The following is a 55,116-nucleotide window of genomic DNA, read 5'->3' on the forward strand; positions in this document are numbered from 1 at the left end:
GGGAGCACTATCGTAATCACACCCGAGCCACGGTTAATTGGCGCTTTTCTACCGTGGATGCTCGCGCAAAATTCGAGCGGCTCTATCCAACCCCTAGCCTGTCATAATCCCTGTGGTGGACTACTAGCAACATCATCCTCAAAGTATTTTGGTCAATGGCCATCTTACTAGCAGTCTTTGTCATCGGTAGCCTGATGTTTACACGAACTGAAACAGTAGATCAGGGATTGGAAGATACTCAGCCGCTCATCCAGAAATAAGGATAGCAAGTTCTCAATAGCTACTCGTCCGTCTTATTTACAACCTCTGTTTTGAATTCTTAACACTAGCAGTCATCATGAGATGGAAATCCTGTTTAACCTTTAGCAATTGGGCGATCGCGCGATCGCTCAAACAACTGTTAGCTTTACTCGTCGCACTTATCTGGATTTTTTCCTTGACTGTACTACCTGTCTCAGCGCAAGAACAGCAGGGAAAAAACAGTCAATTTCCGCTGTTATCACCTCCTAACGACCAACAGACAGAATCAAAACCTGTTACGCCGCCTCTTCCTAATCAGCAGGAACCCCAAGATCCTCAGGAAATAGAAGCTTCCATCGACAAATTTTTTACTGAAGAAATCCCTAAAGAGCATGTCCCTGGCTCGGTGGTTGCCTTGGTAAAAGATGAAAAAACTCTATTTACCAAAGTCGATTGCCCTGCCCGTCTTCGCGTTGTTGGCCTGGAAACATAAGTTCTGGTCTGCTTGGGAGCGATCGCTTTACTCCCTAACCACCCTAGCAGCTCTAGTTTTTATCCCGTTCCTAGTTTATTGGAATCTGCTAGGTGGAGCAGGTTTAGCAGGCAGTTTATGACTTTAGCACCCAAAATTTAGCACCCAAAATTTAGCACCCAAAATCATGTTTTAGGCTCAGTCAAGGCTACAGACTCAAGTAAAATTGCAGCGATCAGCTCAACAGAGGAAAGCGATCGCTGCAACTTTAAACAGACCCACTCTCCTTAATGCCTACCCTGGGTGTGTTTTAATCTACAGGTAAGGTGTAGTTTAAGGTAGGCAAGCTGCTACTGTGCGTAGGGCAGGTATTGTTAACCGCTGATCTAATGGCAACATCTGCGAATCGACTGATTCCACTTGCACCTAATCTAGTGATGACTGTTGAGGGAAACATTGTCTTAGCATCAGCTTCAACCCCTGCTTTGATAGTTGCATAGGGTCGTTCCTGCTTCATCTGTGCACAGGTTGTATTAGCAAGAGCTATTAATCTGCCAAGAGGAGCAGTGGCTATAAAGTGATAGTGCCGTATTTCATAAGGTCCTTCTCGTATCCAATCAGAGTCCCTTGCCAGCTGGCTGAGATAGTTCCGAAATGGTACTGGATATGCCCAGTCACCTGTTTGGGCTTGTGCTGGTAGATTTAGCGACAGTGCGGAAGCTATCCCTAATGTTGCTGCTACAAATCTTTTTAACATTGATTTTTCCTTTTTGTATTGTTGTGACAGAGAGTTGTATAACTCTCTTAAATCTCCAGTGTGTAGACTCCTGCCATATTCCATGACTGAAACCTCTACTAGTCTTCTAACATCTGTCATTTAACTTGGAGGAGTTGGTATTACTGATCCCTCTACTCTTTGATGCACTGCCGCTTGCTTTATATCAATTTCCTTCTCCATACACAGAGTCATCAAATGTTCTAATTGCCCTAGCATCATAGACCTGAGGGGATTGAGGATAACTAACAGCCTGCAATGTGGGGGCTTGCCCACATAAATAGGTTAGGTCAATCACTCTGCTGTCACTCGTTTGAAAGTAACAAAGTGGCTCAGAAAAGTAAGTATTTGCTGTTTCTACAGACTGAGACCTAGCTGTTTTTGGTAGTGGTTCCCCCACAGATGGTGGAACTCCAATGTTCGCTTGAGCAATGAGCGAAGCAAGCAGAAAGGATGAAAAATCTGTCCCAAAAAAGCTTAGCATTTGGTTTGTGAATGGATTTGTGCATTGATAAATTTCATCAACCTTAATTCCTGCAAGCGTGCAGCGATCGCATTTATTGGATGACACGAATTTGTCTCTGCGTCATTTAGCTTGGCACGGGTAGCTTGGCACGGTGCCACTGTGCATCGAGGTTTTTTATTCTATTAAGATGCCTGTGGCAGTCGCTCGGTGGGATTGGCCTTCTTGCTCCAGCTTTTTGGCGAACTGAAGGTCTGATGCGGCTCCCTTGCGATCGCCCAACTGAGTCCGAAGATCTGCTCGACGGACATAGACGGCAGCTAGCGCCGGATTCAGCTTAATAGCTTGATTGAAATCCGCCATTGCTCCCTGCATATCTTTGAGTTGAAGCCGCAGTTCAGCCCGGTTAGCATACGCAGCAGCGTAACCAGGGTTATCTTCAATGGCCTGATTAAAGTCTGCCATCGCAGACTGATACTTACCCAGCTTTAAGTTGAGCGCGCCTCGGTTGTTGTGGCCGATGCCATCTTCTGGATAAAGTTCAATCGCTTGGGTGTAGTCGCTGAGCGCTCCCTCATCATCGCCCACTTGTTCACGAGCTGCGCCGCGACTGTTATAAAGATATGAGAAATTAGGATTGCTCTTGATAGCTTCCGTATAGGACGCGATCGCCGCCTCATGATTTCCTATACGACTCTGAAGACGCCCTTGATAAGTGTGAGCAATCTCATGAGTAGGGATCACCTCTATGGCTTGACTAAAGCTTACTAAAGCTCCTCGCTCATCTCCCTTCATAAGCTGCTCTAGCCCTCGATTGACAAAGCGCTCAGCCTTTAGATCCAGAGCATATTCTTCGGGCGATCGCGGTTTGGATTCTGAAGATGGGTGATGTGAATCATGAGCAGAAGAATCAGAAGACGCCTGAAGTGAATTGTGACCATGAGAATGGGCCAGAACTGGGTGAGATGTCAGAGCAAACCCGCTACAAGTCATTGCGATGCCAATAGCAGCGACTTTAAAGCATGATTGAATCTTTAGCTCTAGTGACTTCATTGGTAGAACTCCGGGGTGAGATTAATTTTGCGATCGAATCTAAATTTGGTCAGCGCAGGCAAGGCTGAAGTAATCTAGCGCAGCCATCCCTGTCGCCTTAAAGAACTATCAAAATTTCTACCCAGCTTTTGCCTTAGCAATTCCCCATCCAGAGAAGCACCAAGGCAAGAACTGGAAATTAACAGCGATCGAGGAATTGATCCCCAAAGATTTCGATCCTTAACGCAGCTAGCAACCGATGGATTAAAGCGGCGGTGCGGGCAGAGGTCGGGCGGGCGCGGTTGTAACCGGATCAGGGCCACCTGTACCCACTTGGAACTGGTTCATCATGTCGTGGTCTTCATGCACGCTGTTGTGACAGTGCGACATATATTTACCTGTGTGAGGCCCAAATTTGCCAATCACCCGCACAGACTCGTTTTCACCCACATAGAAGACATCTTTGAAGCCGCGCTCGTAGGGGAAAGGTGCTTTCCCGTTGCGATCGATAATTTGAGCATCAATCAAGTGGACGTGAATTGGATGGAACCAGCCGCCTGAGTTGTTGTACAGTCGCCAGATTTCAACATCGCCAAGTTGAGGGTTAGCATCAATTCGGTTGACATCCCATACTTTGCCATTAATGACCCACAGTCCGTTTGAGCGCTCATATCGAAACTCCCGCGTCCGCACTGCCGAAGAGGTAGGAATGACACTGTAAGGACGAAGTGTGCTGGGAACAGAGCTATCGTCTGCTTCCTGCCGCACCACATCAAACCGCATGACTACATTGGTATTGGCATAGTCTTCGTTGTTGGGCAGACTAAGGTTTTGCAGCACAATCTTAGTGCCAACTGGGTACTTAGAAAAATCGATCACAAACTCGTACCGTTCTGCCATGCCAAGCCGGAAGTTTGCCACCTCTACGGGCGATCCCATCAGTCCAGCATCCGTGCCAATCATCGTAAACTTGCTGCCATTACTGAGGGCAAGCCGATACGATCGCGAAAGTGAACCATTCAACACACGGAAGCGGTACTTGCGGTTTGCCACCTCCATCCGAGGCCAAGGCACACCATTGACAGTGATGATGTCTCCCATCAGGTTGTCCTCACCATCGTCGTCATACACTAATGAGCCATTTGAGGAGAGAATGACGTCTTGGATCATCAGCGATACATCATACGCTCCTTTGGGTAAAGCGAGGCCTAGCTCAAGGTCATCTTGAACAATGTAGCTGGCAGCCAATCCTTTGTAGACGTTGCGAGCTGTTCTGTGAATTGCGTGGTCATGATACCACAACGTTGCAGCCCGGTTATTAGGGTAAATGTAATCTTTGTAGTACCCAGGTGGAATTAAATCCTCTGCGTAACCATCGTACTGAGGTAGGGAGGCCATACCATGCAGGTGCGTGGAGGTTGGCGTTCCAATGCTGTCATTGATGAAGCGAACCACAGACTGACGATCTTTGCGCTGCCTGATGGTTGGCCCTGGCACTGTTCCGTTGTAGCTGAAGACCTCGGTACTGAGACCCGGAATAATGTTGACCCGCGTCTTGTTGACCTTGATCTCGTAGTAGTCGGTTGTTGCATCGCTACGCACAGGGTTAAGCACGGGCGGAAGGCGGAAAGGAAGAGAGAAAGGAGCAACCTTGGGGCTGTTCGGATCGCTTGCGTAGCTCCGTTTTTGCAGTCCGATCGGCAGTAGCAATGAACCACCTGCGATCGCTCCAAACTTCAAAACGTCGCGCCTGGTAAATCTTGTCATGATGATTTTTTAAGGGGGTTGTCTAGGTAGATTGAGCAAGAGGGTCACACTTAAACGACTGTGCGAAGAGAGAAACCTGCGCCAAGGCAGCACAAACTTGTACTTCAGAGGAAGTAGCTACTTTATGCTTGCCACGTGTACATCAAATCTTTTAGGTATAAATGATGACGTACATAAAGCGCTTGGCATCCTGGGTAGGTATTTACATTGCTTTATGAGCAACTTTACATTAATTCACATTATTACAGTAGTATTTATGAATTAGTAGCCAAACAGGCCGAAAAAACGGCTGTTTTTGTAAACTTTTGTAAAGCATTGACGAACACAGGAACTTTTGACGCTGCTTGTATTCGCTTTACTTAGAAATTTTCTACAGTCTGAGAAATGACAATTCCAGTAGAAACAAGGAATTTCTAACAAATCAAGTTAAATCTTTACAAAACTTATCTATTAAGATAGATGCCCTTTCTGGAGACAAATTTTCGCCATGTAAAATTGAATACAATAGAATAGATTTCCTGCACAAATTAAAATTGGCCCCCTTTCTGAAATGCCCGTTAGAGTAAAATTTGCTCGATCGGACATGCTGGGAGCCTGCGGAGTTGCGTCAACCGTTTCACAGAAACAGACCGGGACTTAGAATATCCCGCTCATTCTAGGGGCAAGCGCACAGTAAAGGTGCTGCCCTTACCAAGTTCACTGCGTACTTGAAGGGTGCCGTGATGGGCCTGAGCAATGGCTAAAGCAATAGGTAAACCTAAACCAGAACCGCCTGTGTGGCGCGATCGCTCTTGTTCTACTCGATAAAAGCGATCGAAAATTCGGCCTTGGTCGGCTGGAGCAATTCCTAGCCCTGTATCCTGAACTTGAATAATGGCGTCTTGTTCATTTCTGTTGAGCGAAACCGTCACCTTTCCTCCTGCGAGTGTTGCTTGAATCGCATTGTTAATTAAGTTGCAACCTAAACGATAAAGCTGTTCCTCATCACCTAAAACATAGACAGATGTGGGCACCTGTAACTGTATGGAAAGTTCTACTTTCCCTTTAACTGCTAAAAAAGCGAGTTCTTCTACTAAATCGCTGATCAGATCATTGAGACAGCAAGGGAGATGCTTTCCTGTCAGTTTACGCTGGTCAATCCGGGTTAGTAGTAGAAGATCCTTAACTAACTCTGAGAGCCGTAAAGTTTGGCGTTGCAAGACAGCTAGCACTCCTCCTGTTATCTCTACAGTAGAATTTTCAGACTTATCTTGAAAGCGCAGCGTAGATTCGATTGTGGCTTGCATGGCAGCGAGCGGGGTGCGAAATTCGTGGGCAGCATCGGCAGTAAACTGCTGCATTCTCTGATAAGAGTGGTAGATCGGTTGCATCGCTAATCCCGCTAGCCACCAGCTTGACAAAGCTACCAGAAGCAGAGCGATCGCGCACCCTAGCAGCAACGTCCAGCGTAAGGCCACCAGGTTTTGGTCTAGGTCTTGTAGCGATCGCCCCACCTGGACATATCCTCCGGACTGATTCTGTATCTGTAGCGGTAAGGAGACTTGGCGATAGCGAATCCCTTGCTCATCTGTCAATGTCTCCCACTTTGCTTTTCCTGATGTGCTGGGCAATTGGTCTATCTGGAGTCCCATGACCACAATGGGTCTTCCCTTTGAATCTATTAAGCGAATGTAGTAATTGATTGGATCAGGCACACCGACCAAAGGAGGCCGAATGACTTCAGGAAGTTGAGCTGCTTTAGTAGCTTCAGCGCTAGGGATACAATCTGCTTCAGCGAGACATAGACGCAAGGAGAGGTTTTTAGCAACCTGACGTAACTGTTCTGGTCGCTGTATGACAGGCTCAATTCGTTTCGCCACAACCCCTGTAACCGCTTGCAATCCTTGATCGATAGTTCGGCGATAGGCATGGGCAACCACCTGATAAACTCCAAAACCAGATGCCCCCAGGATGCAAGCCATGACCCCAGCGTACCAAATAGCCAGACGGAGACGAGTTGAGCCAAAGAGTTGACTGTCTTTCATTGCTTATCCATCCAGGTTAAAGCGATAGCCCACACCGTAGATGGTTTCAATCGTAGACCCCTCATCTTCCAATTTACGCCGGAGTAGACGAACTTGGGCGGCAACAACATTACTCACAGGTTCAGCTCCCACTTCCCAAAGCTGGTTCATGATTTGATCGCGATTGACAATCTGGTTGGGGTGCTTCATGAAGTACTCCAAGAGCTGAAACTCTTTGATAGTTAGAGGAATCACCTGGCGATCGCCCTTCGCATCTTGCCGAACAGCTGCGTGAGTTCCATAGTTGAGTGTTAAATTGCCAACCCGGAGTTGAGACGGCTGGATCTGAGGCGATCGCCGCCGCAACGCTCGCAGTCTTGCCAGCAGTTCTGCCATCTGAAAGGGCTTAACCAAGTAGTCATCTGCGCCACTGTCCAGCCCTTGAATCTTTTCTTCCATCCGGTCTTTTGCAGTCAGCATCAAAACAGGAAGCGGTCTATTTTGGGCTCGTAGCCGTTTGCATAACTCCACCCCTGACATCCCTGGCAACATCCAATCAAAAATTGCCAAAGTGTATTCGCTCCAGTGAGATTCTAGATAGCTCCAGGCTTGCTTGCCATCTAGCACCCAGTCCACCACGTAGGTCTGGTGATTCAAAACTTGCTTAATGGCTGCACCTAAATCGGTTTCATCTTCAACTAATAACAGTCGCATTATTAATAACTTTCTTCTGACTAGAATCCCTTAATTACAAGGTATTTACAGAATAGTGAAATCAGCATGAAATTCATCTCCTCCATTAGATATAAATACTAGCACCATACGCATAAAAGGCTTGAGTTAATAATGAAAACAGCATGAATTTTTACTCAACCTATAAATAGAAACCTCCCTTCTCTCTTTAGCTGGAAGAAATAACTAACTTCAATCTCTATATTAGTAAACAAATGACTAAAACTTGATTATTGCTAAGCAAGATAGAGATTAAAAGTTTTTTCGAACTCATTAAAAATGCTTTAACTCAAATGTTCTATGCTTCAAGTTTTATTTAAGTTCAATCAGCATCATGTTTAGGAGAAGGTTATGAACCAGAAAACTCATTTAATCAGGAGAGGATTTGGCCTAATAGGAACGATCTGTGGAAGTTTATTAGTGGGTCTACCTACAGTTTCCTTGGCTAGCCCAGCCGTCTCTAGGGTTCTCAATCCATGCCCTGGCATTTATTATGAGGAACCCCACAACAGCACGAAGTTAGTTCCTAGAGGTTGCCCCGCTAATACTGCAACTCGGCTTCTCAGCGAACGAACTCAATTGTCTCGTCAGCAGATGATTAGGGTTCCTGAGAGAAGGTCTTTGCCTCTAGCACAGCCCCCCCTACCTGAAAACAGGGCAGAACCAATCGCAAATATCGCTCCTGTTGCAGGGGAAGTAGGTGTGAGATTAAAAAATAACACTAACACTCTCGTTAGTTATGAAGCGATCGGATATACCCAGCGTCGTTTTCTTCCAGCCGGGGCAGAAGCCACCTTAAGGCTACCAACCCCTGCAACCATCACGATGGTGCGGCAGGACGATGGTCTCTTGGAAGTGATGTCAATGCCCACCGAAAAAAGCGGAATATTAGCAGTATCGCTTGATGAAGCGACTACCTTGACTGATAACCAAGGCGTCTTGAGAATTCAACCAGATGGTCAAGTCTTCTTGAACTAAATCAATGAAAATCAAACAACTGAGGTGTGAACAGATGTTTTGTTGGCTGTTCTGACCTAGCTGTTGTGACCTCATCAACAGCGAACTCAAAAAGTTTTTGATCATAAATAAACGGAGTGAAAATCACATGGCTCGCTACACTAGCTCTAATCACAATAGCTTTACTCAAAAGTTAGGAAAACTAAATGGTTCCTTTCCATCAGGAATTGCTTTTGCTCTAATGGCCTTAGTTCTTCCTGCTTGCACCGATGGACGACAAGAAGCCGCTGCCCCACCACCAGCGGGGAATGTTACAACTGAAGAAGTTGCGAATGAGACCAACCGCTTAATTGGACAGACCGTGACCATTCGAAGCGAACCCATTAAGAAAATTGCTCCTAACACTTTTACCGTGAGCGATGAACAGTTCTTTGGTACTGAATCAATTTTGGTTGTTAATGCGTCAGGCCAACCTTTCGTTCTACCCACTGACGATGGTGTTGAAGTGCAGGTCACGGGGCAAGTTCGCAACTTTGTCTTAGCAGAAGTGGAGCGCGACTTTGACTTAGACTTAGATCCCGAAGTGTATGTTGAGTACGAAAGCAAGCCTGCCATTATTGCCCAAGCGATCGCCCTAGCACCGGAACCAGGCAAGATCACCGAAGATCCTCAGCCGTACTACGGTAAGGCGCTAGCAGTCACAGGTGAAGTTGAAGATATTAGAACACCAAACTCTTTCACACTAGATGAAGATGAGTTGTTTGGTGCCACTGACCTGCTGGTTTTACGAACCAATCCTAAGGCAGGAGCCCTGGCTGTAGCCCCCGTAAAAGATGGCGAAACAGTTGCGGTGACAGGTGTACTGCGTCCCTTTGTCGTGGCTGACATTGAGCGAGACTACGATTTGACTTGGGATCTAGATTTGCAGAGAAAGCTAGAAGCAGAATATAGCCAAAAACCTGTACTGATTGCTGACGCTGTTTATCCTTCAGCAATTCCAGACGCTGCCAAGTAAGTTATCTCCTTTGAGTAGAGGTTGGGTGGTGATTCACCCAGCCTATTTACTTTGCTTGAAGCACAACAAAACCATTTTCGTTGGATGGCACCTGTATCGCAATTAAGCGAACTGAGCTTGAGCCTGTGCTGAGCTAGATCCCCATAGGAGTAGAGAGCAAGATGAACAGTAATCAACAAATACAAACTGGTGATCCATCTACCGACAAACCACAACCGCAAGTGCCGCAACCACCTCAAGGGCGAGATTGGCTGAAATGGTTGGGGCCTAGCTTCCTCTGGATGCTGTCTGCCGCTGGCTCTGGTGAGTTACTCTTCACCCCCCGGATTGCGGCACTCTATGGCTATACCCTCTTATGGGCACTCCTAGCGGCAGTAGTTCTGAAATGGTTTATTAACCGTGAAGTTGGCAGGTTTACCGTTTGCACCGGTATTACGATTCTAGAAGGCTTTAAGCGGCTCCCTGGCCCCAAGAACTGGGCGATCTGGCTGATTTTAGTGCCTCAGTTTGTGGTGGCGATCGCCACTGTGGCGGGTATGGCAGGAGCCGCAGCAACCGCACTAATTTTGATGACTGGCGGCACCGCCCAACTCTGGACCGTAATCATCATTGTAGTCACAGCCGCGATCGTTTTTCTGGGGCAATACGATGGCGTCGAAAAAGCTTCATCCTACATCGGCATCGGGCGTACCATAGCCGTGGTGGCTGCTGCCGTTTTTGTCTTTCCTAACCTGGGGCAACTATCAGGCGGGCTAGTCCCTCAAATCCCTCAAGATGTCCAGTATCAGGAAATCCTGCCTTGGTTGGGGTTCATGCTAGCAGGGGCCGCTGGAATTATGTGGTACTCCTACTGGATCGGTGCTAGAGGCTACGGTGCTGCCACCAACAAGCGTGAAGAACCCATTGACTTTAAGCAGCTCGATCGCGATCAACGAGAGCACTTGCAGGGATGGCTAAGCTTGATGACCTTCTCCAATACCCTAGCTGTAGTCGGAGCCTTATTAGCAGCCCTCTCGTTTCTGATTTTGGGAGCAGAACTGTTGCGTCCACAGGGCTTAGTACCCCAAGAAAACCAGATTGCAGAAACCTTAGGGAGCCTCTTAGGAGATCTTTGGGGCCTTTTGGCTTCTGGTTTATGGTCGCGATCGTCTTCATCACCTTTTGCAGTACTACCATGTCTGTGCAAGACGGGTTCGGACGCATGTTTGCCGATGGAACACAAATTTTGCTGCAAGGGTTTGGGGTGCGGAGTAAGCGTTGGACCAACGAAAAATTCCTACGTAAATTCTTTATTGCTACCTTGTTGGCAGGACTCCCGATTGGCGTGTATCTGATCTTCGGCAAACCTGTGGGGTTACTTCAAACCGCTGGAGCCATTGAAGCCTCTCATATCCCAGTCGTCACTGGGCTCACTTTATATCTCAACCACCAGATGCTACCGAAGAAACTACAGCCTAATCCCTTAAGCTTCTGGACAACTACTTTAGCAGGACTATTTTTTGCTGGATTTGCAGTGACTTATTTATTACAGCTCACTGGGCTGGTCGGCACAGGCGGAGCGTAGAGACAGGGACGAATTACATAAGCTGCTGTGAACACGCTGTTTAAAGCATTGGGCATTGCTGAATGAAGGTATGAACTAGGCTGGAACAGGCACATCCCAGAATTTTAAGTAGTGAAGTGACAAGCGAATCGAGTGTCTCAGCATTTCCTCGCTCTTGGAATAGCACAACGTCTTGCGATGCAGACGCGCCAGATAGTGCCGTAAGCGGGTATTTTCTGACTCGACTCGGGTCATATAGGTTTTGCTCACAATCTGGTCCCCCTCTGGAATAAAACCCGGATAAACACTCCATCCGTCAGTCACATAGAAATAGCACTGCCATTGAGCGACGATCGCCCATAAGGGAGTAAACGTCTCGGCACTATGGTCCCCTAACACCCACCCTAAAATTCCACAGGTGAAGTGGTCAACTGCCGTCCAGAGCCAGATTTTGTTTTTTTAGCCCTGACAAAGGTTTCCAGTTCATCCAGTTCTCCTACCTGAGGAACGGTGTCAGGATCATAAGCATCGGGGAGATGCTGACCCACTTGTTTGACCCAGTTAATCACAGTGGTGTGATGCACTCGCAATGACCTCGTTCAATGCCACGGAATCCCATGCCGTTGACGTACATCTTCAAGCATTCTCGTTTGACCTCATCCGAGTAGCCTAGGTGAGGCTCGTAGTGGTCGAGAAACTGGCGAGAGCAAGTCACGCAGATGTGATTTTGTTTACCTCGCTTTTTCCCATTCTTACGGTTATGAGTGGAGCCACACTCAGGACATTGCATCAAGAATAACCTCAATTCATACTTCTATTCTGCAACGCCAAGCATTGAAGCAGCTAGAGCAAACTCAGAAAGTGGAGCGAGAGAATAGTGATGGCACAAAGACAAGAGACTCATCTCACCAAACCCCAAGCGACTAAGCCTGTCTGTAACCGCATTGGAATTGTGTTTGACTTTGATGACACGCTTGCCCCGGATACTTTCGATGAGCTAGTGAAGGCTTTAGGTTTAAGCGTCGATGAATTTCGCCAGCAGCAATATGAACCCTTAAAGGACGCAGGCTGGGATCATGTGGCAGCCAGATTCTACTGTTTGGTTCAAGCGTCCAAACACCACTCAGAGATCCAGCACAAAATCACCCAGGATTATCTGATTCAGTTTGGTCAACAGCTCCAGCCTTTTCATGGTGTTACGGAGATGTTCGATCTCCTGCATCAGCGTGTACAAGATCTCAATCCAAAAATCGAACTAGAGTTTTTTATCATTACAGGTGGGTTTGGTGAGGTGGTTCGCCATACCTGCATTGCTCCTTACTTTACTCAAATTTGGGGCTGCGAATTTCACTATGACGAAACAGGCGAAGTTGAATTTCTCAAGCGCAGCATCAGCCACACCGAAAAGACCCGCTATTTAATGCAGATTGCCAGTGGCAAGGATCGAGTGGATGGAGATGGGCGATCGTTTGCCTACCGAGATGTTGCAGAAGATCAATTGCACCTCCCTTTGTCACAAATGATCTACGTTGGAGATGGGGCTTCAGATGTCCCTTGCTTTTCAGTCCTGAATGATGAAGGCGGGATTACGATCGGGGTTTATAAAGAAGCTCAAACCTGGGATCAGCAGATTCAAGTGAGTGAGAGTCAGCGAGTCACCAATTTGGCTGAAGCCGATTATCGTGAAGATTCAGAATTAATGCGATCGCTCACCCTTGCAGTTGAAAGTTTATGCAAACAAATTTCCCTACGCCAGCTCAGTGTTGGAGAATAAGTATTAGCGACTAGTTTTAGATATTCTATGCAAAATCATTGGTACAAGAATGCGATCGTCTATTCCCTGGATGTCGAAACCTTTATGGATTCCGATGGAGATGGCATTGGTGACTTTAATGGACTCAGGCAGCGGCTGGATTACCTAGCAGGATTAGGCGTCACCTGCCTCTGGTTATTGCCATTTTACCCCTCACCAAACCGAGACAATGGCTATGATGTGATGGACTACTACAACGTTGATCCTCGTTTAGGCACCTTCGGCGACTTTGTGGAGTTCATGCATCAGGCTAAAGAGCGAGGGATGCGAGTGCTGATCGATCTTGTCATCAATCACACGTCTGATCAACATCCTTGGTTTCAGGAATCTCGCGCTAACCCAGATTCTTGCTACCGGGATTACTACGTTTGGTCCAAAAATCTCCCTGAAAGTGATCCGGATTTAATTGCTTTTCCCACTGTAGAGGATAGCTTATGGGACTACGATGAGCAGGCAAATGCCTACTATTTACACCACTTCTACAAACATCAGCCCGACCTGAATATTGCTAACCAGGCAGTGCGAGAAGAGATTTGCAAAATCATGGGCTTTTGGCTAGAACTAGGCGTGTCTGGCTTCCGGATTGATGCAGCCTCCTTCTTAATCAATAGCATCGGTATTCCGGGTGCTAATCAGGAGGACTTAGAAAAATTCTTTGATGAAATGCGAGGGTTTCTGACTTCACGCCAAGGAGATGCGGTCTTGCTAGCAGAAGCCAATGTGCCCGCAGAGGAAATTCCTACTTATTTTGGGCAAGGAAATCGCATCCATCTCCTGTTCAATTTTTTACTAAACCAATACATGTTCTTGGCACTGGCTCGCCAAGCAGCCGAAACGCTGTGCTACGGGCTAAACACCTTACCAGAAATTCCTGCTCAGTGCCAGTGGTTAAATTTTGTCCGTCATCACGATGAGTTAACGCTCGATCGCCTGAGTGACTCAGAAATGCAAGAGATATTTGACGCTTTTGCCCCTGAAGAGAATATGCAGATCTTTGGACGGGGAATTCGTCGTCGCCTACCTCCTATGCTCAAGAGCGATCGCCGCCACATCGAACTTACTTATAGCTTAATGTTTAGCTTACCGGGTACCCCCTTATTGCGGTATGGCGATGAGATCGGCATGGGCGATGATTTATCCTTGCCAGGAAGAACGAGTGTGCGAACGCCGATGCAATGGTCGGATGAACTTAATGGCGGCTTTTCTGATGCACCCTCTGACCAATTGCCCCAACCTGTGATTAGTGAGGGAAAATACGGCTACAAAGAGGTCAACGTTGCCCAGGCTCAGCGCGACCCATCCGCACTCATTAACTGGATGGAACGCATGATCCGGATTCGCCAGCAATGTCCAGAACTGGGCTATGGTACCTTACATATTTTAGAAACAGATGTTCCCTGTGTGTTTGCTCACTGTTGCGCCTCGGGCGATCGCGCGGTGATTGCCGTACATAACTTAGCAGACCAAGATTGTACAGTCACTCTTAAATCGCTTGAGTATCAACATTTGTTTGATCTATTTGGCGATCGCCCCTATGAATCCCTCAATGGGGACGAAAAAGTGATTCAACTATCTCCCTACGGCTATCGCTGGTTTCGGGTCAATCGGGCTCATTCAGCGCTACTATGACACACCACGACTTCCAACTGCAAAACCTACAACAACAGGTGCAACGAGTTGTTGCCCATGCTTGGGTTATCGTAGCGGCATGGCAATCTAAGGCCAGTCAAGCGAGAGGCTTTGGTGGAGTCTTAGCAACTCTAGAACACCAGCCTTTTGGTTCCTGCTTATTAAGTCTAATGGCTCTGGGACTGATGGCTTATAGCATCTATGCTTTGGTGGAAGCTCGTTATCGCCGCATTGTCAACTAGTAGATTGCAGGTAGTTACCCAGGAAGATGGTCATGGTGCAAATAGGTTATCACGCCTCTCACGAACAATTTCCACCTAGTCAACTGCTGAAGTATGCCCAAATGGCAGAACAAGCAGGATTTACGCGCGTGCTTTCATCCGATCACTTTCATCCTTGGGGTGAGCAGCAGGGGCAAAGTGGATTTGCTTGGTCTTGGTTAGGCGCAGCCATGCAAGCAACACCCAGCGTCTCCTATCGAGTGGTCAATGCTCCCGGCGATCGCTATCATCCAGCGATCATCGCCCAAGCCGCCGCTACCCTCGCCGAAATGTTTCCGAATCGCTTTTGGCTGACTGTGGGGAGTGGTCAGGCACTCAACGAGCACATCACCGGAAATAAATGGCTAACCAAGCGCGATCGCAATACTCGGCTCAAAGAGTGCGTTGATATCATGCGGGCGTTATGGGCAGGGGAAACGGTAACCCATCATGGATTAGTTTGTGTGGAAGAAGCCAAACTTTATTCTCGCCCTGACACCCCACCGCTGATCATTGGAGCAGCCATTACAGAAGCGACTGCCGAATGGTTGGGAAGTTGGGCAGATGGACTGATCACCATTTCACGCCCACCCGAAAAACTAAAACGAGTTGTTGATGCTTTTCGACGCGGAGGTGGGGAAGGGAAGCCCATGATTTTGAAAGTTCAGCTCTCCTGCGATCGCACCGACGACATGGCTCGTCAAAAAGCCCATGAACAATGGCGCAACAATATCTTTAAGAATGTGTTGATGACGCAGCTACGAACACCAGAACAGTTTGACGCAGCAGGAGAATGTGTCACCCCAGACGAACTGAATGAACACGTCCGAATCTCAGCCGATCCCCAACAACAGATCGAGTGGCTACAGAAAGATATTGAATTAGGCTTCGATGAATTAATTTTACATAACGTCAACCGGGAGCAGGAGCAATTCATTCAAGTCTTTGGAGAGAAGGTTCTGCCAGTACTAACAGCAGGTAGTGCATCAAATAGTAGTGGGATAAATGGCTAGGTCGTGCCAAGTTAAAGGACCTCACTACTGACGACTAATTCTTCAATCAACTCGTCCGTGTCTTTTCCCACTCGTGCCGCCAAAATTAGTCCACTAGAATCAGCTAAACTGACGCCAATTCAGCAATCGCCAACTTCTAGCTGTTCTGGGAGGCACTGCTTCTGTTTTTTGGACTTTGAGCAACGCTATCAGGCGTTGATTGAGCAAGGTCTCAAAGACAATCCACCCCTGCCAACAGACCTGTTCTCCTACCTGAGTAGTTACCACACCGAGACGACAATCCCTGAGTAAGGCGCTTAACAACATGGCTCACTTGTGCCTGGACAAAACCAGCTTTGCCAACGATCGCAATTTGATCACTGATTTTTCCAGTGATTCCTTGTCCGGCATTGTGCTTGACCGTTTACTGCGTCTACCCAAGTTAAATTCTGCTGATGAGCAAATTGGGCAATCGCCTCACCAATTGAATGTTCCGATAAACTCTCCAAAGCTGCGGCCACTTGTAGCAGTTGGTCAGTGGACGGTTGGGTTGCCATCACTTCAACGACCTGGAGCTTCCCAGTTGTTAGTGTTCCGGTTTTGTCAAAAGCGATCGCCCGCACTTGCCCAATCCATTCCAACTGTGCCCCGTTCTTGAACAAAATTCCATGTCGCGCACCGTTGGCAATTCCTGATAGCAGGGTCGGCATAATTGAAGCCATCAAGGCACAGGGCGACGCAACCACTAGAAAAATCAATGCCCGGTAAATCGTTTCTTCCCAGTTCCAACTCAACAGAAAGGGAGGTAACGTACCGAGCAAGATTCCGGAGATCACAATCACCTTGGCATAGCCACGTTCAAATCGTTCAATAAATTGCTGAGAGGGTGGTGCCTCGGTTTGAGCTTGCTGGACGAGACGAATCACTCGCTGAATTAAGCTACTTTCAGGCGGTTGGTGAATTTTGAGCCGTAATGCTCCATTGCCATTAATCGTGCCTGCAAAGACCTCATCTCCGATTGTCTTCTCAACGGGAATCGATTCCCCTGTAATTGAAGCTTGATTCAACGTACTAAATCCTTCCATGACCAAACCATCGGTCGGTACCTGTTAGGCGACGATTAGATAGGCCCCGATGACAACTGCATAGGCCGCCTCTGAGATTACTTTGTCGTTCTGCTTCTAGAGTGAGATCGCGCTCCAACAAGACCCTCAAAGCAAAGACACTAGGACTGTCTACTAACACCAATAGAAACGCCTAGTGCCGGGTCCAATTAAATTTCAACAACTTCAACTCTACATGAAAGCTAAAGACAGCGCTGATAGCCGTAAACGGATGCTCCAGGTAAAACCACTCCACCCCCCTTTTTCCCTGAGACCCCTTGATTTTCATGGCGACTTCTAACCCTTGCCGCCAGACCTTACGGTGATGGTACGCCCGATGGACTTCTCCTGATTTGAGGTAAACACTGGCAAGTTTCCACAAAACCTTGCCATAGCGGCGTTCACCATCTGTAAACCAACGGATGAACTGGGCTGGTTTTGCCCAATCCCAAGCGCTTTGAGTGCCTTGCTCAAACAGTGGAGTCTGCTTTTTGCCTGCCTGGGCTGCAACCCAATAGCGACTCTCTCGTTCAATGAAATGAATTGTCCACCCTTGACTCATTTCGGGGGGGAAGGTTCTCGCCAACACGAGTATATACTTCATCCCCTTCGAGCGTCACATCTGCTCCGACGGGCGCAGGGGGTGACCATGCAGTAGCTTGCTGAGCCAGCCTTTGCTCCCAGCGCATGATGGTTGAGTGTGACTTGCCAAGTGAGCGTCCAGTGGCACGAATGCCCAATCCTTCTGTGCGCACATTCAAAGCTGCACTCACAATCACAGACGATGTTCGGAGCCTCGACATCGGAGTGCCGCTTCGCTCGTTGAATTGTCGGTTGCAAGCCTTGCACAGATACTTCTGGACAACACTGTCATCTTGGCGCTTGGTTGTCCCATTTTTCACCACCTTTTGGCTTTGGCAAGTTGGGCAGTTCATGGATGCATCCTCAACGCTGCCTTTATTTGATCTCTCATTCTTCAGCAGACCACTACCGAAGTGAGGACTCAACTGGCGATAGGGCAGTACGGACAATTTCTTTGCTTGCTTTGAGGTAAGGTTTAGCTCTCCCAAGGTGCTTTTGAGTCTTCTGGGTTTACCTGCTTGCGTTCCTGTAACCGTCTGGATAAAAAACTCCCTATTTCTGGGCTAACATGAGCCTGAATCTGCTGCCACACTGTCATCTCAATTCCTTCTAGTGTTTTCATCGCAGCTGGATCACTTTCGTTATACAGGATTTGTGCAATAGCTTGGAGGTGAGCTTTGAGCGCTTGTTCTTGTTCAGGAGTCATGACTTTGGACGAGAGTAGACTCTCTCATCCTCACTGATACCGTCTGGATTGACCAGTCATGCAGTTAACCTAAGCATTATTACTCATCGCAAAGCTGACATGCTCCCGGCTTAAGTTGCGTATTTTCCTCGAAGTTTCCTAAGACACTCAACAGAATAATAGCTATAGGAACTGTAGAAGCTCAAACGGTATTCCTCCCACGAGGAAGATTTGGGTTGATTTTTGCAGTTTTGCCGAATCATGAATCGAATACTGTTTGATGATCAATATGATTAACATCTTGGGCTATAAATCTACTTATAAAATTTATGAAAGCACTAGTACGGTTGTTTATAGAGGAAAAGATGAAACAAAGCAAGCCTCAGTTATTATCAAAACTCTAAAGTCTGACTACCCGACTCCAAAAGAACTATACAGACTTCAGCATGAATACGAGATCGCTAAAAAGCTTGAAATTGAAGGAGTTGTCAAACCCTATAGATTAGAAAAGCATGATTTAAGCTTGGCATTGATACTAGAAGACTTCGGTGGGGAGTCGTTGTCAGCTTTCTTGGATTCTGAAGCATATGACTTAAAGCAACTATTAAAAATCGGAATTCAACTAACTAGTGTTTTAGGGGAAATCCATCGGAATAATATTATACATAAAGATATTAAACCTCAAAATATTATTATTAACTTTGAAACGAATCAAGTCAAAATTGCTGACTTTTCAATTGCATCATGCCTCTCTAGAGAAAATCAAACAATCAGTAATCCAAATCTGCTAGAAGGCACACTAGCTTACATGTCGCCAGAGCAGACTGGGCGCATGAACCGAGTCATAGACTACCGTACAGACTTTTATTCTTTAGGGGTTACATTTTATGAAATGTTAACGGGTCAGTTGCCTTTTGTAGCCACGGACCCCATTGAATTGGTACATTGCCATATTGCCAAAAATCCAATTTCTCCTCACCAGCTCAATCCAGAGATTCCTGAATCTGTCTCTGCGATCGTGATGAAGCTATTGGCAAAAACTGCTGAAGACAGATACCAAAGTGCCTATGGTATTAAAGCTGACTTAGAGGTTTGCCTAAATCAGCCAGAAGGCAAGGGCAAGATTGAGAGCTTCACTCCAGGCCAGCAGGATGTCTCTGCTCAGTTCCAGATTCCACAAAAGTTGTATGGCCGAGAATTAGAAACTAAAACTTTGATGAATGCCTTTGAACGAGTTAGTCAAGGCATTACAGAGATGGTGTTAGTGGCGGGTTATTCTGGGGTTGGTAAATCAGTTTTAGTGAATGAAATTCATCGGCCTGTTGTCCGTCAAAAGGGATATTTTATCGCTGGTAAGTTTGACCAGTTTAAGCGTAATATTCCTTACTTTTCTCTTGTTCAAGCTTTTCAAGAGCTAGTGCGTCAACTCCTAACGGAGAGCGAGAGTCAAGTTATGGCCTGGCGTGAGAAATTACTGAATGAACTTGGTTCCAATGGTCAAGTCATTATTGATGTTATTCCTGAAGTTGAATTAATTATTGGCAAGCAACCTGCTCTGCCACATCTCAGTGCCTCAGAGTCCCAAAATCGATTTAATTTAGTCTTTCAAGAATTTATTAGAGTTTTTGCGCAAAAAGAACATTCCCTAGTTTTATTTCTAGATGATCTACAATGGGCAGATTCAGCCTCTTTGAAATTAATCCAGTTGCTGATGACGGCTGCTGGTCAGCAGTGTTTGTTACTGATTGGGGCTTATCGAGATAATGAAGTTAATCTACTACATCCCCTGATCGCAACCTTAGAGGAGATTCAAAAAAACAAAGCTGCTATAGAAACAATTACTTTATCACCCTTATCTGGTGATGACATCAGAAAACTAGTTGCTGATACATTCCGTTGCAGCTTGATGAAAGCTGATTCACTCGCTCAGTTGTTGTCAAAGAAAACAGATGGCAATCCTTTCTTCTTAACTCAGCTCCTGACCACGCTCTATCAGGAAGAATTAGTCTATTACAACACTGAAGTTGGCCTCTGGCAGTGGAAAATAGAAAAAATCCAAGATGTAGAAACCACAGATAATGTAGTTGATTTAATGGTTAAGAAGCTTCAACAACTTTCTGAATCAACGCAGAACGTACTGAAGCTAGCAGCTTGTATTGGTAACACTTTTGATCTAAGCCTTTTAGCGATTGTTAACGAAAAATCTTTGTTTTCCACCGCTACGGAGTTATGGGAAGCTTTACAAGTAGGGTTAGTTTTACCTTTAAGTGAAGCCTACAAGCTAGTTTTGATGAACGAACTGGAGGGATTTGAGCAAGCTAGCAGTCAGGAGATTGTTGTTAGCTATCGTTTTTTACATGACCGAGTTCAGCAAGCAGCTTATTTACTAATTCCTGAAGACCACAAGAAAGAAACTCATTTAAAGATAGGGCGATCGCTACTAAAGGATATTGAAGCAGCAGAGCAAGAAGAAAACATCTTTGATATTGTTAACCAGCTTAATATTGGAGCTAGCTTAATACTCCATCAAAATGAAAAAGATGAGCTAGCCCAATTAAATTTACTGGCAGGCCGAAAAGCAAAAGCGGCAGCAGCTTACGAAACTTCACTGAAATATCTCGATACAGGCTTGGCACTCCTGCCTAGCAATAGTTGGGATTGCTGTTACAACTTGACCGCCGATCTGTATATAGAAGCCATTGAAGTGGCCTATCTAAATACTCACTTTGAAACAGCGGAAGAACTTGCCAAAGTTTTTCTCAATCATGCCCAAGACCTATTGCAGAAAGCCAAGGTCTATGAAGTAAAAATTCAGTTTTATATTGCTCAAAATCAGTTGCAGCCTGCGATCGCTAGCTCTTTAGAAGTTTTAGCAATGTTGGGTGAACCCCTAAGTGAAGAGCCTCCGAAACAGGTAGACATAGAAACATTGCTTGATCTACCTGAATTGACTAACCCTCAGAAGCTAGCGGCTTTGCGAATCCTTATGCTGCTGACGCCAGCGGCTTTGTATGCAAATCCTGCTTTACTACCCTCGATCGCTTTCACAATGGTCAATATTTGCATTCAGTATGGTAATTCTCCCCCTGCTGCCTATGCCTATGCCTTTTATGGGCTGATTTTGTGTGGCGGTCGCGGCAACATTAACCCTGGCTATCGCTATGGCCAGCTCGGCGTCAGAATTTTAGAGCGCTTCAATGCTAAAGAACTGAAAGGCAAAGTTTCCAATATGTTTAATGTTTTTGTCAGACATTGGCAAGAACCTGTTCGCAATACCATTGAGCCTTTACGGGAGGGAGTTCAAAGCGCTTTAGAAACAGGTGATTTGGAGTATGGTTGCTATAACGCTGTCTCTTACTGTACTTATCAGATTTTTATCGGAGAGCCTTTAGCAGTCGTTCGTGAACAGCAAACTAAATATATTGCTCTAGTACAAGGTCTGAAGCAGGAATACCAAACTTACTTCTTACGGATTAACAGCCAACTAGTGCTCAACTTAATGGGTGAGGCCGAAGACCCAAACTGTTTGGTAGGCACAAGTTTTAATGAAGTTGAGATGCTACCTGCTTTGGTTGCCTCTAAGAACTTTACTTTACTGTTCTGTGTTTACTTAGCTAAAGCTATTCTCTTCTATTTGTTGGGTGATTACGAGCAAGCAGTGTTACATGCCACATTAGCTGCAAAGCATGAGGGCAGTATGGTTGGGTTCTTACAGGTAGCTCAACTTAACTTCTACTATTCTCTGAGCTTGTTAGCTCTTTATGCTGATGAGGAAGTGGAGGAGCAGAGCGAACTGTTAGAGCAAGTCCGAGTCAACCAGGAACGGATGCAGGAATGGGCGCACTATGCACCTGAAAACTATAGTCATAAACACCAACTCATAGAAGCAGAAATGGCTCGTGTCTCCGAGCGATATTTTGAGGCCACAGAACTCTACGATCGTGCGATCGCAGGTGCCAGAGAGCAAGGGTATGTCCAGGAAGAAGCGATCGCCAATGAATTAGCGGCTAAGTTTTATCTCTCTCGCAATCGAGCGAAGCTAGCTCAGCACTACTTGTTGGAGGCATATCATGGTTATATCTGCTGGGGAGCAACCGCTAAAGTCAAAATTTTAGAAGAAAAGTATTCTGGACTGATTCTGAACCCAACCCACTCTACCTCATCAGGATTGAGCCACACAAAGACATCCTCTAGCCTGATTACAGGTAGTGTGAGTGCTTTGGATGTGACCGCAATTACTAAATCATCCCAGGCGATCGCGAGTGAACTGGTTCTCGATCAGCTGCTACAAAAGCTTTTGCGGATTGTGATGGAGAATGCAGGGGCGCAAACAAGCTGTTTGATCTTGGAGAAAGCAGGACAGTTTGTGGTGGAAGCAACGAGCAATGTAGAACAAGACGAGGTTATTTTTTGGCAATCCATTCCTATCACGTCTAGTCAGCAACTTCCTATTTCTATCGTCAACTATGTTGCTAGAACTTTGGAAAATTTAGTTCTGAGCGATGCCACCCAGGAAGGAACTTTTACTAGAGATCCTTACATTATTAAAACTCGGCCAAAGTCTATTCTTTGTACACCTATCCTCAACAAGGGTAGATTGATTGGCTTGCTGTACTTAGAAAACAACTTAACCGCAGGGGCATTTACTGCCGATCGCTTAGAGATTTTAAGTCTTCTGTCATCTCAAGTCGCCATCTCTTTAGAGAATGCTTTGCTATATAGCGATTTGGAAACAGCGACCCAGAACTTAAAACAGGCCAATATGCAACTGGAAGACTATAGCCATACGCTAGAGAAAAAGGTTGAAGAACGAACTCTACAACTCAAGGAAAACAATACTCAGCTGGAAGGAACGCTACATGAATTGAGGCAAGCTCAGACCCAACTGATTCAAACTGAGAAAATGTCAAGCTTGGGTCAGCTGGTGGCGGGTGTGGCTCACGAGATTAATAATCCGGTGAATTTTATTCATGGCAATCTCAATCATGCCAACGAGTATACTCGAGACTTGTTAGAACTCGTGCATCTCTATCAGCAAGAATATCCTAGTCCATCTCCTGATATTGAGACCAAAATTGACGAGATCGAATTGGACTTCTTAAGTGAGGATCTACCTAAATTGCTGAAATCGATGCGAGTTGGCGCAGAACGAATTCGGCAGATTGTGTTGTCGCTGAGAAATTTCTCTCGGCTAGATGAGGCTGATATGAAGCCAGTTGACATGCATGAAGGCATTGAGAGTACTTTGTTGATCTTGCAACATCGACTGCAAAAGAAAGAAACAGGCTTTGCGATCGAGATTTTTAAGAAGTATGGAGATTTACCACTCGTAGAATGCTATGCGGGTCAGATCAATCAAGTATTGATGAACATCCTCAGCAATGCGATCGATGCTTTAGAGGAATGCAGCGCTCGGCAGTCTAGCTGCAAACTACTATTCACCCCAGAAGGCAAGCTACTAAACTCAGGGCTCATTCGCATTTGTACAGAGATGGTTAATCGTGATTGGGTTAGAATTCGGATTGCGGACAACGGTATGGGGATGACAGAGGAAGTCCGCCAAAAACTTTTTGACCCCTTCTTTACCACAAAACCAGTGGGCTCCGGGACAGGTTTAGGGCTGTCAATCAGCTATCAAATCGTAGTTGAAAAGCATAAGGGCCATCTTAAATGCCTCTCTCAACTCGGAGAAGGCTCAGAGTTTATCATTGAAATTCCCACTCATTACCAAAGGTAGAGATAGTCTTCTGCTCCTCGCACAAAAAAGGGGGCACTTACAAGAGGTGCCCCTGCAATGATCTCCTACAATTGGTGCTCTCTAGTGAAATTGGGGAGACGCGAGGAAACCACTACGGCTGAAGTAAGACAGATAGATATCAACTAACTGGTTCACTGAGGGGCAAGCGATCGCGCTGTTTCTTAACCCATGCAAGACATGATGACAATCAAACCCCGATGCCCGGAGATCAGACTCAGATGGGTTAGATGGCTCTTGATCAACCTCTTCTTGATATAAGGTGATGAAGGGAGCTAGGGCATTGTCTGAAGCACTGTCTGGAGTGGTTGCCAGAGACTGCATTAGGTGCTCTCGCCATTGCTCGTAAGGTAGTTTAGTCAGCGGGTAGCCCTTGGAGTAGAGCAACTCGAAGAATTCTACGCTAGAAATGGGCTGAGGATTAACCAGGTGAAAGGCTTGACCGATCGCCTCTGGTTGTTGGGAGAGATGCACGATCGCTTGACTGGCAAAATCGACAGGGACAAAGGCTTGCTGCTCATTGCCTAGATCAGGAAAGTAGCCCATCTGGATGCAGCCCTTAGTGAAGCTCGATTCAAAGTCTTGGGTGTTGGTGATCCCCGTTTGGCTCGATCCCGCGATCGCCCCTGCCCGAAAGACCGTGACAGGTAATCCCCTCGACTTCGCAATCCAGATTAACTTTTCAGCCACCCATTTGCTCTGGGCATAACCTAGGCTGAGACTAGCCTCGTAACCATCAATGTTGGTATCTTCTGCAATGACTGTGGCAGCGACATCAGAACGCGCTCCGAAAATCGCCACGGTAGAAACATAATGGACGAATTTAGTTCTACTCTGGCAAGCTAGTTGCAAAATAGCTTGAGTGCCTAAAACGTTGGCGGCCTTGAGCTGAGAGTAAGGCTTCAAGAAATTTACATCTGCGCCATTGTGGTAAATCGCTTCAATTTGGTGAGCCAGTTGAGCAAAGGTTTCTGGGGCAAGACCGAGCAACGGTTGAGCTAAATCACCTAAAACAGGGATAATCCGATGGCTCAAGTTGGGACTCCACAACTCATACTTCTCCAGAGCTTGCTGGATGCGTTGCAATCCCTGCTGTGGTTCCGAGGCTCGGACTAAGCAGTAAACATTCGCTTGAGTCTGCTGCAATAATTCATGTAGAAGGAAGGCTCCCAGAAACCCCGTGGCTCCCGTCAGCAGCACATGGCGTAACTCAGCAGCGGAGGTGACTGGAGTCGGGGGAGAGATTTCAGGTGGGAGAACCGCCTCTGCTGGTAAATCTACCGCAGCCGTTACGTGAGACAGATCTGCATGACGTAGCGCTTCAATTGCTGCCGCCAGCCCTGCGATCGTAGGTTGCTCAAACAGGCATCGGACTGGAAGTTTGACTTGCAACCTTTCCCGCGCTGCTAGCACTAACTGAGCGGCTAGGAGTGAGTTACCCCCTAGCTCAAAGAAGTTGTCATAGATGCTGAGTTCGGCAATATCCAGCGTTTTACTCCAGAGCGCTAGCAGTTTCTCCTCCGTGGCGGTGCGGGGCAGAGCGATCGCATCCTTGGTTGCTAAACGGCTTTGATCGGGGGCAGGTAAAGCGCGGCGATCAACTTTGCCATTGGCGGTTAAAGGTAGGCTGGGCAATAATAGGAAGCGATCGGGCACCATGTAGTCAGGCAGTTTGTGCTGGAGAAAAGCCCGCAGATTTTGGGTGATTGTGCGCTGCAGCGTCTTGAGGAATCCTTGCGTTTCTAGAAGTGACTCTAGAGTTTGGCGCATCAGGGTTTGCTGAGCGGGTGTCAAATCAAATTCAACCCCAATCTGATTAGCTTGCTGCCAAGCGATCGCCCCGTCTAACCACTGCTCCGCCAGGTGAGGCAACTGCAACCTCAAATGAATGCGTTGACCGATGACTGCGGTGATGGGAATGCCCGCTAGGCAAACTCCGTCCAGGGAGAGGTCTACAGTAGTCACCTCCAGTAGGCAAAAGTCAGGCAATTCGACTAAGCATTGACTCTGCACTGGCACGCGATCGGGTAGTAAATCGGTTGCGAGATAGGCGACGAGGCGCTGGTTGCCAGGGATATCTTCGCGGACCAGTACCACGGCTTCCCGAATGTCGGGATGTTGGCTCAAAGCAGACTCAATTTCACCTAACTCAATCCGAAAACCTCGAATTTTGACTTGGTGATCGATGCGTCCCAGATATTCAATGTCTCCATTAGCTAAGCGGCGAGCTAAGTCACCTGATTTATACAGGCGGGCGGCAGAGTTAGAACTAAAGGGGTGAGCAATGAACCGTTCATGAGTCAAATCAGGACGGTTGAGGTAGCCTCTGGCTAAACCTGCGCCACCAATGTACATTTCTCCAGGTACACCGATTGGCACGGGTTGTTGTTGCTGATCGAGGATGTAGAGCTGCAAATCAGGGATCGGCTGACCGATGACACTGCCAGAGGCTCCCGTCAAGTCAGCGATCGCTAAGGGCCGATAAGTCACATGTACAGTTGTTTCTGTGATGCCGTACATATTGACGAGCTGTGGTTGCTGATCGCCGTGGCGATCGAACCAGGGTTTCAAGCTTTGTATTTCTAGGGCTTCTCCTCCAAAGATCACCAGTCGCAAGGCCAATGGCTTGAGCACATCCAGCGATGCTTCTACTCGCATCAGTTGGCGGAAGGCTGAGGGCGTTTGGTTGAGCACTGTTACTTGCTCTGTGCAAAGGAGATCGTAAAAGGTATCGGGTGAGCGACTGATGTGATAGGGAACAACAACGACTCGACCGCCATAGAGCAACGCCCCCCAGAGTTCCCATACCGAGAAATCGAAGGCGTAGGAGTGAAAGAACGTCCAGACATCTCGTTCGGTGAAGTGAAACCAAGCTTGCGTAGCCTGGAAAAGACGCGCCACATTGGCATGGTTAATCAACACCCCTTTTGGTTTGCCTGTAGAACCGGAGGTGTAAATGATGTAAGCCAAATTGTCCGGTGTGGCTCCACTGGTAGGATTATCTTGACTTGCCTGGGCGATCGCTGGCTCCTGATCCAAGCATATAGTGTAAGCTTTGGGGGCGGAAATTCTGGACAGCAAGGATGTTTGAGTCAGTAAGACTGATACTTGAGCGTCTTCTAGGATGAAAGCCAACCGCGCTGCGGGATAGGTGGGATCAAGTGGCACATAGGCTCCTCCTGCTTTAAGAATGCCGAGGATACCTATGATCATGTCTAGGGAGCGATCGACACAGATCCCCACCAACGTTTCGGGTTGGACTCCTAATTTTTGGAGATAATGCCCCAGTTGATTCGCCCGTTGATTCAGGTCTTGGTACGTGAGGTGCTGGTGCTCAAAGCTGACTGCAATGGCATCAGGCGATCGCGCGACTTGCTGCTCGAACCACTGATGTAAGCAAACCTGTGCAGGATACTGCTGGTCATGCTGGTTCCACGCAGAGAACTGTTGTTGTTCTGTCTCAGTCAATAAAGGTAACTGAGAGAGCGGTTGCTCAGGCTGGGCAACAATTCCCGCCAGTAAAGTCTGGTAATGACCTGCCATCCGTGCGATCGTTGCGGCATCAAACAAGTCGCTACTGTACTCGATCGCGATACTCAAGCCGTCGGCTGTTTCTTCTACCGCAAACGTGAGATCAAACTTGGCAGTGTGACTGGGGATATCCAACGCACTCAACAGTAATTCAGAGTCGATGGTTGGGACCGTGGCATTTTGCAGCACAAACATCACTTGAAACAAGGGATTCTGGCTCAAGTTGCGCTCTGGATGCAGGGCTTCCACCAACTGCTCAAACGGCAATTCCTGATGCTCATAGGCACCTAAGGTGACTTGCTGGACTCGTTTGAGCAAGGTACGAAAACTGGGGTTGCCAGAGAAATCGGTGCGGAGAACTAAGGTATTGACAAAGAAGCCAATCAGTCCTTCAATTTCAACGCGATCGCGATTGGCAATGGGAGAACCGACAATAATGTCTTCCTGTCCACTGTACCGATGCAGCAAGGTTTTGAAGGTCGCTAACAACGTCATGAACAACGTTGCTCCTTCTCGCTGCGTTAAGGTTTTGAGGTCTGTGGTCAGGCGATCGCTGATCGTAAAGGTATAAGTGTCTCCCCGAAAGCTTTGCACCGCTGGACGGGGGCGATCGGTTGGGAGTTGTAAGCTGGGCAGGTCACCGCTCAGTTGCTGGGTCCAGTAATTGAGGAGCGTGGCTTTCACCTCGCCTTGGAGCCAATCTTGCTGCCACTGAGCGAAGTCACCATACTGAATGGGTAGCTCTGGTAGTACAGGAGTTTGACCTTGTGATAAAGTAGCATAAAAGGTCGATAACTCTTGAAACAACACATTAAACGACCACTGATCCGAAATGATGTGGTGCATGCTCAGCAGCAACAAGTTCTCGGTAGCAGAGAGTTGCAACAGCGTGGTTCGCATCAGGGGGCCACGACTGAGGTTGAAAGGATGTTGAGCGTCCTCCGTGGCTAAGCGCTGAATTTCAGTATCTTGCTCGGTGGTCTCTAAATGCTGCAAATCAATCCGGGATAGTTGCCAGTTGCTGACAGGAGAGATCACCTGCATAGGGTCTCCATCCACAATCTCGAATGTAGTTCGCAGGCTTTCATGGCGCTGCACAATTGCTTGGAAGCTGGCTGTTAAGGTGGCAATGTCTAAGGCTCCTTGCAGACGTACCACAGCCGCCAAATTGTAGAGTGAGCTATTGGGCAATAACTGATCTAAAAACCACAAGCGTTGCTGGGCAGAAGAAGTCGGAAAAATCAGAACCTCTTCATCTAGCTGTGCCGGATCAACCTGAGCGCGATCGCCATCAAATGTCATACTGATGCTCCTGTTATCTTATTTATGAATTCAAACCATTGTTGAGAGCAGACCGTTTCACCCGCCGAGCATCGCGAGAGACCGCACCAATCGGACTAGAGCGCAGTGCAGGACTACTTTTCTGCAAATGCTCGATGGCAGTCGCTAATGCCGCGATCGTGGGTGACTCAAACAAATGACGCAAGGAGATTTCTACCTGGAAGCTGCTGCGCGATCGCGAGATCACCTGCGTTGCTAGTAAGGAATGTCCTCCTAAGGCTAAGAAATTGTCATGAACGCCAACTTGCGGCAGTCCTAGAACTTCTTGCCAAATGCCTGCTAGCGTTACCTCAACGGGAGTGCGAGGAGCTACAAAACTATCTTTGAGTTCCAAGGCGATCGGTTCAGGATTGGGTAGGGCTTGGCGATCGAGCTTGCCATTGGCTGTAACTGGGAATGTTTCTAACCACACGAAGGCAGCCGGAATCATGTATTCAGGCAAGTGTTGTTGCAGGAAGGCTTGTAGCTCCTGAGTTTCAGGCATTAGTGCTTGGGCCGCAATTAGGTAGGCTACGAGTTGCTTGTCTCCTGATGTCGTTTCTCGATCGATCGCGATCGCCTCTCGTACAGCGGCATGCTGAGCTAAGACGGCTGCGATTTCCCCTAACTCAATCCGGAAGCCACGAATTTTGACTTGGTGGTCAATGCGGCCCAAATACTCGATGCTGCCATCGGGGCGATAGCGAGCTAAGTCTCCAGTTTTGTAGAGGAGTGAGGAGTAAGGAGTAAGGGGTGAGGGGTAAGGATCAGGAATAAATCGCTCTTGAGTGAGTTCTGGGCGGTTGAGGTAACCTCTAGCTACGTTGACACCACCGATGTAAAGCTCTCCGACTACGCCGATCGGCACTGGTTGGAGATGTTGATCCAAGAGATGAATTTGGGTATTAGCGATCGGGCGACCAATCGGCACTACCGTTTGATTCGCTTCCGGTTGGCAGTGCCAGAAGGTCACATCCACTGCCGCTTCTGTGGGCCCATAGAGATTATGGAGCTGGGCTGGCAAGCGAGTGAAAAAGCGCTCTTGCAGTTCTAGGGGTAAAGCTTCACCGCTGCACATCACTTGGCGGAGACAACCACATTGCTCTAAACCTGATTCTTCTAGAAACACCCGCAGCATTGAGGGGACAAAGTGCAACGTAGTAATCTGCTGTTGGGCAATCAATTCCACTAAGTAAGTCGGGTCTTTGTGTCCCTCCGGTCGAGCCACTACTAACTTCGCTCCCGTCATCAGCGGCCAGAAGAATTCCCAAACCGAGACATCAAAGCTAAAGGGAGTCTTTTGCAAGACGCGATCGCGAGCAGTTAACTGATAGGCATCCTGCATCCACAGGAGACGGTTACAGATGCCGCGATGGGTATTCATGGCTCCTTTGGGTTTGCCTGTAGAGCCAGAGGTGTAGATTACATAGGCCAGGTTCTCGGCGGTGACTCCGCTATCAGGATTATGGTCAGTTTCCTGTTCTATGTTCGGCCAATCGCGATCGAGACAGACCAGAGTTGCTTGATCCTGTGGGAGGCGATCGAGTAAGTGAGATTGAGTCAGCAGCACAGGCACTTGAGCATCAGCCAGCATGAAGGCTAATCGATCTGGGGGATATCCTGGATCAAATGGCACATAAGCGCCGCCCGCTTTCAAGATCCCTAAAAGCCCAATCACCATTTCTAGGGAGCGATCGACGCAGATGCCCACCAAAGTTTCTGGTTTAACTTGGAGTTTTTGCAGATAGTGAGCCAGTTGATTCGCTCTAGCGTTTAGCTCTCGATAGGTAAGCGATTGGTCTGCAAAACTAACGGCAATTGCATCGGGGGTGCGCTCTACTTGAGCCTGAATCCACTGATGCAAACAGATATCTAGGGGACAGTCTACTTGCGTCTGATTCCAAGCCTGAATCTGTTGTTGCTCACTAGCAGTTAGGATAGATAGCTCTGAAAGCGGTTTGGTTGGCTCAGCCACAATTCCCTCTAACAGGGTTTGGAAGTGCCCCATCATGCGGGTAATGGTCGGAGCATCAAATAAGTCGGTGCTGTATTCAAATTCTCCGACTAGCCCATCCGTGGTTTCGTGAAACTCCAACGTTAGATCGCAGCGGGCCATGCCATTATGAACATCCATGCGGCTGAGGGTCCAACCTGACTCCACTTTTGGCATCGCTGGATCGAGCAACAACATGACTTGATAGAGCGGATTTTGACCTAAGTTGCGCTGCGATCGCAACTCTGCAACCAACTGGTCAAAGGGCACCTCACGGTGAGCGTAGGCAGATAACGTGACTTCTCGGACCCGCTGCAATAGATCCCGGAAACTCGGATTACCGGAGAGATCCGTTCGCAGGACGAGGAAATTCACGAAGAAGCCAATCAACGGTTTGAGTTCCGGGCGATCGGGTTCTGCGGCGATCATGCCCACCGGAATATCCGTTTGTCCCGAATATCGATGCAGCAAGGTTTTGAATGCTGCTTGCAAGGTCATAAACAGCGTCACTCCCTCGCGTCGGGATAGCGCTTTGAGCTGTTCGGTCAAAGTCTTGGAAAGAGTGAGTTCTTGCCAATGACCCGCAAAGGATTGGTTGGCAGGACGAGGGCGATCGCTGGGCAACTGCAAGGTGGGCAAGTTTGCTAGTTGCTGCTTCCAGTAGGTCAAATGCGGTTCGAGGATCTGCGGTTTTAGCCACTGCCGCTGCCAAGCTGCAAAGTCAGCATATTGAATCGGTAACTCTGGCAAGGGAGAAGGTTTTCTGGCACAAAACGCCTTGTAGAGAACTTCTAGTTCCTTCAAGAAATTTACCAAGGACAGCCCATCATAGATGATGTGGTGCAGTACTAAACAGAGGCGATAATCGGTTTCGTCCATCCGGATCAGGTAGGGGCGTAGCAGCAAATCAGCCGCTAAGTCAAAGGGCCGCTGTACTTCTACGCTGAGCCGCTGTAAAGCTTCAGATTCGCGCTCGGTTGCGGCTAGCGATCGCAGATCTAACCTGGGTAGCTGCACCGTTCTCGCTTCATGAATCACTTGCACAGGCAAACCTTCATTCAACACAAAGTTGGTGCGCCAAGCTTCATGACGGCGAATGATTTCATTCAAGGCTTGTTCTAATGCCGTGGGGTTGAGCAGACCAGGCAATTGAAAGGCGATCAAGTAATTGTAAGACGGCAGTTCAGTTTGAACCTGACTCAGCAACCACATTTGCTGCTGCGGAAAAGATAGTGGCAAGGGTTGATTTCGAGCCACAGGTAAGATCGCTGGAGTTGGCTCTCCGGAGGGATGTAGGCGATCGCTCTCTAAACTTTGCGCTAAAGTTGTGATCGTGGGAAACTCAAATAGGTTGCGGAGGGGTAACTCCACCTGAAGGGCACTACGAATTCGAGAGATGATCTGAGTGGCTAAGAGAGAATGTCCGCCTAGTTCAAAGAAATTGTCGTGAATGCCGACTTGCTCTAACCCTAAGACTTCTCCCCAAATCCCTACCAAGATTTCTTCAGTGAGGGTTCGGGGTGTGTCGGTAGATTCTATTGAGGTTACCAGCTCACTAGCAGCGAGGGCACGGCGATCGACCTTGCCATTGGGAGTGAGAGGGAGGGCACTCAAAGGCATAAAAGTGGAGGGCACCATATAATCTGGGAGTTTCTGCTTCAAGAAACGCCGTAGGCTCTCGGTGATGGTGCGTTGTAACACCTTCAGGAGGCCCTGATTTTGTAGTAGATGCTCCACACTGCTTTGAAGGAGAAGTTGTTCTGAAGGCGTCAAGTTAAACTGAATGCCCGCGCGATCGCCCCGACACCAAGCCACAGTTCCCTCTAAGTACACCAACTCGGCTGTGACAGGTAGATGTAGCTTGGCTCGAACTTGCTGTTCCGGTTGCCAGTGAGCAGGCGCCCCGATTACACCCAATCCACCGAGGGAGAGGTCTTCTGTCAAAAGTTCAACCATGCTGTTGGCTGATTCTACCCAACACTTGACCTCCATCGGGACGCGATCGGGGATGAGTTTAGACACGACATAGGCGATCAAGCGTTTATCGTTAGGGCTTTGTTCTTGAATGAGTACTACTGCTTCCTTCACGTCTGGGTGTTGGGTTAGCGTGGCCTCAATTTCACCAATTTCAATCCGGAAGCCGCGCAGCTTCACCTGCTGGTCAATCCGTCCCAAATATTCCAGACTGCCATCTGGTAAATAACGCGCTAGATCTCCTGTTCTATAAAGGCGATCGCCAGGTATCCTACTGAACGGATTAGGGATAAACCGCTCGGCTGTCAAGTCAGGACGATTGAGATATCCTCTCGCTAAGCCTGTACCGCCAATATAGATTTCTCCAGGAATGCCAATGGGTACAGGTTGTAACTGAGCATCCAATAAATAAATTTGGCTATTGGTGATGGGCTGACCAATCGGCGGTTTTTGACTTTCATCTTGGCATGGGGCCACCGTGACACAGACAGTCGCTTCTGTGGGGCCATAGGCATTAAAAAAGCGTCGTCCAGGTGCCCACTGTGCTACTAGCTGAGGGGGGCAAGGCTCTCCCCCGACAATCAGAGTTTCTAGGGCTGGGAGTTCCTGAAATGGCAGAGCCGCAAGCACTGATACGGGAAAAGCAACGGTAGTAATGGATCGCTCTTGCAGCACTTGGAGCAGTTCTCTTCCTGGCAAAAGCGTATCTGCTGTTTCTAAACAGAGCGTTGCCCCAGCGCAAAGTGTGGTAAAGATATCGGAAACCGAGACATCGAAGCTAAAGGAGGCAAACTGTAGAACTCGGCTATCCTGGCGGATCTGAAACCGAGGAATTAAATCCGCGACTAAATTGCAAAGTCCTGCATGTTGTAACAAGACTCCTTTAGGTTTGCCTGTAGAGCCAGAGGTGTAGATCACATAGGCTAGATTGTTGGCGCTGGCTCCACTGACTGGATTGGTGATGGCTTGAGGAGATGTGTTAGCTGCGATCGCGCCCCATTCAGTATCCAAGCAAATAACCTGGGCTTGATGGGATGGCAGGGATGGCACTAAGTGAGATTGGGTCAGTAATACGGGTGCCTGGGTATCCTCCAGCATAAAGCTCAGACGCTCTGCGGGATATTTGGGATCTAAAGGTACATAAGCTCCCCCCGCTTTCAGAATGCCAAGGATACCCACAATCATCTCGAAGGAGCGATCGACGCAGATGCCAACCAGAACTTCCGGGCCAACTTCCAGCGTTCTGAGGTAATGCGCTAATTGGTTTGATCGCTCGTTTAACTCTTGGTAGGTCAGGGATTGACCCGCAAAGATCAGGGCGATCGCCTCTGGGGTTTGCTCTGCTTTGGCTTCAAACCATTGATAAATTGTCTGATCAGAGGGATAAGCCGCCTGCGTATGGTTCCACTCCACCAATTGTTGCTGTTCGCGGGGGGTTAATAGGGGTAGTTGAGCGATTGACTGCTGTGTATTAGCAATAATCCCTGTCAGCAACGTCTCGAAATGTCCCGTAAGGCGAGCGATCGTGCTGGTATCAAATAGATCTGTGTTGTATTCCCAAATTCCCACTAACCCCCGTTCGGTTTCGTCTAAGGAGAGGGTCAAGTCAAACTTAGCGGTGCCACTATCCACCGCTAACGGGGTCAGAGTCAGGCCAGGGAGTTCCAATTCTGAGGCAGGAACATTTTGCAGCACAAACATCACTTGAAACAGGGGCGTATAAGCCAAATTCCGCGCAGGCTGGAGAGCTTCTACCAATTGCTCAAAGGGAACATCTTGATGCGCGTAAGCCCCCAAAGCGACTTCTCGGACTCGGTTCAGCAATTGCTGAAAACTGGGATTGCCAGAGAGATCCGTTCGCAGCACTAACGTATTGACGAAGAAGCCAATCAAATCTTCTACTTCAGCTTGCTGACGATTGGCGATCGGAGATCCCACAACAATGTCTAGCTGTCCACTGTAGCGATAGAGCAACGTCTGAAATGCCGCCAATAGAGTCATAAACAGGGTTGCGCCTTCCTGCTGGCTCAATGCTTGCAACGCCTTCATTAATTCCAGTGGCAGCGTAAAAGATTGAGTGGCACCGCACAGACTTTGTTTCAGGGGACGGGGGCGATCGCTGGGTAAATTCAAAACATCCGGCAGGCTAGCGAGCTGTTGCTTCCAATAGGCAAGCTGACTCTCCAGAACATCTCCTTGAAGCCAATCACGTTGCCAATGAGCAAAGTCTGCATATTGGATGGACAGTTGTGGTAGGGATACAGATTGCTCGGCGGCAAACGCTTCGTATAGTGTGGCTAGCTCTCGCACCAACACACCAATAGACCAGGCATCGGAAATAATATGATGCATGGTGAGCAGTAGAATATGTTCCTGTTCGCTCAAGCGCCAGAGCTGACAGCGCAATAGGGACGGCTCAGCTAGGTGGAATGGCTGTTGGGCTGCGGCGGCAATTTCCTGTTGAGCTTGGACTTCTCGCTCGGTTGCTGGCAGGAGGGTGAGGTCTGCGATCGCCAATGACATATTCAAATCAGGAGTAATCTTTTGGGTCGGTTGCCCATCCACCACAATAAAAGAGGTGCGTAAACTCTCATGGCGTTGCCCAATCTCGTTTAAGCTCTGCTGTAGCGCCGACAGATTGAGATTACCTGTGAGCCGAACTGCTTGCGAGATATTGTAGAAGGGGCTATTGGGAATCAGTTGATCCAGAAACCACAAGCGTTGTTGGGCAAAGGAAAGTGGCAACGCTTGATCACGGGAAATGGAGGGAATGACAGCAGGCTGTAGGATCTGGGTTTCCTGATGGGTCGCAGCGATCCAGTCGGCGAGGGAAGCAATCGTGGGCGCGCTAAATAGCGATCGCAGCGGCAACTCCACTTGTAAGTGCTGTCGTACCCGTGAGATTACCTGGGTTCCTAGGAGAGAATGTCCGCCCAACTCAAAGAAGTTATCGGTGATTCCGACTCGCGCCAAACCCAATACTTCGGCCCAGATCCCCGCCAAGGTCACTTCCAAAGCAGTTCGAGGCGCAACAAATTCTCTAACATCTATTTTGGTTAGATCAGGAATCGGCAATGCCCGTCGATCGACCTTGCCACTGGGTGTGAAAGGGAGAGATTCCAAGAGAACGAAGGCAGTAGGCAGCATGTAAGCGGGTAGTTTCGCTTGCAAAAACGAGCGGAGTTGTAGCGTGGAGACTGGATCGCTAGTGGCTTGAGGTACCACATAAGCCACCAAATATTTCTGCCCTGCTGAGTCTTCGCGATCGCTCACAACCGCCTCTTGGACCGCAGGATGTTGATGCAAAGCTGCCTCAATTTCTCCCAACTCAATCCGGAACCCCCGAATCTTCACCTGTTGATCAATGCGTCCCAGATATTCCAAGTTGCCATCGGGTCGATAGCGCACCAAGTCTCCGGTTTTGTAGAGCTTGGCTCCAGGGCGATCGCTAAATGGATGCGCTACAAACTTTTCGGCTGTTAGTTCTGAACGATTTAGGTAACCCCTGGCTAAACCTGCTCCACCGAGATACAGTTCTCCTGCAACGCCGATAGGAACGAGTTGTTGGTGGCGATCGAGCACGTAGGTTTCGATTTGTGGCAGGGCTTGACCGATTGGTACGATCTGTGGAATTGGGTGCGATGCAGAGAGATCACAAGTTGTGGCGACAACCGTTGATTCTGTAGGGCCGTAGGTGTTGACCAAACGAACCTGTGATCCTACCCATTGCTGCCATTGAGCAACTCGTGCGGGTAATGCTTTTTCGCCACCAATAATAACTAAACGGAGATGGCTGGGTAGTGGGATTTGAGTCTCTGTTGCAGCGACAATTTCATGCCAGTAAGCAGTGGGCAAACTGACGAGAGTTAATTGCCATTGCTCACAGGTTTGCAGAAAGGTAGAAACAGATTCCAGCATCCACTCGGTACGGAGCATCAGCGTGGCTCCGACACAGAGACAGGGATAGATCTCCTCAACACTGGCATCAAAGCTGATCGAAGCAAACTGCAACACGCGATCGCTCTGCTGCACCTCATAGGTGGCGATCGCAGCTTGGGTATAGTTGACCAGCGATCGATGCTCGATCATTACCCCTTTGGGCTTGCCAGTGGAGCCAGAGGTGTAGACGACATAGGCCAAATTATGACTCGTGGCCTGACTCACTAAATTCTCTGAGCTGTGCTGAGCGATGTGCGACCAGTCTTGATCTAGGCAGACCACCTGAGCTTGGTGCGGTGGTAGTACAGATAGTAAGTTGGCTTGAGTGAGCAACACAGATACTTGCGAATCCTCTAGCATCCAAGCTAGGCGCTCCGAAGGATAAGCAGGATCGAGCGGCACATAAGCTCCTCCCGCTTTCAGGATGCTGAGCAACCCAATGATCATCTCCAAAGAGCGATCGCAACATAGCCCTACCAAAGTATCTGGTTTGACATTCAGAGTTCTGAGATAGTGAGCCAGTTGATTGGCCCGACTATTTAGTTCTTGATAGGTAAGCTGTTGTCCCCCAAAGATAACGGCGATCGCCTCTGGTGTGCGTTTGACTTGTGCTTCAAAATGCTCATGAATACAGGTCGAGATTGATTCTGAGCGAACTGGATGCTGCCATTGCTTCAAGAGCAGGTGTTGTTCTTGAGAACTCAGTAAGGGCAAAGCAGTGATCGATCGCGTTGGATCTGCGACAACTCCCTCCAGCAAAATCTGAAAGTGCTCAACCATACGAGCGATCGTGCTGGCCTCAAACAAATCTGTATTGTATTCCCAGAAACCAACTAATTCTGTTTCTGTTTGCTCCCAATATAGGCTCAAATCGAGCTTAGCTGTGCCTGTATCTAGGCTCTGATGCAGCGGCGCGATCGCCCATCCCAATTCCTGTTTAGGTGTAGGTGGCTCCAAGACAAACAGAACTTGAAAGGGAGAGTTTTGGCTGGAATGCTGCGGTTGCAACTGCTTCAGTAAAGACTGAAAAGGGAGATCCTGGTGGGCTTGCGCTTGTAAAACGGTCTCCTGAACCCGTGGCAACAACTCTAAAAAACTAGGATTGCCAGAACAGTCTGTGCGAAGAGCCAGGTTATTTAAAAGATATCCCACGACAGACTCCAGCTCTGGCCGCTGCCGCCCAGCAGTCACGGTGCCCACAACAATATCTTCTACGCCCACATAGCGATGCAGAAATGCTTTAAAGGCTGCCAGCAATGTCGTGAATAGTGTCACACCTTGCTGACGGCTCAGCCGCTGTAAAGCTTCAGTCAACGGCTGGGACAACGCGATCGCCTGCTTTGCTCCCCTGAAAGTGGGTAGGGTGGGTCGAGGGCGATCTGTCGGCAAGTTTAAGCCCGGCAAATCAGCCAGTTGTTGTTGCCAATAAGCGAGTTGAGTTTGAGCGATCGGATGTGGATCACCGCCAAAATACTGTTGTTGCCAAGCTGCAAAATCAACCGATTGGATCGCTAGCTCAGGCAGTTGGCAGGATTGACCTTGAGCAAAGGCAGTGTATAGGCTTGCCAGCTCTGGTAGCAAAATATTGACGAAAGAGATGCCATCGAAAATGAGATGGTGAAGCGTGAGATAGAGCCGTATCTCTGTTTTGCTGAGTTGAATTAAAGTGGCTCGTAACAGGAGGTCTTGCGCCAAGTCAAAGGGCTGGGCTGCGGCTTGGGTAGCTAATCTGCGTGCCTCTGTTTCCAGCGATGCAATGGGTGAGGCTGATAAATCAATCACAGATAGCGCGATCGCCCGTACTGGCTGAATCACTTGCACAGGTTGCCCATCTAGGACCAAAAAGTTAGTCCGTAAGCTCTCATGGCGCTGAATCAAAGCGTTTAGAGCTTGCTTCAATGCTTCTACCTGGATGGTACCTGGTAACAAAATTGTGACTGGCTCATTGGCGATCGGCTGATCTGGATCTAATTGCTGTAGTAGCCACAGATGTTGTTGGCCCAGGGAAAGCGGAAAAACGCGATCGCGAGAGATGGCTTGCACAGGTGGGATGCTTGTAGCTGCTGGCTCACCTGTTTCTAGCTCACTGGCTTCTAGTACCGGCGCTAACTCAGCGATCGTAGGGGCATTAAATAAAGTGCGGAGGGATAGTTCTACGCCAAACATTTCTCGGATGCGGGAGATGACTTGAATCGCGCTTAACGACTGTCCACCTAGCTCCCAGAAGTTATCCAGCACTCCGACTGTTTCTACGGCTAAAACCTGGCTCCAAATGCCCACTAATGTCTTTTCGATCGTCGTTTGGGGAGCGACAAACTCAACCGTTCGAGTGAGCAAGCTGAGGTCGGGGACAGGGAGCGATCGCTTGTCCACTTTGCCATTGGTGGTCAGGGGTAGCGCCTCTAGCATCACGAAGGCAGCTGGGGTCATATAATGAGGCAAGCGCTCTTGTAAGAAACCCCGCAACTGCTGTCCGAAAGTGGGTGTCGCGATCGTCGATGTCGGGACTATATAAGCCACTAAACACTTCTCGTCGTTCCCGTGGGGGATATCCTCTCGTGCTGTAACTACGACCGCTTGCACCTGTGGATGTTGCCCCAAAACGGTTTCGATTTCTCCCAGTTCAATCCGAAATCCCCGAATTTTTACCTGTTCATCGATCCGACCGATATATTCAAAGTTACCATCGGGTCGGTAACGTACCAAATCTCCTGTCTTATATAGGCGTGGGGAGTGGGGAGCGAGGGGTGAGAGGTAAGGAGTGAGAGGTGAGGAGTCAGGAGAGGATAGTTGTGTTTCGAGTGGATTGGGAATAAATCGCTTTTGGGTGAGGTCCGGACGATTGAGATAGCCACGGGCTAAGCCGACTCCGCCTAAATACAACTCTCCGATCGCACCAGGAGCCACAATTTGCCCGCTTTGGTCTAAAACATAGGCTTGCAGATTGCGGATCGGCTTGCCAATCGGGACTTCTGCTAGATCTGCTGCTGGAGCCAACTGGGATAAATCACAAATTAAGGCACTAATCGTTGCTTCCGTCGGTCCATAGGCATTGATCAACCGCACCCTCTGTCCCACCTTATGGCCCACCTGTTGCTGCCACAGTCGCAGTCGTGCAGGTAAAGCCCGTTCCCCACCAATCACAACCAAACGTAAGCTGGCAGGTAGGGCTATATTAGCTGCCAGTTTCACGGTTAGCTCGTGCCAGTAAGCCGTGGGTAAACTGAGAACTGTTAACCGCCACTCCTGGCACTGTTGCAAGAATGCGGCTACAGACTCTAGCATCCACTCGGTCCGCAGAACGAGCGTTGCCCCAACACTCAAGCAAGGATAGATTTCTTCAGCACTGACATCAAAGCTGATCGAAGAAAATTGCAGCACGCGATCGCTCTGGCTCAACTCATAGGCATCAATCACGGCCTCGGTGTAATTGAGGAGCGAATTATGCTGAATCAGCACCCCCTTAGGCTTTCCGGTGGAGCCAGAGGTATAGATAACGTACGCTAAGTTTTCTGGATCAACGTCGGGGAGAGGATTTTCGGTATTGTGTTGAGCAATCTCCGTCCAATCATTTAAACAAACAACTGGTGCTGGATGAGCAGGAAGCGATCCCAACAGTTGAGTCTGGGTGAGCAGCACAGAAACATTAGCGTCCTCCAGCATGAACGCGATGCGCTCTTTGGGATAGGCAGGATCGAGTGGCACGTAGGCTCCACCTGCTTTCAAGATCCCCAACAAGCCCACGATCATCTCCACCGATCGCTCGCAGCAAAGCCCTACCAAAACTTCCCGCCCCACCCCCAGCGATCGCAAATAGTGAGCGAGTTGATTCGCCCGCGCATTGAGTTCTTGGTAGGTGATCTGCTGGTCTGGAGCTGCGATCGCGACTGCATCAGGCGTTTTTTCAACCTGCATTTCAAATCGCTGGTGGACTGTCGAAGCTCCAGAAGTTCTGGTGTTATTCATAAGTCTGCTTAGGGGTGGGTTACTCGGTGGGTGAATGAATGCTTGTAGCTTTGTAACCGTGATGGGGGCAACTGTTGAGGTAAAACAGGAGCGTCTACAGATGCTTAGGGTGACTCTCTGAGCAGGGCAAGCCAGAAGCGACAAACCTGACAGGGCAGGTGCATCTGTGTAAAACACATCAAGTGGATGTAGTGTTCCCGACCAGCCAGCCGATGCCACAAATTGCAAAGAAAAACTTAACTTAGCTTTTACCGAAATATTGAGCGAATTTGGGCACTTTAGAGGCAAACCTGCTTATATCAGTCCTTGCTACCTGAGCTTCTATGATCCGACTGTTTGCCAAGAAGAACGAGACTGCGATCGCCAGTCAGCTCCCCAGTCAGCCCCCCAGTCAGTCCCAAGATGCTGATTCTGAATCAACCCTGCTGAGGGCTCATGAACTGTGTAAGTTTTATGGCGATCGCTCAGTGGTGCAAAATGTCTCTTTTACACTCAATCGAGGCGAAGTTTTAGGGTTTTTAGGGCCGAATGGGGCAGGCAAAACCACGACCATTGGCATGCTCTACGGCGCGATTATTCCTTCTCAAGGTTTTGTGCAGCTAAATCAGTGGCGGATTCAGACCCAGGGACAGCAAGCACGATATCACCTGGGCATTGTGCCTCAAGAAGACAACCTGGACCCAGAGTTGAGTGTGTTTGAAAATCTCACCTTCTTTGCCCATTACTATCGGCTAACTGGCAAAAACGCCCGCCAGCGAGCTGGAGAAGTGCTGGCTCAGGTGGGATTACAGGACTATGGTCGCCACAAACCTGATGAACTGTCAGGCGGGCTGAAGCGTCGAGCTGTACTAGCCAGAGCCTTGCTTAACCGTCCGCAAGTCGTGTTTCTGGATGAACCTACCACCGGGCTAGACCCCGATGCCCGTCAGGATTTCTGGAAGCTAGTTACCCAGCTAAAACAAGAAGGTTGCGGCATTTTGTTGACCACTCACTACATGGATGAAGTGCAGCGATTGTGCGATCGCCTGTTGCTGCTTCAGCAAGGTCAAATAATTGATCAGGGCACGCCCAGCGAACTAATTGAGCGAATTATTGGCAAAGAAATTGTTGAAATTACCGGAGTTGATGAGGCGATCCTGAGACCGTTAGCCGCAGAAGCAGGCGCTTGGTGTCGATCCTTTGGTAGCAGCTATCTGTTAACCCTACCCCCCAGTCATGCAGAAACTTTGTGGCAACAACTGGTAGAAACCCAGCCCTCAAAGCTGACCCGCCGCCACGCCAACTTAGAAGATGTCTTCCTCCGTCTCACCGGAGCATCGTTGCAGTAACACTTCACCGCACATCCCCTCTATACCTAAACTCCATGTCTCAAACTTTTTTGCCTACTCTGAGCCTCAAGCGGTCCAATCTTCACTCAATGGTGACGCTATGGGGAGTCTACTCGGTTTGGCGACGGCATGCCAAAGTCTTTCAAAACACCTGGGTGGTTAACTTTTTGCCATCGATTCTAGAACCGATTATTTATCTAGTTGCCTTTGGCAGCGGTCTCTCCCCCCTAATTGGCGAGGTGTCTTATGCGGGGCACTCCGTCAGCTATCTCAAATTTCTGGCTCCCGGCATGATCGCAGTTGGCATCCTCTATCCGGCGTTTTTTGAAGGTGCTTATGGTACCTTTGTCCGACTCAGTTTTCAGAAGACTTGGCAAGGGATGTTAACCGCTCCGCTCAGCTTCACGGAGGTGTTTTTAGGCGACTGGCTCTGGGCCGCGACTAGAGGCGTGATGTCTGGTTTAATTACGGGCCTCGTGGCGATCGCTTGGGGGCTTTACTCCGGTTGGTATTTGTTGCTCTCTTTGCCCTTTATTTGCTTGGGTAGCTTACTCTTTGCCGCGCTGGGACTGCTCACAGCGGGCAGCGTCAAAACCGTAGACCAACTCAACTTTCCGGTAATTCTGCTGCTCGTGCCCATGTTTACCCTATGTGGCACCTACTTCCCCCGCGAAACCTTACCCACCCTCCTGAACTTAATCGCCAACTTTCTACCCCTGAGCGCCCTGACGGATTTGTTGCGCTGGCATCTGGGCTTGCCCAGCAACTGGCTACTAGAAATCTTGTGGATGCTGCTCTGGATTAGCGGCTTAGCAGGATTGGCTTGGAAAAAAATTCATTGGCAATTATTCCATCCCTAAACCTTATCCCTAGAGATGGCTGTTGCCAATCGCGATCGCTAGAACCAATAGCTGTCCTAAAATCTAGCAACTGGAGTTTAACACTCTTTACGACCAAAGAAGGTAAAGGAACGGGTCTAGGGCTGTCTATCAGTCGCCAAATCATAGTGGAGAAGCATGGTGGCACGTTAACGTGCACTTCCGCGCTAGGCCAAGGCACTGAGTTTGCGATCGCGATTCCTCAGCGCTAATGTAACTCACCAAACTTAGGACTCCACCACCCCTGAGCGGTCTGAAAATACACGGCTGGTTTGTGTTGGCTATTGCTCCTTGCTTGGGCATCGGAGCAGCGTAGTAGTTGTTTGGTTTGTCCTTCCTTTTCGTAGGCATAAACTTCCAAAGGTTTTTGACAAATAGGGCAGGGAAACTCTGTGAGCTGAGTTGGCTGCGGGTTAGATGTCTCACCTTGGCTACGGGGACGCTCCCATTTACGGCTGCGATCGCTCCAAAATAGCACCACATCTTCACAGCCGCTGACACACTTGAGGAAGTACTTTTTCTTGACTTTGCTGCTGGGGATCTTGGCGAGATAGTTATGGCACTGGGGGCAGCGGGTGCGGGATAAGTTGAGAGTTTTTTCTGGGCGGGGCGCGGGATTGGTGGTGAGATGGGCGGGAATCACTTGCTTAGCCTTCGTCAGAGCAGGAGCAAAGTACTCTCGATTCCAGGTTGTGAGATAGGTTTGCCACTCTTGCTTTCCGGCGGCAATCTGATCTAAGGCTTGCTCCATCTGAGCCGTAAACTCAGCTTCTAGTAGATCGGGTAAGGCATCTTGCAGGAAGCGATCGACCTCTAATCCTAATTCTGTCGGTTGCAAATGCCCTTTGAGCACTTCTACATAAAGCCGTTGCTTCAGAGTTTGAATTGTCGGGGCATAGGTACTTGGGCGACCAATCCCTTTTCGCTCCATCACCTGCACCAGCTTCGGTTCGCTGTAGCGTGGGGGCGGTTGGGTTTGCTTCTGTTCATGGGCGGCTTGTTGCAGCGTTAGGACTTGGGCAGGAACCAAGGTGGGCAAATCTGTATCGGCGCTCAAGTTATTCCAGTATTTGCTATATCCTGCAAACTCAATCACCTGTCCCTTTGCTTGCCAAGATACAGGCCCGGATTGGGTCACAATTTGGGTTTGGCGCAGTCGAGCGGCTTGGCACTGAGAGGCGATCGCCCGTTTCCAAATCAACACGTATAAGGCAAAGGCATCCGCAGCCAGTTCCACTCGCAATTCCTTGGAGGGACGGTAGACATCGGTGGGCCGAATTGCCTCATGAGCTTCCTGTGCGCCCTTGGCTTTGCGGTGTTGCGTTACCTTTTTTGGCACATTGTCGGGGTCGTGCTCCTCTAGCCACTGCCGCGCTTGCGTACAAAACTCAGGGCTGAGGGTAATGCTGTCGGTTCGCATGTAGGTAATCAGCCCTGCTTCGTAGAGCGACTGGGCCACCTGCATGGTTTTCTCAGGACTGAAGCGCAAGCGAGAACCTGCCGCTTGTTGCAGAGTTGAGGTAATAAACGGAGGTGGGGGCGTGCGAGTCGCAGTTTTACCTTCAACTGAAACCACTTGGTGCGGGTGCTGTTGGGCAATTTCTACCAAGCGATCGGCAACGGCTTGAGAGGTGACGCGATCGGACTCTGGTGTTTGGCTCTCGGCGGCGGTAGCAGCATCATCAGTCGGGGCTGCTTCGGGGTTAGCTGTGCCACGACGGTTAGGGGGGCTAGCAGAGTTGGGGTTGGCAGAATTAGGCTTGCCTCGGTAGTAAGCCCGGAAGCCTTCAGCATAATCGACAAAGACACTCCAGTAGTCTTGCGGTACAAAGGCTTGAATCTGCCGTTCGCGATCGCAGAGGATGTGCAAGGTGGCACTCTGCACCCGTCCCATGCTTTTAGCGCCGTTGTGCAACTGCCAAAGCAAGGGAGAGCCTTTAAAGCCGACTAGTTTATCGAGCACAGTGCGGCACAATCCGGAGTTAACCAGGTTCAGATCAATAGAACGAGGTTGGGCGATCGCGCTACGCACAGCGTTAGGAGTAATTTCGGTATAGACGACTCGTTGGGGTTGCTTGAGGTTGAGAGCTTGTTGAATATGCCAAGCAATCGTCTCTCCTTCCCGGTCGTAGTCGGTTGCTAAGACCACAGTCTTCACCTGCTTCACGGCGGAACGGAGCTGTTGAATGGTGTCTTTGCCCCTGGTGCCTCTCGCCATAAAGCGGCACTTCACCGATTGACCCTCTAGATCAAAGCCTAGGGAATCTTCACCGTCATTCGCCAGTTCTCGAATGTGACCCATGCTGGCTTTGACTAGCCAATCAGACCCCAAGATCTGGCTGAGCTTTTTAACTTTGCCAGGACTTTCGACGATGAGTAGCTTGGTTGCCAAGATAGATTCCCTTTGCCTAGCGATGAACAACTACTTTACGTACAATTGTACTGGCTGAAGCCCAAGAGTAGCCATAGAGGATCGCTGAGTCGTCATCGAGTGCAACTAACGGCTCGCCTCAGCCGCAGCTTTCGACAAACTGTACTGGCCTTTTCTCGCCCGATGCCATTGTCCATCCTTGGCTCCAGTAGAGAGGATATTCAACATGCGATCGCGGGCTTTGTTTCGCACATCTTGAGGGATCTCAGCCACAAAAATCGTATTAATTAAATCGGGGACACTCAAGAGCTGCTTGGGCTGCTGCTGAAAAACAGTAGTAATTGCGGCTGGTAACGAGGTTTGACGAAATGGATCTTGTAAGTAGTCTTGCCAATTCTTCGACTGCCGCCGGGTTTGCTTAGTAGCCCTAGCAGGTTTTCTGCCTCTAGTACTAGTGGGAGCCGCAGCCTCCTGGGCGGGGGCAGTCGGGCTGGGATCGGGAGAAGCTACAGGAGATGATTTTGACGCACCTAGATTTTTAGTAGGTGGAGTAGATGCAGCAGCGCCCGCAGTTACCGCGAATAGATCGATAACCGTTTTGAGACTTTGTCGCTTTCCTCGTAATGCCTCCAGTTGTACCGTGATATCTGCCTCCTGAGCAGCAAGAGTGGCATCAGCTTCTAGCAAATTAGTGAGAATAGCCCCAGAAGTCGCAGGAGATGCTTGAGAATTAACCATAAGATAATGCTGTGTCAGCAATTTGAAGTTAAAAGCATCATACAAAGCTCTGCTAATTTCAGGAAGCCTCAAAGGTGATATAGCAGTTCTAAATCATTCCTGAACGATTACATTCCTGAACTACTACAGGAGCGCTATAGCGTTCACAAATTATTTGTGATGGGGTCGTTGGCCCCACACAGGGGTGCAACCCCTGAACCCCGTTCAAAAATCAAAAAGGATCGCTATATATCTCGCTAGAGAAATGAGGTGGAGGGTATTGCCCAGTAACAAGAGGATGGGAATGGCTAGAAATTTTTGACTTAAAACGGCGTTTCTTTTTCTTGACGTTGTCGTTGCAAAGCTTCTTCATACCACTCCAATTCAGCCAGAAATTGATCGGCCCTCTTGGTTAGGGCTGAATCCTGAGGTACGCCTGATTCATCTAAAAGTCTAAGAGTCGCTCGTTTTAATGTGATTTGCCAGCTCTTCCATTTTTTCAGGAGCCTGCCCTTTTTCGTATTCTTTATACATGCGATCGAGAATGCCAAAGTCATACTCTTTGGCATCAGCAAAAACAACCTCATGTCTGTAATACAACCTTTTGTGGCACCCCCTTGACTCTCCAGTTCGGTGGAGATTGCAAGATAGAATTAAGTTCAAATGAGACGCGATCGCCTAAGGTCAAGGGGAAGCAAAGATTATGGAAAATACAACCCTGAAACTGCGAGGCCTGAGTTGTGCCTCCTGTGCCAGCAATGTGGAAGCTGCCATTCGCTCTGTTCCAGGTGTAGAAGCGTGCAACGTTAACTTTGGGGCTGAACAAGCAACAGTTACCTACGACGCTCACCAAGCTGATATCGCAACGATTCAAGCAGCGGTAGATGCAGCAGGATATACTGCCCTGCCGATGTCAGAAGATGTGTTAGCTCCAGAAGATGATATGGAGCGGCAAGAACGCCAAGCAGAGCAGCGCCAGTTAACTCGTCGGGTGGGGGTGAGCGGTGCGATCAGTGCCATTTTGGTGATTGGTTCACTTCCGGCGATGACAGGGTTATCTATTCCCTTGATTCCCATGTGGCTACACCATCCTTGGCTCCAGTTGCTGCTTACAGCTCCAGTGCTGTTTTGGGCAGGTCGTGACTTTTTCGTCAATGCCTGGAAAGCCTTGAAGCGACATACTGCCACAATGGACACGCTGGTAGCCGTGGGCACTGGAACGGCTTACCTTTATTCTCTATTTCCCACCTTTTCCCCTGAATGGTTCATCGCTCAGGGGCTGAATCCAGATGTCTATTTTGAAGCCGCAGCGGTGATTATTGCTCTCCTCTTGCTAGGACGGTTGCTAGAGAACCGAGCTAAAGGCAAAACCTCAGAAGCAATTCGTCAACTAATGGGGTTGCAGGCCAAAACAGCGCGAGTCCTGCGTCAAGGTCGAGAGGTAGATGTCGCGATCGCTGAGGTGGTGATTGGAGATATCATTCTAGTGCGTCCCGGCGAAAGCATCCCGGTCGATGGTGAGATTGTAGAAGGAACTTCCGCCATTGATGAGGCAATGGTAACGGGTGAAAGTGTGCCTGTGAAAAAGCAACCGGGCGATCCAGTGATTGGTGCGACGATGAATAAAACGGGTAGCTTCAAGTTTCGGGCGACCAAGGTTGGCAAAGATACTTTCCTAGCGCAAATTGTCAGGCTGGTGCAACAGGCGCAGGGTTCTAAAGCCCCGATTCAACGATTGGCCGATCAAGTCACAGGATGGTTTGTACCTGTAGTGATTGCGATCGCCATCCTCACCTTTGTTGTTTGGTTTAACGTCATGGGCAATGTCACAATGGCATTGATCACCACCGTTGGCGTTCTGATTATTGCTTGTCCTTGCGCCCTCGGTTTGGCGACTCCGACTTCCATCATGGTTGGAACTGGAAAAGGCGCAGAAAATGGCATTTTGATCAAAGGGGCTGACAGCCTGGAACTCGCCCATAAGCTGCAAACCATCGTCCTCGACAAAACAGGCACCATTACCCAAGGCAAACCCACCGTCACAGACTACATCACGATCAAGGGAACTGCTAACAGCAATGAACTCCACCTCCTACGTTTAGCTGCCTCCCTAGAGCGCCTTTCGGAGCATCCTCTAGCGGAAGCAGTGGTGCAATATGCCCAAACCCAAGGGATAGAGCTAAGCGATGCCCAGGAATTTGAAGCGATCGCGGGTAGTGGAGTGCAAGGATATGTCTCAGGGCAGCTAGTACAAATCGGCACGCAGCGCTGGTTCCAAGAACTAGGCATCGAGACCAGTAGTTTGCAGCAACCGTGGGAGCGCTTAGAGTATCTGGGTAGAACCGTGATCTGGATCGCGATCGCAGGCCAAGTAGAAGCAATCATGGGTATTGCCGATGCGGTAAAGCCCTCCTCTATCAGTGCCATCCGGACTCTACAACGCATGAGCCTAGAAGTAGTGATGTTGACAGGAGATAACCGTCGCACCGCTGAAGTAATTGCCCGTGAAGTAGGAATTCAACGAGTCTTAGCCGAAGTTCGTCCCGATCAAAAAGCAGCCACCATATCTATGCTGCAATCTGAGGGCAAGATCGTAGCGATGGTTGGGGACGGGATTAACGACGCTCCTGCCCTGGCTCAAGCGGATGTGGGAATCGCTATTGGCACCGGAACGGATGTGGCGATCGCGGCGAGTGATATCACGTTAATCTCTGGAAATTTGCAAGGCATCGTTACGGCGATTCAACTCAGTCGCGCCACCATTCGCAACATCCAGCAAAACTTGTTCTTTGCTTTCATCTACAACGTAGCAGGCATCCCGATCGCAGCAGGTATTCTCTATCCTGTCTTCGGTTGGCTGCTCAGCCCCATTATTGCGGGTGCGGCGATGGCATTCAGTTCTGTTTCCGTCGTCACCAATGCCTTACGTCTGCGCCACTTCCAGCCCAAAACATTGAGCTAATAGGTGAACTATCGATCAATTTATAGAACCTATTTGAGAATAAAGAGGAGCAATCAAGATGTTGAACCCCACAGCAATCATGGGCGCGATCGCGAGTTTAAGTATTCTATTAGGCACGCCTGCGGGTGGAGGGATAGCCCAAGTGCCTCATGCAGAAACCCAGCATTCTGCCACCTCACCCACCGCCCAGTTTCGTCGCATTGCCCAACCCTTGTGGCTGAAAGGAGCCGTTACGGTTGGTGGCCTCAGCTTAGTGGGCTTGGAGTTGTGGTGGTTTTTGCTCAGCAAACCTAAAGCTCGCCAAGCCGCTATCCAAGCAGGTGTGCAAGAAGTCACCGTGACCGTAGATGGGGGCTATGAACCGAGCCAGATTGTGGTGCAAGTAGGACAACCTGTACGGCTCAACTTCGATCGCAAAGATCCGAGTAGTTGCCTAGAAGAAGTGCGATTGCCTGACTTCCACATTGCTCAAGCATTGCCGCTGAATCGCACCACTGCGATCGAATTCACACCCAATAAACCCGGTCGATATGAGTTTACCTGCGGCATGAATATGTTTCGAGGCGTAATTGAAGTCCATTCGTGAGGTGATTATGTTAGCTCCAGCGGAGTTGCAGCGCATCCTGCCCAAACTATCTGCCCAATCATTGAGCGGGTCTAGCGCCAAGATGGATAACCTGAGCGATCGCCCAGCTCAATAAACTGCCCAGCGTTGCCATCAACATTGCCACATGCCCTGAGTTTTCCGCGACCGCAAACGTAATCCTAAAAGATATAACAACTAGAGGTACTACTGAGCCAACTAGAAAAGATCCTTGACATTAAAAATCTGAATATGTATGCGACAATGCAGCATCACACTGATAAATGATATACAAGAATCATTTATGAGGTTGTTGGTGTTGAAGCAAAATCGTGACTAATGAATAGCAGGAGCTGGAGTGATGGGAAAGCCTGTAATTCTCACTGTGGACGATGATCCAGATGTGCTGCAAACAGTGTCACGGGATTTACGGCATCAGTATGGCGATCGCTTTCGGGTCGTTCGCGCCGACTCTGGGTCAGCGGCTCTAGAGGCGTTAGAACAACTAAAGCTACGAAATGAGTTTGTGGCCCTGTTCCTGGTTGACCAGCGCATGCCGCAAATGAGTGGGGTTGAGTTTCTTGAGCAAGCTCTGGATCTGTACCCCAAGTCCAAGCGGGCCTTGCTCACAGCCTATGCTGATACAGATGCCGCCATTCGAGCCATCAACAGCATCCAGATTGACTACTACTTGCTCAAGCCCTGGGACCCTCCAGAAGAGCGGTTGTACCCGATTTTAGATGATTTGCTTGATGACTGGTTTGCGTCCTTTCGGCCTCCCTTCGAGGGCATTCGGGTGGTTGGTAACCGCTGGTCTCCCTTGTCTCATCAAGTAAAAGACTTTCTGGCGCGAAACCAAGTACCTTACCAATGGTTAGATATTGAACTGGAGAATGAAGCGGCCCAGCTGTTGGAATATGCCGAAGCCGATGGCAAGCAACAACTGCCATTAGTTTTGTTTCCTGATGGTTCCCGCCTAATTCAACCCTCGAATCTAGCGATCGCGGAAAAGATTGGCTTACAAACCCAAGCAGAACGCCCTTTCTACGACCTGGCTATTATTGGTGGAGGGCCCGCAGGGTTAGCCGCTGCGGTTTACGGAGCCTCAGAAGGACTCAGCACCGTCATGATTGAGCGCCAAGCCCCAGGCGGACAGGCAGGTTCCAGTTCCCGCATTGAGAATTATTTAGGATTTCCGGTGGGCTTAAGTGGGGCAGACTTGGCACGGCGAGCGGTAGCCCAAGCACGGCGATTTGGGGTAGAAATTCTCACTCCTCAAGAAGTAACAGGAGTCCAGATCACTGATCCCTACCGAATTCTGCATTTGGCTGACGGCAGCGAAATCAGTTGTCACGCGCTGTTAGTAGCAACCGGAGTTTCTTATCGCAAACTGGATGTGCCAGGGATGGATCAGCTCACTGGGGCAGGTGTCTACTACGGAGCTGCGATGACCGAAGCGATCGCTTGTCAAGGTGAAACTGTTTATATCGTGGGCGGTGCCAACTCCGCTGGACAAGCCGCGATGCACTTCTCTAAATATGCCCTCGAAGTCGTGATGTTGGTGCGATCGCCATTAACGAAAAGTATGTCGCAGTACTTAATTGACCAGATAGAAGCGACAAATAACATCAAAGTTTGTGTAGGTTGCACCGTTGAAGAAGTCAAAGGCGACAAAAACCTAGAGGCGATCGTCATCAAAAACATTCACACAGGCGAGAGCGAAACCGTCGAAGCTGCCTCTTTGTTTATCTTTATCGGGGCGATGCCTAAAACCGATTGGCTAGAGGGTGTAGTGGAGCGAGATGAACGAGGATTTATCCTGACTGGGCCTGACTTAATTTGCGATGGCAAGCCTCCCAAAGGTTGGAATCAAGATCGATCTCCTTTTCTCTTGGAAACCAGTGTTCCAGGCATTTTTGCCGCTGGAGATGCGCGATATAACTCCATCAAGCGGGTGGCATCGGGTGTGGGCGAAGGATCGATCGCGGTGCAATTCATCCATCGTTATTTGAGTAAGGTGTAGCGCTGTGAACCGCAAGTTGTGCATTGAAGACCTACTCAGATTAGAGCCGTTTCAGCAGCTCTCTCAAGCGCGATTGGAGTGGGTGTGCGATCGCACTCAGGTTGTGGAAGTACAGATGGGAGAAGCACTCGTTGAAGAGGGAGGCCCCCATCGAGGCTTGTTTATCTTAGTCAAGGGCCAGATGGCAGTTGTGCGCCGTACCGAAGGAGTAGAAATTCCCCTGGGGCGACATCAAGCGCCCGCCTTCTTCGGGGAAATTCAAGTCCTGACCGATGATCTTGCTCCTGTGACGCTGCGAGCATTGAGCGATTGTTATCTGCATGAACTTGAGGCCAATGACTTTCTCACCCTGCTACACGAATGCCGAACCTTTGAGCGGATGGTATTTCGCATTATGGAAAAGCGGTTGCGTGGGTTAGAGTCCTTCATCCGAGGTCGAGAGAAAATGGCAGCCTTAGGCACTCTGGCCGCAGGTCTAGCTCACGAACTCAACAATCCAGCCGCCGCTCTGGTACGGGCATTGCGCGAGATGCCCCCAGCTATTCTAGAACTCCAGCGCATGAACTTAGTCTACGGCCAACGCCAAGTGGACGATGCTCATACTCAACAGTGGTTACAAGCGCGAGACGCAGGCTATGACTTGATTCTCAACAATCGCGTAGATGCTGTGACCTTGAGCGATCGCACAGATCTCTTGGAAAACTGGCTAGAAGACTATGGCGTTACCCAGGCTTGGAAACTGGCAGAACCCCTCGCAGAAGGAGGTATTGAGACTGAAACGTTAGACCAACTGATGGCACGTTGGCGAGATGATCCGACTGAACTGCGCGAGATTGGGTTGCACTGGCTATCACTTTCATTTGAGGTGATATCTATGATCAAACATGGTCTGCGGGGAGCAGAGCGAATTTCGGAACTGGTGCAAGCAATGAAGTCCTACTCCTACCTAGATCAAGGTACTCAGCAAGAAGTAGATGTGCATCAAGGATTAGAGGATACACTGCGACTGTTTGCTCACAAACTCAAGCAGTGTATCCAAGTTCAACGGTGTTACGATAAACAGCTTCCCAAGTTGCTGGCTTACGGCAGCGAACTCAATCAGGTATGGACAAATCTAATCGATAACGCCATTGATGCCATGAACGGCACCGGATTACTAACCATTACGACTCAGCACAAAGGCCATTCTATCCGTGTTGACATCACAGATTCTGGCAATGGTATTCCACCTGAACTTCAGTCACGTATCTTTGAGCCATTCTTCACGACCAAGCCAGTAGGCAAAGGATCAGGGCTGGGCTTGGAAGCCGTACGACGCATTGTCGAAAATCGGCATCGAGGCACGATTTTGGTTGAATCGCAGCCAGGAAAAACTTGCTTTAGTATTTGCTTACCCCTCGTCATGAGCTTGGGCAACTCATCTAGCCCTAAAACCTAGGTCTCAAAACTTTTTCGAGGTGCCCTCAAGCTGTAATTGCTAATTTCTTAAACCAATTATTGTCAGAAAATGTTTGTAAACAGATGTAAAGGAGCAAGGATTCAGGCCATAAAATGAGCAATATCTAAGGAACCAGCCTCTAGGAGCGAAATCATGAGTCAACGCTACTATGACAGTGATCTTAGAGATGAGGAATGGCAACGAACGAAGAATCAGCGGAGATAGAAATCTAAAACTGCTTAACAACTTTTTACAAACACTTTCTTAAGGTTTAGGCTGAGAGGGTATTGAACTGATGTCTTGAAACATGAGTGCTGCTACCCCTTCTACCTCTCGCTTCTCAAGCCTTCTCAAGGAACACCCTGATGTTGTGGCAGCGATCGCCTGCGCGGTTCTGGTTTTCCTGGGCTGGCAAATGCTCAATTTCGGTTGGATTGGAGTTGCCCTTTTCATCCTGACAGCTGCCTATGTGATTGGCGGTTTTGAGAGTGCCCGTGAAGGCTTAACAACTCTGTTTGAAGACAAAGAGCTCGACGTAGACCTACTGATGATAGTGGCTGCGTTGGGAGCTGCCAGTTTAGGACTCTGGCGGCAGGAGTATTACTTGATTGTGGATGGGGCGGTCCTCATCTTGATCTTTGCCATTAGTGGGGCATTAGAAGGGTACGCCATGCAGCGAACCGAGCGAAGTATTCAGGGCTTAATGAGCTTAACCGCTGATACAGCACGAGTGATTCGTCATGGGCAGGAACGAGCCATCCCGATTTCTGAGCTAAAGATTGGTGATCAAGTCTTGGTCAAGCCAGGAGAACTGGTACCTGTTGGACGACAATTAAATAGACCCCGATGACAACTGCATAGACCGCTCGTGAGATCGCTATTTCAGCTCCTGTTCTAGAACGGGATCGCGTCAAATTAGGACCCTAAAGAAAAGACACTAGTGGTCAGTCAATTATTAATTGACGGGTAAAGGCGATGTAACTTCACTCTGGCATCTGCTGTGGTAAATCGCCAATCAATCCAGGTCTTCTCTTGATTGCGCTGCTCCTGCCAGGCTTCTACTTCTGTCTTTAATAGGCTGAGATCGCCAATCCGACGATCTAAACATTGGCGGCTCAAAACGCTCAGTTCAATTTCAGCCATGTTTAACCAACTTCCATGCTTCGGCATCGGACAAAACTCTAAATGACTGAGAATCCGTTGAGCTTCCGCAGGCTCAAAGCCTTTGTACAACGAAGCTGGACAATGAGTATTGAGGTTATCTTGTACCACGGTAATTTTAATGGCCTCGGGATAGTCCTCATCGACCAATGTTTTCAGCAAACGGGCATAATCAATCGCGGTTCGCCGTTCCGTCACTTCGACTCGTCGCCATCCGATAATCGGCTCACAAATCATAAACAAATTCGCGGTGCCATTGCGTTCATACTCGTAGTCAACTCGTTCGGGTTGACCGGGCTGAGCTGGAATGGGCCTGACAGTTTCTGGGACTAACTGTTTGGTCGCCTCATCAATGCAAACTACCGGAAAGGCTGAATGATAGGAACTTTGATACACCTCCAACACCGCCTCCATCCGCCAAACAAATTCAGCACTTTGTTCCGGTGGAATCACCCAACATTCTTGCTTCCAAGGTTGCAGTTCGTTTTTTTAAAACTTGTCGCACACACTCATGGCTGAGTCGTTCTACATAACCGAGTTCAACCATTTGGTCCGCTAACAATCGGACTGTCCACCGTCCTCTGCCAGAAGGAGCCTCGCTGCAACGCAAGGCAACCAAATGAGCCTCTAAGTCGCCTGTTAATTTGGGTTTTCGCCCGCCTCCTGGACGAACCTTTATGGCCGCTTCCATGCCCTCTTCGACAAAGCGTTGACGGACTCGCTCAATTGTTCTGATGCTCACATCCAGAGCTTCTTTGATGTCTGAGTCCCGCCAGCTTCCATTTGGCTGATGGCAGTCTGCTTTCAGCAGAATCCGAGCATGAGTGATCTGATAAGCCGCATGTTTGCCAGTGGTTGTAAACTGCTCCAGATGCTGCCGTTCTATGTCAGTGAGACGCACAACGTATTTCTTGGGCATTGTCTTGGTGATTCCAATCAACTAGCTCTATCTTGCCCCAGAAACCCGTCAAAATTTTATTGACTGACCACTAGGACTGTCTACTAATAGCCATAGAGACGCCTAGTGCCCGGTCCAATTAAATTTCAACAACTTCAACTCTACATGAAAGCTAAAGACTCCGGCTGTGCTCAGAGCACAGCTGCGGCCAAAGCG

32 protein-coding genes and 3 pseudogenes are annotated in these 55,116 nt (G+C 48.8%); 19 read left to right on the top strand and 16 right to left on the bottom strand.

Annotated elements, in window-relative coordinates:
- Positions 1 to 337: 337 nt before the first annotated feature.
- The gene (locus KME12_19995; protein MBW4490070.1) at positions 338 to 733 is read left to right on the top strand and encodes a hypothetical protein; all 396 of its coding nucleotides are present in this window, start codon (positions 338 to 340) and stop codon (positions 731 to 733) included.
- Positions 734 to 1,022: 289 nt separating this feature from the next.
- Here KME12_19995 and KME12_20000 read toward each other — a convergent pair whose 3' ends face one another.
- The 5 genes from KME12_20000 to KME12_20020 all read right to left on the bottom strand — a co-directional run bounded on the left by KME12_20000 (position 1,023) and on the right by KME12_20020 (position 7,466).
- Positions 1,023 to 1,589 carry a hypothetical protein gene (locus KME12_20000; protein MBW4490071.1) on the bottom strand — a complete coding sequence of 189 codons (567 nt, stop codon included), beginning with the start codon at positions 1,587 to 1,589 and terminating at the stop codon, positions 1,023 to 1,025.
- A gap of 538 nt (positions 1,590 to 2,127) precedes the next feature.
- Entirely contained in the window at positions 2,128 to 3,003 is an 876-nt protein-coding gene (locus KME12_20005) for a tetratricopeptide repeat protein (protein MBW4490072.1), read from the bottom strand.
- Between the two features lie 243 nt (positions 3,004 to 3,246).
- On the bottom strand, positions 3,247 to 4,749 hold the full coding sequence (locus KME12_20010) for a multicopper oxidase domain-containing protein (GenBank protein MBW4490073.1): 1,503 nt from the start codon (positions 4,747 to 4,749) through the stop codon (positions 3,247 to 3,249).
- A gap of 650 nt (positions 4,750 to 5,399) precedes the next feature.
- Positions 5,400 to 6,773 carry a HAMP domain-containing histidine kinase gene (locus KME12_20015; GenBank protein MBW4490074.1) on the bottom strand — a complete coding sequence of 458 codons (1,374 nt, stop codon included), beginning with the start codon at positions 6,771 to 6,773 and terminating at the stop codon, positions 5,400 to 5,402.
- Between the two features lie 3 nt (positions 6,774 to 6,776).
- Positions 6,777 to 7,466, bottom strand: coding sequence for a response regulator transcription factor (locus KME12_20020; GenBank protein ID MBW4490075.1), 690 nt, complete (start codon positions 7,464 to 7,466; stop codon positions 6,777 to 6,779).
- Positions 7,467 to 8,186: 720 nt separating this feature from the next.
- Between KME12_20020 and KME12_20025 the strand changes: the two genes are divergently transcribed.
- The 4 genes from KME12_20025 to KME12_20040 all read left to right on the top strand — a co-directional run bounded on the left by KME12_20025 (position 8,187) and on the right by KME12_20040 (position 11,020).
- On the top strand, positions 8,187 to 8,462 hold the full coding sequence (locus tag KME12_20025) for a hypothetical protein (GenBank protein ID MBW4490076.1): 276 nt from the start codon (positions 8,187 to 8,189) through the stop codon (positions 8,460 to 8,462).
- Between the two features lie 127 nt (positions 8,463 to 8,589).
- Entirely contained in the window at positions 8,590 to 9,456 is an 867-nt protein-coding gene (locus tag KME12_20030; protein ID MBW4490077.1) for a hypothetical protein, read from the top strand.
- Positions 9,457 to 9,617: 161 nt separating this feature from the next.
- A complete protein-coding gene (locus tag KME12_20035) occupies positions 9,618 to 10,790 on the top strand; it encodes an Nramp family divalent metal transporter (GenBank protein MBW4490078.1) in 1,173 nt (390 codons plus the stop codon).
- The gene (locus KME12_20040) at positions 10,781 to 11,020 is read left to right on the top strand and encodes a hypothetical protein (GenBank protein MBW4490079.1); all 240 of its coding nucleotides are present in this window, start codon (positions 10,781 to 10,783) and stop codon (positions 11,018 to 11,020) included. The genes KME12_20035 and KME12_20040 overlap by 10 nt, the downstream gene beginning before the upstream one ends.
- A 75-nt stretch (positions 11,021 to 11,095) precedes the next feature.
- On the opposite strand, the pseudogene KME12_20045 reads toward KME12_20040, so the two are convergent.
- Positions 11,096 to 11,789, bottom strand: a pseudogene (locus KME12_20045) (IS1 family transposase).
- Positions 11,790 to 11,879: 90 nt separating this feature from the next.
- Between KME12_20045 and KME12_20050 the strand changes: the two are divergent.
- Genes KME12_20050 through KME12_20070 form a run of 5 tightly spaced genes read left to right on the top strand, consistent with a single transcriptional unit; the run spans position 11,880 to position 16,005 of the window.
- On the top strand, positions 11,880 to 12,773 hold the full coding sequence (locus KME12_20050; protein MBW4490080.1) for a haloacid dehalogenase-like hydrolase: 894 nt from the start codon (positions 11,880 to 11,882) through the stop codon (positions 12,771 to 12,773).
- Between the two features lie 27 nt (positions 12,774 to 12,800).
- Entirely contained in the window at positions 12,801 to 14,441 is a 1,641-nt protein-coding gene (locus tag KME12_20055; GenBank protein MBW4490081.1) for an alpha-amylase family protein, read from the top strand.
- Positions 14,438 to 14,683 (top strand): DUF1206 domain-containing protein, encoded by a 246-nt coding sequence (locus tag KME12_20060; GenBank protein ID MBW4490082.1) that lies wholly within the window; start codon positions 14,438 to 14,440, stop codon positions 14,681 to 14,683. Before KME12_20055 ends, KME12_20060 begins: the two co-directional genes overlap by 4 nt.
- Before the next feature lie 32 nt (positions 14,684 to 14,715).
- On the top strand, positions 14,716 to 15,714 hold the full coding sequence (locus tag KME12_20065) for a TIGR03885 family FMN-dependent LLM class oxidoreductase (GenBank protein MBW4490083.1): 999 nt from the start codon (positions 14,716 to 14,718) through the stop codon (positions 15,712 to 15,714).
- 57 nt (positions 15,715 to 15,771) lie between these two features.
- Complete coding sequence (locus tag KME12_20070) at positions 15,772 to 16,005, top strand: hypothetical protein (GenBank protein MBW4490084.1); 234 nt, start codon at positions 15,772 to 15,774, stop codon at positions 16,003 to 16,005.
- A 10-nt stretch (positions 16,006 to 16,015) separates the two neighbouring features.
- Here the strand turns inward: KME12_20070 and KME12_20075 are convergent.
- The 4 genes and pseudogenes from KME12_20075 to KME12_20090 all read right to left on the bottom strand — a co-directional run bounded on the left by KME12_20075 (position 16,016) and on the right by KME12_20090 (position 18,084).
- Positions 16,016 to 16,799 (bottom strand): annotated as a pseudogene (locus KME12_20075) (HAD-IC family P-type ATPase).
- Between the two features lie 151 nt (positions 16,800 to 16,950).
- Complete coding sequence (locus KME12_20080; GenBank protein ID MBW4490085.1) at positions 16,951 to 17,358, bottom strand: hypothetical protein; 408 nt, start codon at positions 17,356 to 17,358, stop codon at positions 16,951 to 16,953.
- Positions 17,327 to 17,731, bottom strand: coding sequence for a hypothetical protein (locus KME12_20085; GenBank protein MBW4490086.1), 405 nt, complete (start codon positions 17,729 to 17,731; stop codon positions 17,327 to 17,329). Before KME12_20085 ends, KME12_20080 begins: the two co-directional genes overlap by 32 nt.
- A 122-nt stretch (positions 17,732 to 17,853) precedes the next feature.
- A complete protein-coding gene (locus KME12_20090) occupies positions 17,854 to 18,084 on the bottom strand; it encodes a hypothetical protein (protein MBW4490087.1) in 231 nt (76 codons plus the stop codon).
- Positions 18,085 to 18,352: 268 nt separating this feature from the next.
- Here KME12_20090 and KME12_20095 point away from each other — a divergent pair, with 268 nt between their 5' ends.
- Complete coding sequence (locus KME12_20095; protein ID MBW4490088.1) at positions 18,353 to 23,800, top strand: AAA family ATPase; 5,448 nt, start codon at positions 18,353 to 18,355, stop codon at positions 23,798 to 23,800.
- Between the two features lie 81 nt (positions 23,801 to 23,881).
- On the opposite strand, the gene KME12_20100 is transcribed toward KME12_20095, so the two are convergent.
- Together KME12_20100 and KME12_20105 are read right to left on the bottom strand one after the other, a co-directional pair.
- A complete protein-coding gene (locus KME12_20100; protein ID MBW4490089.1) occupies positions 23,882 to 28,651 on the bottom strand; it encodes an amino acid adenylation domain-containing protein in 4,770 nt (1,589 codons plus the stop codon).
- 22 nt (positions 28,652 to 28,673) lie between these two features.
- On the bottom strand, positions 28,674 to 40,541 hold the full coding sequence (locus tag KME12_20105; GenBank protein ID MBW4490090.1) for an amino acid adenylation domain-containing protein: 11,868 nt from the start codon (positions 40,539 to 40,541) through the stop codon (positions 28,674 to 28,676).
- A 323-nt stretch (positions 40,542 to 40,864) separates the two neighbouring features.
- Between KME12_20105 and KME12_20110 the strand changes: the two genes are divergently transcribed.
- The 3 genes from KME12_20110 to KME12_20120 all read left to right on the top strand — a co-directional run bounded on the left by KME12_20110 (position 40,865) and on the right by KME12_20120 (position 42,959).
- The gene (locus KME12_20110; protein MBW4490091.1) at positions 40,865 to 41,869 is read left to right on the top strand and encodes an ABC transporter ATP-binding protein; all 1,005 of its coding nucleotides are present in this window, start codon (positions 40,865 to 40,867) and stop codon (positions 41,867 to 41,869) included.
- Positions 41,870 to 41,958: 89 nt separating this feature from the next.
- The gene (locus KME12_20115; GenBank protein MBW4490092.1) at positions 41,959 to 42,729 is read left to right on the top strand and encodes an ABC transporter permease; all 771 of its coding nucleotides are present in this window, start codon (positions 41,959 to 41,961) and stop codon (positions 42,727 to 42,729) included.
- A complete protein-coding gene (locus KME12_20120; protein ID MBW4490093.1) occupies positions 42,687 to 42,959 on the top strand; it encodes a hypothetical protein in 273 nt (90 codons plus the stop codon). Before KME12_20115 ends, KME12_20120 begins: the two co-directional genes overlap by 43 nt.
- Here the strand turns inward: KME12_20120 and topA are convergent.
- From topA to KME12_20135, 3 genes are all read right to left on the bottom strand, one after another.
- Positions 42,956 to 45,139 carry a type I DNA topoisomerase gene (gene topA / locus KME12_20125; protein ID MBW4490094.1) on the bottom strand — a complete coding sequence of 728 codons (2,184 nt, stop codon included), beginning with the start codon at positions 45,137 to 45,139 and terminating at the stop codon, positions 42,956 to 42,958. The two genes, KME12_20120 and topA, sit on opposite strands and share 4 nt — an antisense overlap.
- 105 nt (positions 45,140 to 45,244) lie before the next feature.
- On the bottom strand, positions 45,245 to 45,856 hold the full coding sequence (locus KME12_20130) for a hypothetical protein (GenBank protein ID MBW4490095.1): 612 nt from the start codon (positions 45,854 to 45,856) through the stop codon (positions 45,245 to 45,247).
- Between the two features lie 302 nt (positions 45,857 to 46,158).
- Positions 46,159 to 46,392: a hypothetical protein gene (locus KME12_20135; GenBank protein ID MBW4490096.1), complete on the bottom strand. Its 234-nt coding sequence runs from the start codon at positions 46,390 to 46,392 to the stop codon at positions 46,159 to 46,161.
- A gap of 146 nt (positions 46,393 to 46,538) precedes the next feature.
- On the opposite strand from KME12_20135, the gene KME12_20140 reads away from it, so the two are divergent.
- From KME12_20140 to KME12_20160, 5 genes and pseudogenes are all read left to right on the top strand, one after another.
- On the top strand, positions 46,539 to 48,797 hold the full coding sequence (locus KME12_20140; GenBank protein MBW4490097.1) for a heavy metal translocating P-type ATPase: 2,259 nt from the start codon (positions 46,539 to 46,541) through the stop codon (positions 48,795 to 48,797).
- A 58-nt stretch (positions 48,798 to 48,855) separates the two neighbouring features.
- A complete protein-coding gene (locus KME12_20145) occupies positions 48,856 to 49,383 on the top strand; it encodes a cupredoxin domain-containing protein (GenBank protein MBW4490098.1) in 528 nt (175 codons plus the stop codon).
- 358 nt (positions 49,384 to 49,741) lie between these two features.
- Complete coding sequence (locus tag KME12_20150) at positions 49,742 to 51,403, top strand: FAD-dependent oxidoreductase (GenBank protein MBW4490099.1); 1,662 nt, start codon at positions 49,742 to 49,744, stop codon at positions 51,401 to 51,403.
- Between the two features lie 4 nt (positions 51,404 to 51,407).
- Positions 51,408 to 52,841, top strand: coding sequence for a cyclic nucleotide-binding domain-containing protein (locus KME12_20155; protein MBW4490100.1), 1,434 nt, complete (start codon positions 51,408 to 51,410; stop codon positions 52,839 to 52,841).
- Between the two features lie 307 nt (positions 52,842 to 53,148).
- Positions 53,149 to 53,661: pseudogene (locus KME12_20160) on the top strand (heavy metal translocating P-type ATPase).
- A gap of 128 nt (positions 53,662 to 53,789) precedes the next feature.
- On the opposite strand, the gene KME12_20165 reads toward KME12_20160, so the two are convergent.
- Positions 53,790 to 54,921 (bottom strand): IS630 family transposase gene (locus KME12_20165; GenBank protein ID MBW4490101.1). Its coding sequence is split into 2 segments (ribosomal slippage): positions 53,790 to 54,492 and positions 54,491 to 54,921, totalling 1,134 coding nucleotides; the frame shifts between segments, so codons are not numbered across the junction.
- Positions 54,922 to 55,116 lie beyond the last annotated feature (195 nt).

It is taken from the genome of Trichocoleus desertorum ATA4-8-CV12 (assembly GCA_019358975.1).
In the GTDB taxonomy this organism is placed as follows: domain Bacteria; phylum Cyanobacteriota; class Cyanobacteriia; order FACHB-46; family FACHB-46; genus Trichocoleus; species Trichocoleus desertorum_A.

Excerpts from the sequence above, each read along its gene's own strand:
- KME12_20090 (MBW4490087.1), bottom strand. The coding sequence starts at position 18,084 with ATGACTCCTGAACAAGAACAAGCGCTCAAAGCTCACCTCCAAGCTATT.
- KME12_20080 (MBW4490085.1), bottom strand. The coding sequence starts at position 17,358 with ATGAGTCAAGGGTGGACAATTCATTTCATTGAACGAGAGAGTCGCTAT.
- KME12_19995 (MBW4490070.1), top strand. The coding sequence starts at position 338 with ATGAGATGGAAATCCTGTTTAACCTTTAGCAATTGGGCGATCGCGCGA.
- KME12_20150 (MBW4490099.1), top strand. The coding sequence starts at position 49,742 with ATGGGAAAGCCTGTAATTCTCACTGTGGACGATGATCCAGATGTGCTG.
- KME12_20055 (MBW4490081.1), top strand. The coding sequence starts at position 12,801 with ATGCAAAATCATTGGTACAAGAATGCGATCGTCTATTCCCTGGATGTC.
- KME12_20110 (MBW4490091.1), top strand. The coding sequence starts at position 40,865 with ATGATCCGACTGTTTGCCAAGAAGAACGAGACTGCGATCGCCAGTCAG.
- KME12_20050 (MBW4490080.1), top strand. The coding sequence starts at position 11,880 with ATGGCACAAAGACAAGAGACTCATCTCACCAAACCCCAAGCGACTAAG.
- KME12_20015 (MBW4490074.1), bottom strand. The coding sequence starts at position 6,773 with ATGAAAGACAGTCAACTCTTTGGCTCAACTCGTCTCCGTCTGGCTATT.
- KME12_20010 (MBW4490073.1), bottom strand. The coding sequence starts at position 4,749 with ATGACAAGATTTACCAGGCGCGACGTTTTGAAGTTTGGAGCGATCGCA.
- KME12_20100 (MBW4490089.1), bottom strand. The coding sequence starts at position 28,651 with ATGACATTTGATGGCGATCGCGCTCAGGTTGATCCGGCACAGCTAGAT.
- KME12_20115 (MBW4490092.1), top strand. The coding sequence starts at position 41,959 with ATGGTGACGCTATGGGGAGTCTACTCGGTTTGGCGACGGCATGCCAAA.
- KME12_20035 (MBW4490078.1), top strand. The coding sequence starts at position 9,618 with ATGAACAGTAATCAACAAATACAAACTGGTGATCCATCTACCGACAAA.
- KME12_20000 (MBW4490071.1), bottom strand. The coding sequence starts at position 1,589 with ATGACAGATGTTAGAAGACTAGTAGAGGTTTCAGTCATGGAATATGGC.
- KME12_20135 (MBW4490096.1), bottom strand. The coding sequence starts at position 46,392 with ATGACTTTGGCATTCTCGATCGCATGTATAAAGAATACGAAAAAGGGC.
- KME12_20140 (MBW4490097.1), top strand. The coding sequence starts at position 46,539 with ATGGAAAATACAACCCTGAAACTGCGAGGCCTGAGTTGTGCCTCCTGT.
- KME12_20095 (MBW4490088.1), top strand. The coding sequence starts at position 18,353 with ATGATTAACATCTTGGGCTATAAATCTACTTATAAAATTTATGAAAGC.
- KME12_20005 (MBW4490072.1), bottom strand. The coding sequence starts at position 3,003 with ATGAAGTCACTAGAGCTAAAGATTCAATCATGCTTTAAAGTCGCTGCT.
- KME12_20060 (MBW4490082.1), top strand. The coding sequence starts at position 14,438 with ATGACACACCACGACTTCCAACTGCAAAACCTACAACAACAGGTGCAA.
- KME12_20145 (MBW4490098.1), top strand. The coding sequence starts at position 48,856 with ATGTTGAACCCCACAGCAATCATGGGCGCGATCGCGAGTTTAAGTATT.
- KME12_20065 (MBW4490083.1), top strand. The coding sequence starts at position 14,716 with ATGGTGCAAATAGGTTATCACGCCTCTCACGAACAATTTCCACCTAGT.
- KME12_20130 (MBW4490095.1), bottom strand. The coding sequence starts at position 45,856 with ATGGTTAATTCTCAAGCATCTCCTGCGACTTCTGGGGCTATTCTCACT.
- KME12_20105 (MBW4490090.1), bottom strand. The coding sequence starts at position 40,541 with ATGAATAACACCAGAACTTCTGGAGCTTCGACAGTCCACCAGCGATTT.
- KME12_20020 (MBW4490075.1), bottom strand. The coding sequence starts at position 7,466 with ATGCGACTGTTATTAGTTGAAGATGAAACCGATTTAGGTGCAGCCATT.
- KME12_20030 (MBW4490077.1), top strand. The coding sequence starts at position 8,590 with ATGGCTCGCTACACTAGCTCTAATCACAATAGCTTTACTCAAAAGTTA.
- KME12_20085 (MBW4490086.1), bottom strand. The coding sequence starts at position 17,731 with ATGAACTGCCCAACTTGCCAAAGCCAAAAGGTGGTGAAAAATGGGACA.